Source organism: Martinezella multihospitum (assembly GCF_900094585.1).
Lineage (GTDB): Bacteria > Pseudomonadota > Alphaproteobacteria > Rhizobiales > Rhizobiaceae > Rhizobium > Rhizobium multihospitium.
In genome coordinates this window covers 56322-111900 of sequence record NZ_FMAG01000005.1, presented here as the reverse complement: position 1 = coordinate 111900, position 55579 = coordinate 56322, and the positions used below count along the sequence as shown (strand labels likewise).

The 55579-nt window shown below is 61.0% G+C and carries 59 protein-coding genes and 1 tRNA gene (2 of these 60 only partly in view); 29 read left to right on the top strand and 31 right to left on the bottom strand.

Features of this window, described 5'->3' with window-relative positions; genetic code table 11:
* Together GA0061103_RS21050 and GA0061103_RS21045 are read right to left on the bottom strand one after the other, a co-directional pair.
* On the bottom strand, positions 1-313 hold the 5' portion of the coding sequence (locus GA0061103_RS21050) for an A24 family peptidase (RefSeq protein ID WP_092714652.1). 218 nt of this gene lie to the left of the window's left edge; 313 of the gene's 531 nt are visible here — the first part of the coding sequence; its start codon is at positions 311-313; the stop codon falls past the left edge of the window.
* Between the two features lie 64 nt (positions 314-377).
* On the bottom strand, positions 378-575 hold the full coding sequence (locus tag GA0061103_RS21045) for a Flp family type IVb pilin (protein WP_092714650.1): 198 nt from the start codon (positions 573-575) through the stop codon (positions 378-380).
* Between the two features lie 403 nt (positions 576-978).
* Here GA0061103_RS21045 and GA0061103_RS21040 point away from each other — a divergent pair, with 403 nt between their 5' ends.
* The 7 genes from GA0061103_RS21040 (at position 979) to GA0061103_RS21010 (ending at position 6478) form a co-directional block, all read left to right on the top strand.
* On the top strand, positions 979-1407 hold the full coding sequence (locus GA0061103_RS21040) for a pilus assembly protein N-terminal domain-containing protein (RefSeq protein WP_092714648.1): 429 nt from the start codon (positions 979-981) through the stop codon (positions 1405-1407).
* Between the two features lie 154 nt (positions 1408-1561).
* Positions 1562-2170 carry a TadE/TadG family type IV pilus assembly protein gene (locus tag GA0061103_RS21035; RefSeq protein ID WP_092714646.1) on the top strand — a complete coding sequence of 203 codons (609 nt, stop codon included), beginning with the start codon at positions 1562-1564 and terminating at the stop codon, positions 2168-2170.
* An 8-nt stretch (positions 2171-2178) separates the two neighbouring features.
* Positions 2179-2757 (top strand): TadE/TadG family type IV pilus assembly protein, encoded by a 579-nt coding sequence (locus tag GA0061103_RS21030; RefSeq protein WP_092715159.1) that lies wholly within the window; start codon positions 2179-2181, stop codon positions 2755-2757.
* A 133-nt stretch (positions 2758-2890) separates the two neighbouring features.
* Complete coding sequence (locus tag GA0061103_RS21025; RefSeq protein ID WP_092714645.1) at positions 2891-4111, top strand: phosphopentomutase; 1221 nt, start codon at positions 2891-2893, stop codon at positions 4109-4111.
* A complete protein-coding gene (locus GA0061103_RS21020; protein WP_092714643.1) occupies positions 4108-5076 on the top strand; it encodes an adenosine deaminase in 969 nt (322 codons plus the stop codon). Before GA0061103_RS21025 ends, GA0061103_RS21020 begins: the two co-directional genes overlap by 4 nt.
* A 121-nt stretch (positions 5077-5197) precedes the next feature.
* Complete coding sequence (gene upp / locus GA0061103_RS21015; RefSeq protein ID WP_015338410.1) at positions 5198-5827, top strand: uracil phosphoribosyltransferase; 630 nt, start codon at positions 5198-5200, stop codon at positions 5825-5827.
* Positions 5828-5953: 126 nt separating this feature from the next.
* The gene (locus GA0061103_RS21010; protein WP_092714641.1) at positions 5954-6478 is read left to right on the top strand and encodes a TIGR02281 family clan AA aspartic protease; all 525 of its coding nucleotides are present in this window, start codon (positions 5954-5956) and stop codon (positions 6476-6478) included.
* A 54-nt stretch (positions 6479-6532) separates the two neighbouring features.
* On the opposite strand, the gene deoA is transcribed toward GA0061103_RS21010, so the two are convergent.
* From deoA to GA0061103_RS20965, 9 genes are all read right to left on the bottom strand, one after another.
* A complete protein-coding gene (gene deoA, locus GA0061103_RS21005; RefSeq protein ID WP_092714639.1) occupies positions 6533-7840 on the bottom strand; it encodes a thymidine phosphorylase in 1308 nt (435 codons plus the stop codon).
* Between the two features lie 3 nt (positions 7841-7843).
* Positions 7844-8617 carry a deoxyribose-phosphate aldolase gene (gene deoC, locus GA0061103_RS21000; RefSeq protein ID WP_092714637.1) on the bottom strand — a complete coding sequence of 258 codons (774 nt, stop codon included), beginning with the start codon at positions 8615-8617 and terminating at the stop codon, positions 7844-7846.
* A complete protein-coding gene (locus GA0061103_RS20995) occupies positions 8614-9420 on the bottom strand; it encodes a purine-nucleoside phosphorylase (RefSeq protein ID WP_092714635.1) in 807 nt (268 codons plus the stop codon). Before GA0061103_RS20995 ends, deoC begins: the two co-directional genes overlap by 4 nt.
* A complete protein-coding gene (locus GA0061103_RS20990) occupies positions 9417-9809 on the bottom strand; it encodes a cytidine deaminase (RefSeq protein ID WP_092714633.1) in 393 nt (130 codons plus the stop codon). Before GA0061103_RS20990 ends, GA0061103_RS20995 begins: the two co-directional genes overlap by 4 nt.
* A gap of 3 nt (positions 9810-9812) precedes the next feature.
* Positions 9813-10784, bottom strand: coding sequence for an ABC transporter permease (locus GA0061103_RS20985; RefSeq protein ID WP_092714631.1), 972 nt, complete (start codon positions 10782-10784; stop codon positions 9813-9815).
* A gap of 10 nt (positions 10785-10794) precedes the next feature.
* Positions 10795-11898, bottom strand: a complete 1104-nt coding sequence (locus GA0061103_RS20980) for an ABC transporter permease (RefSeq protein ID WP_092714629.1) — start codon at positions 11896-11898, stop codon at positions 10795-10797.
* A gap of 7 nt (positions 11899-11905) precedes the next feature.
* On the bottom strand, positions 11906-13417 hold the full coding sequence (locus tag GA0061103_RS20975) for an ABC transporter ATP-binding protein (protein WP_092714627.1): 1512 nt from the start codon (positions 13415-13417) through the stop codon (positions 11906-11908).
* 80 nt (positions 13418-13497) lie between these two features.
* Positions 13498-14493, bottom strand: coding sequence for a BMP family lipoprotein (locus GA0061103_RS20970; protein WP_092714625.1), 996 nt, complete (start codon positions 14491-14493; stop codon positions 13498-13500).
* Positions 14494-14863: 370 nt separating this feature from the next.
* Positions 14864-15181: a hypothetical protein gene (locus GA0061103_RS20965; protein ID WP_092714623.1), complete on the bottom strand. Its 318-nt coding sequence runs from the start codon at positions 15179-15181 to the stop codon at positions 14864-14866.
* Between the two features lie 233 nt (positions 15182-15414).
* Here GA0061103_RS20965 and GA0061103_RS20960 point away from each other — a divergent pair.
* Positions 15415-15504, top strand: a tRNA-Ser gene (locus GA0061103_RS20960).
* A gap of 26 nt (positions 15505-15530) precedes the next feature.
* Here the strand turns inward: GA0061103_RS20960 and GA0061103_RS20955 are convergent.
* The 3 genes from GA0061103_RS20955 to GA0061103_RS20945 are packed head-to-tail and all read right to left on the bottom strand — an operon-like array spanning position 15531 to position 18259.
* Positions 15531-16064, bottom strand: a complete 534-nt coding sequence (locus GA0061103_RS20955; protein ID WP_245304836.1) for a TetR/AcrR family transcriptional regulator — start codon at positions 16062-16064, stop codon at positions 15531-15533.
* Between the two features lie 41 nt (positions 16065-16105).
* Positions 16106-16642, bottom strand: coding sequence for a dihydrofolate reductase family protein (locus GA0061103_RS20950; RefSeq protein ID WP_092714619.1), 537 nt, complete (start codon positions 16640-16642; stop codon positions 16106-16108).
* Between the two features lie 30 nt (positions 16643-16672).
* Complete coding sequence (locus GA0061103_RS20945; protein WP_425349525.1) at positions 16673-18259, bottom strand: FAD-dependent monooxygenase; 1587 nt, start codon at positions 18257-18259, stop codon at positions 16673-16675.
* Positions 18260-18479: 220 nt separating this feature from the next.
* On the opposite strand from GA0061103_RS20945, the gene GA0061103_RS20940 reads away from it, so the two are divergent.
* A complete protein-coding gene (locus GA0061103_RS20940) occupies positions 18480-19106 on the top strand; it encodes a TetR/AcrR family transcriptional regulator (protein WP_092714615.1) in 627 nt (208 codons plus the stop codon).
* Positions 19107-19230: 124 nt separating this feature from the next.
* Here GA0061103_RS20940 and GA0061103_RS20935 read toward each other — a convergent pair whose 3' ends face one another.
* On the bottom strand, positions 19231-20127 hold the full coding sequence (locus GA0061103_RS20935; RefSeq protein ID WP_092714613.1) for an SDR family oxidoreductase: 897 nt from the start codon (positions 20125-20127) through the stop codon (positions 19231-19233).
* Positions 20128-20220: 93 nt separating this feature from the next.
* Between GA0061103_RS20935 and GA0061103_RS20930 the strand changes: the two genes are divergently transcribed.
* The 3 genes from GA0061103_RS20930 to GA0061103_RS20920 all read left to right on the top strand — a co-directional run bounded on the left by GA0061103_RS20930 (position 20221) and on the right by GA0061103_RS20920 (position 22925).
* Positions 20221-21105 (top strand): helix-turn-helix transcriptional regulator, encoded by an 885-nt coding sequence (locus GA0061103_RS20930; RefSeq protein ID WP_092714611.1) that lies wholly within the window; start codon positions 20221-20223, stop codon positions 21103-21105.
* On the top strand, positions 21105-21743 hold the full coding sequence (locus GA0061103_RS20925) for a class I SAM-dependent methyltransferase (RefSeq protein ID WP_092714609.1): 639 nt from the start codon (positions 21105-21107) through the stop codon (positions 21741-21743). The genes GA0061103_RS20930 and GA0061103_RS20925 overlap by 1 nt, the downstream gene beginning before the upstream one ends.
* A gap of 240 nt (positions 21744-21983) precedes the next feature.
* The gene (locus GA0061103_RS20920; protein ID WP_208603544.1) at positions 21984-22925 is read left to right on the top strand and encodes an SDR family oxidoreductase; all 942 of its coding nucleotides are present in this window, start codon (positions 21984-21986) and stop codon (positions 22923-22925) included.
* A 16-nt stretch (positions 22926-22941) separates the two neighbouring features.
* Here GA0061103_RS20920 and attM read toward each other — a convergent pair whose 3' ends face one another.
* Positions 22942-23733, bottom strand: a complete 792-nt coding sequence (gene attM, locus GA0061103_RS20915) for an AttM family quorum-quenching N-acyl homoserine lactonase (RefSeq protein WP_208603543.1) — start codon at positions 23731-23733, stop codon at positions 22942-22944.
* 110 nt (positions 23734-23843) lie between these two features.
* On the opposite strand from attM, the gene GA0061103_RS20910 reads away from it, so the two are divergent.
* Complete coding sequence (locus tag GA0061103_RS20910; protein WP_092714607.1) at positions 23844-24746, top strand: LysR family transcriptional regulator; 903 nt, start codon at positions 23844-23846, stop codon at positions 24744-24746.
* Positions 24747-24757: 11 nt separating this feature from the next.
* On the opposite strand, the gene GA0061103_RS20905 is transcribed toward GA0061103_RS20910, so the two are convergent.
* Entirely contained in the window at positions 24758-26068 is a 1311-nt protein-coding gene (locus GA0061103_RS20905; protein ID WP_092714605.1) for an MFS transporter, read from the bottom strand.
* A 108-nt stretch (positions 26069-26176) separates the two neighbouring features.
* Between GA0061103_RS20905 and GA0061103_RS20900 the strand changes: the two genes are divergently transcribed.
* Positions 26177-26629, top strand: coding sequence for a winged helix-turn-helix transcriptional regulator (locus GA0061103_RS20900; protein ID WP_092714603.1), 453 nt, complete (start codon positions 26177-26179; stop codon positions 26627-26629).
* Between the two features lie 27 nt (positions 26630-26656).
* Here GA0061103_RS20900 and GA0061103_RS20895 read toward each other — a convergent pair whose 3' ends face one another.
* The gene (locus tag GA0061103_RS20895) at positions 26657-27133 is read right to left on the bottom strand and encodes a MarR family winged helix-turn-helix transcriptional regulator (RefSeq protein ID WP_092714601.1); all 477 of its coding nucleotides are present in this window, start codon (positions 27131-27133) and stop codon (positions 26657-26659) included.
* Between the two features lie 97 nt (positions 27134-27230).
* Here GA0061103_RS20895 and GA0061103_RS20890 point away from each other — a divergent pair, with 97 nt between their 5' ends.
* Both GA0061103_RS20890 and GA0061103_RS20885 read left to right on the top strand, forming a co-directional pair.
* Complete coding sequence (locus GA0061103_RS20890; RefSeq protein WP_092714599.1) at positions 27231-27599, top strand: antibiotic biosynthesis monooxygenase family protein; 369 nt, start codon at positions 27231-27233, stop codon at positions 27597-27599.
* A 62-nt stretch (positions 27600-27661) separates the two neighbouring features.
* Positions 27662-28108, top strand: coding sequence for an anthrone oxygenase family protein (locus GA0061103_RS20885; RefSeq protein WP_092714597.1), 447 nt, complete (start codon positions 27662-27664; stop codon positions 28106-28108).
* A gap of 2 nt (positions 28109-28110) precedes the next feature.
* Here the strand turns inward: GA0061103_RS20885 and GA0061103_RS20880 are convergent, their stop codons facing one another.
* From GA0061103_RS20880 to GA0061103_RS20865, 4 genes are all read right to left on the bottom strand, one after another.
* Complete coding sequence (locus GA0061103_RS20880; RefSeq protein WP_092714595.1) at positions 28111-28992, bottom strand: NAD(P)/FAD-dependent oxidoreductase; 882 nt, start codon at positions 28990-28992, stop codon at positions 28111-28113.
* Positions 28989-29438 (bottom strand): RrF2 family transcriptional regulator, encoded by a 450-nt coding sequence (locus GA0061103_RS20875; protein ID WP_092714593.1) that lies wholly within the window; start codon positions 29436-29438, stop codon positions 28989-28991. The genes GA0061103_RS20880 and GA0061103_RS20875 overlap by 4 nt, the downstream gene beginning before the upstream one ends.
* Positions 29439-29507: 69 nt before the next feature.
* The gene (locus GA0061103_RS20870) at positions 29508-30092 is read right to left on the bottom strand and encodes an isochorismatase family protein (RefSeq protein WP_092714591.1); all 585 of its coding nucleotides are present in this window, start codon (positions 30090-30092) and stop codon (positions 29508-29510) included.
* A 79-nt stretch (positions 30093-30171) separates the two neighbouring features.
* Positions 30172-30921, bottom strand: coding sequence for a sulfite exporter TauE/SafE family protein (locus GA0061103_RS20865; RefSeq protein WP_092714589.1), 750 nt, complete (start codon positions 30919-30921; stop codon positions 30172-30174).
* A gap of 98 nt (positions 30922-31019) precedes the next feature.
* Between GA0061103_RS20865 and GA0061103_RS20860 the strand changes: the two genes are divergently transcribed.
* The 4 genes from GA0061103_RS20860 to GA0061103_RS20845 all read left to right on the top strand — a co-directional run bounded on the left by GA0061103_RS20860 (position 31020) and on the right by GA0061103_RS20845 (position 34774).
* Positions 31020-31901: a LysR family transcriptional regulator gene (locus GA0061103_RS20860; protein WP_092715154.1), complete on the top strand. Its 882-nt coding sequence runs from the start codon at positions 31020-31022 to the stop codon at positions 31899-31901.
* An 84-nt stretch (positions 31902-31985) separates the two neighbouring features.
* On the top strand, positions 31986-32792 hold the full coding sequence (locus tag GA0061103_RS20855; RefSeq protein WP_092714586.1) for an alpha/beta fold hydrolase: 807 nt from the start codon (positions 31986-31988) through the stop codon (positions 32790-32792).
* A gap of 135 nt (positions 32793-32927) precedes the next feature.
* A complete protein-coding gene (locus GA0061103_RS20850) occupies positions 32928-34049 on the top strand; it encodes an alkene reductase (RefSeq protein WP_092714584.1) in 1122 nt (373 codons plus the stop codon).
* Positions 34046-34774, top strand: coding sequence for an SDR family NAD(P)-dependent oxidoreductase (locus GA0061103_RS20845; protein ID WP_092714582.1), 729 nt, complete (start codon positions 34046-34048; stop codon positions 34772-34774). Before GA0061103_RS20850 ends, GA0061103_RS20845 begins: the two co-directional genes overlap by 4 nt.
* 38 nt (positions 34775-34812) lie before the next feature.
* On the opposite strand, the gene GA0061103_RS20840 is transcribed toward GA0061103_RS20845, so the two are convergent.
* Positions 34813-35100, bottom strand: a complete 288-nt coding sequence (locus GA0061103_RS20840; protein WP_092714580.1) for a hypothetical protein — start codon at positions 35098-35100, stop codon at positions 34813-34815.
* A gap of 153 nt (positions 35101-35253) precedes the next feature.
* Here GA0061103_RS20840 and GA0061103_RS20835 point away from each other — a divergent pair, with 153 nt between their 5' ends.
* Complete coding sequence (locus GA0061103_RS20835; protein ID WP_092714578.1) at positions 35254-36312, top strand: LacI family DNA-binding transcriptional regulator; 1059 nt, start codon at positions 35254-35256, stop codon at positions 36310-36312.
* A 108-nt stretch (positions 36313-36420) separates the two neighbouring features.
* Here GA0061103_RS20835 and GA0061103_RS20830 read toward each other — a convergent pair whose 3' ends face one another.
* Positions 36421-38607 (bottom strand): mechanosensitive ion channel family protein, encoded by a 2187-nt coding sequence (locus GA0061103_RS20830; RefSeq protein ID WP_092714576.1) that lies wholly within the window; start codon positions 38605-38607, stop codon positions 36421-36423.
* Between the two features lie 173 nt (positions 38608-38780).
* Between GA0061103_RS20830 and GA0061103_RS20825 the strand changes: the two genes are divergently transcribed.
* Positions 38781-39746 (top strand): DUF1444 domain-containing protein, encoded by a 966-nt coding sequence (locus GA0061103_RS20825; RefSeq protein WP_092715152.1) that lies wholly within the window; start codon positions 38781-38783, stop codon positions 39744-39746.
* A 53-nt stretch (positions 39747-39799) separates the two neighbouring features.
* Here the strand turns inward: GA0061103_RS20825 and pncB are convergent, their stop codons facing one another.
* The 7 genes from pncB to GA0061103_RS20790 form a co-directional block, all read right to left on the bottom strand.
* Entirely contained in the window at positions 39800-41104 is a 1305-nt protein-coding gene (gene pncB / locus GA0061103_RS20820; RefSeq protein WP_092714574.1) for a nicotinate phosphoribosyltransferase, read from the bottom strand.
* Between the two features lie 204 nt (positions 41105-41308).
* Positions 41309-42268 (bottom strand): 2-hydroxyacid dehydrogenase, encoded by a 960-nt coding sequence (locus tag GA0061103_RS20815; RefSeq protein ID WP_092714572.1) that lies wholly within the window; start codon positions 42266-42268, stop codon positions 41309-41311.
* An 11-nt stretch (positions 42269-42279) separates the two neighbouring features.
* On the bottom strand, positions 42280-43917 hold the full coding sequence (locus tag GA0061103_RS20810; RefSeq protein ID WP_092714570.1) for an ABC transporter ATP-binding protein: 1638 nt from the start codon (positions 43915-43917) through the stop codon (positions 42280-42282).
* A complete protein-coding gene (locus tag GA0061103_RS20805; RefSeq protein ID WP_092714568.1) occupies positions 43914-45068 on the bottom strand; it encodes an ABC transporter permease in 1155 nt (384 codons plus the stop codon). The genes GA0061103_RS20810 and GA0061103_RS20805 overlap by 4 nt, the downstream gene beginning before the upstream one ends.
* Positions 45068-46159 carry a microcin C ABC transporter permease YejB gene (locus GA0061103_RS20800; protein ID WP_092714566.1) on the bottom strand — a complete coding sequence of 364 codons (1092 nt, stop codon included), beginning with the start codon at positions 46157-46159 and terminating at the stop codon, positions 45068-45070. The genes GA0061103_RS20805 and GA0061103_RS20800 overlap by 1 nt, the downstream gene beginning before the upstream one ends.
* Before the next feature lie 170 nt (positions 46160-46329).
* Positions 46330-48168 (bottom strand): extracellular solute-binding protein, encoded by a 1839-nt coding sequence (locus tag GA0061103_RS20795; RefSeq protein ID WP_092714564.1) that lies wholly within the window; start codon positions 48166-48168, stop codon positions 46330-46332.
* A 108-nt stretch (positions 48169-48276) separates the two neighbouring features.
* Positions 48277-48897 carry a TetR/AcrR family transcriptional regulator gene (locus GA0061103_RS20790; RefSeq protein ID WP_092714562.1) on the bottom strand — a complete coding sequence of 207 codons (621 nt, stop codon included), beginning with the start codon at positions 48895-48897 and terminating at the stop codon, positions 48277-48279.
* Positions 48898-48949: 52 nt separating this feature from the next.
* Between GA0061103_RS20790 and GA0061103_RS20785 the strand changes: the two genes are divergently transcribed.
* From GA0061103_RS20785 to GA0061103_RS20755, 7 genes are all read left to right on the top strand, one after another.
* Positions 48950-49519, top strand: a complete 570-nt coding sequence (locus GA0061103_RS20785; protein WP_092714560.1) for a hydrolase — start codon at positions 48950-48952, stop codon at positions 49517-49519.
* 155 nt (positions 49520-49674) lie between these two features.
* On the top strand, positions 49675-50700 hold the full coding sequence (mepA, locus tag GA0061103_RS20780; RefSeq protein ID WP_092714559.1) for a penicillin-insensitive murein endopeptidase: 1026 nt from the start codon (positions 49675-49677) through the stop codon (positions 50698-50700).
* Between the two features lie 98 nt (positions 50701-50798).
* A complete protein-coding gene (locus GA0061103_RS20775) occupies positions 50799-51179 on the top strand; it encodes a methylglyoxal synthase (protein ID WP_092714557.1) in 381 nt (126 codons plus the stop codon).
* 34 nt (positions 51180-51213) lie between these two features.
* A complete protein-coding gene (locus GA0061103_RS20770) occupies positions 51214-52236 on the top strand; it encodes a glucokinase (RefSeq protein ID WP_092714555.1) in 1023 nt (340 codons plus the stop codon).
* A gap of 265 nt (positions 52237-52501) precedes the next feature.
* Complete coding sequence (locus GA0061103_RS20765; protein WP_425349530.1) at positions 52502-54241, top strand: ABC transporter ATP-binding protein; 1740 nt, start codon at positions 52502-52504, stop codon at positions 54239-54241.
* Positions 54242-54255: 14 nt separating this feature from the next.
* A complete protein-coding gene (gene dapB, locus GA0061103_RS20760) occupies positions 54256-55080 on the top strand; it encodes a 4-hydroxy-tetrahydrodipicolinate reductase (RefSeq protein WP_092714552.1) in 825 nt (274 codons plus the stop codon).
* Between the two features lie 25 nt (positions 55081-55105).
* On the top strand, positions 55106-55579 hold the 5' portion of the coding sequence (locus tag GA0061103_RS20755) for a 2,3-bisphosphoglycerate-dependent phosphoglycerate mutase (RefSeq protein WP_092714550.1). Its footprint extends 162 nt past the window's final position; 474 of the gene's 636 nt are visible here — the first part of the coding sequence; it begins with the start codon at positions 55106-55108; the stop codon falls past the right edge of the window.

Genomic DNA, 55579 nt, shown 5'->3' with positions numbered 1-55579 from the left:
CCATCAGGGACGAATCGAAGCCGAACCAAAGCGTGGCAGCGGCCAGAAGCTTTGCATCACCGCCACCCATGACGTTCAGCGCGAACAACGCAAAGCATGCGAGAAAGACAAGACCGGCACCGGCAAAATGCATGCCGATTTCCGCAAGCGACAACCCGAAGAGAGGCGCCAATATTAGGAATGAGATTGCGAGCGCGAGAGAAACACGATTTGGGATGGTCATGGTGAACAGATCCGAAATCGCGGCAATCGACATGCAGAGTGGAAATATAAGTAACGCTACATTTTCGATCACGACAGCATCCTTCCACATATAAGGGAAGCCGCTCGTTTTCTCGAGCGGCTTCCAAAAAGCACTGCGCCACTTAGACGAAGTATTACTGAGTTTTGCTGCCGATTCCGGAACCGGAAGTATTCATCTGCTTGGCAATGTTCGTAAAGGTCAGGCTCAGCGTGTTACCCAGGGTGGTTGCACCGGTGATGATGGCAACCGAGATCAGAGCAGCGATCAGACCGTATTCGATTGCGGTTGCGCCCGACTCATCCTTCAGGAAGCGCGAAAAAAGCTTGGACATGTGTTTGACTCCACTTTGTTGACAGCACGTCCGTCAACTGTTGCCGTTGATCGGATGAGTTGCACGGTAGCTTCCCGCCGTTTCCATCGCTTTAAAGAATTAGGTTAATGTGTTGTAAATAAAGAGGCGAAAATAGAATAGTTAACGTGACCTCTATGTTATTCCGTAGGCTTTTAAAGAAAATCTTTAGCCGAATAGAAATTATTAGATGTATGAATATTAGCGCGATATACGATTTGGCTCGAAACAATACATGCCCTGCGTAATCAAATGGCGATGAAGGCCTGTATGGGACATCTGCGCCATAATTGCATGACGGAAGACGCGCTTAATCGTTCATTCACCATTCTTTCTCATTCTATCCAGAAATTCTTTTCACTATCGCTTTCCAAGAGGCCAAGCCATGCCAATCGGCGGCAGAACAGCATTCCTTGCCGGCATTGTCGCCATGGCCGGCATGACGCCAGAGTTTTCACACGCTGCCGGAGAAAGCATGCTGCGCGTCTATATGGATCACGCGCGCGTGTTGAAGCTGGATCGCCCTGTCAGCAAGGTCATTGTCGGCAATTCGCAAGTTGCCGACGCGACGGTCGCCGATCCGAAAACCATCGTACTGACCGGCCGCAGCTTCGGCACGACAAACATCATCCTGCTCGATGCCGACGGCAATGCCATTGTGGACGAGCAGATCCTGGTGTCGATCGACGAAGGCAATACAGTCCGTGTGTTTCGCCAGACGGATCGCGCCGTGCTGTCGTGCACGCCCAATTGCGAACAGCATGCCCAGCAGAACAATACGACGACAACCCCAACGGCTGCTGCCGGGCAATAATAACATTCGATAACGCAAATATTCTAAAGTACATTCAAGGAATTAAGCAGCAAACGATAATCCCGGTTTCCTCTAAATATGAAGAGAGAAGAGAAACGGATTATCAAGAAAGCAATTCTAGTGTCGTCCGCGTGTAAATCGCCGCGGACTTCCCATGACGCCAGATAATACCCTTCACGCCAATACAGGCCGCGCACGTCGCCGTGTCCGAGGCAGCTTGCGTGAATTCGTGCGTTCTCGGGACGGGACAGCAGCGATCGAATTTGCGTTACTTGCGATCCCCTATTTTCTAATCGTCTTTGCGATCATCGAAACCTTCGTCGCCTTCACTGCGGAGCAGGTCGTTTCAAACGCGGTCGATACTCTGGCGCGCCAGATCCGAACCGGACAGATTACGGCAGCCAATACGACTTCGCAGCAATTCCGACAGGCATTCTGCAACGAGATTGCCGTGCTCATTACCTGCTCCTCCACCGAAGTACAGACGCCGGCGAACCTCTACCTCGATGTGGAGAGCTATTCGAGCTTCGCATCCATGCCGACAACGATCCCTCTCAACTCCTATTCCGATCTCAGCACCACCGGATTCACTTTTACCCCCGGCGGCGCCAAGTCGCTGAACATGGTGCGCGCCTATTATCGCTGGCAGATCATAACGGATCTGCTGCGCCCCTATCTTACCAATGTGCATCCAACCAACGGCTCGGCCTCAGTCTATCTCATCGTCGCAACCGCGGCCTTTCAGAACGAGAATTATCCGTGAACGGCCTCATGAGCATGACCGGGAAAAAGAGTGCGCCCTTTGGCATCCTGAAACGCTTCGCTCGTGACGAACGTGGCGTCGGCGCGATCGAATTCGCTATTCTTTTTCCCGTATTGCTGATGCTCTATCTCGGTGCCTTCGAGCTTACCGTCGGCCTCAATGCGTCGAAACGCGCCAGCCGCTCTGCCGGTTCGATCGCAGACATCGTCTCGCAGCAATCGACGGTCACCAAGTCCGTGCTTGCGGGCATGCCGTCCGTTGCCGGCGCGATCTTCGCGCCCTATAGCACGACCGGCCTGACGTTGAAGATCACCGGTATTGCGATCGACGCGACCGGCAAGGCGACCGTTGCCTGGTCCTGGGCACAGGACGGAACCAGGCCATATACACCAGGCTCCACGGTCACGGTGCCGGCCAACATGAATCAAGCAAGCACATTCCTCGTCCGTAGCGAGCTTGCCCTCCCCTATCAGCTCCTCACCTTCGGTGCCAATTTCCTGCCAAGCGGCACAAACCAGATCACCATCAGCCGGCAATATTACTACCGGCAGCGTGTCGGCACTTCGATCAGCTGCAGCGATTGCTGATAGCCCGACGGCTAAAACCGTGCCCGAAGTACCACTTCTAAACGGAAAATTGCCAAGCCGATGCCTCCGTTATATGGGTGACGTCCAATAACCCGGAAGACCTGCCGGGTGACGACTTTCTATCGGGTGATCTATGGCACGCGCCTTTCTCTTCGTTCTGGATTCTTTCGGTGTCGGCGGCGGCCCGGATGCGGCAAGCTATGGTGATGAGGGTGCCGATACGCTTGGCCATATCGCCGAGTTCTGCGCCGCTGGCGCTGCCGACCGCGAAGGCTTGCGCCAGGGTCCGCTGGCATTGCCGATCATGTCCGGCCTCGGTCTGCTGGAGATCGCAAAGGCGGCCACTGGCAATTATCCTGCCGGCATGCCTTTGCCGGAAAAGCTCTACGGCCTCTATGGATGCGCGAGCGAAACCTCCCGCGGCAAGGATACGCCATCGGGCCATTGGGAAATTGCCGGCACGCCCGTCATGTTCGACTGGGGTTACTTTCCGGCAGAAGGCGATGCCTTCCCGCCGGAGCTGGTAAAGGCCATCTGCGAAGCGGCCGATCTGCCAGGGATTCTCGGCAATTGCCATGCCTCCGGCACGGATATCATCGCCAAGCTTGGCGAAGAACACATCCGCAGCGGCAAGCCGATCTGCTACACCTCGTCCGATTCCGTCTTCCAGATCGCCGCACACGAACAGCATTTCGGCCTCGACCGGCTGATCGGCCTTTGCAAGATCGTGCGCACCTTGCTCGATCCCTACAATATCGGCCGCGTCATTGCCCGCCCCTTCATTGGCGAGACGGTGGCGACTTTCGAGCGAACCGGCAATCGCCGCGATTTCTCGGTGCTGCCGCCGGAACCGACGCTGCTCGACCGCCTGGTGAAAGCCGAGCGCACGGTGCATGCCGTCGGCAAGATCGGCGATATCTTTGCCCATCAGGGCATCTCCAGGGTCATCAAGGCCAATGGCAACATGGCGCTGATGGATGCGACACTGAAAGCCATGGACGAGGCTGAGGACGGCGATCTGGTCTTCACCAATTTCGTCGATTTCGACATGGTCTACGGTCATCGCCGCGACGTGCGGGGCTATGCCGCCGCGCTCGAAGCCTTCGATGCGCGCCTGCCTGAGGTGCACAAGAAGCTGAAGGCGGGTGATCTCGTCATTCTGACAGCCGATCACGGCTGCGACCCGACTTGGCGCGGCACGGATCACACGCGCGAGCGCGTGCCTGTCATGGCTTACGGACCGGGCATTCGCTCGCGCTCCATCGGCGTCCGCCAGACCTATGCCGATATCGGCGAGACGGTTGCCAGACATTTGGGAATTGCGGCCGGGCCGCACGGGAGGAGTTTCCTTTGACATCGCATCTAAAGAAAGTGGAGCTGCACTGCCATCTGGAAGGTGCCGCCCCGCCAGCTCTGACGCTGGCTCAGGCAGAGAAATACGGCGTCGATACCCGCGCCTTCCTCAAGGACGGCGTTTACCTCTGGGAGGATTTTGCCGAATTCCTGGTTTGCTACGATAAGGTTTCCGAGGTTTACCGCACTGAGGAAGACTATGCGCTGCTGACCGAAACCTATCTCGAAGAGCTTGCCGGCATCGGCACGATCTATAGCGAACTCATCGTCTCGCCCGACCATGGCGACCGCATCGGCCTCGGAGCCGACGCCTATATGGCAGGCGTTTCGGCCGGCATCCGCGCCGCCAAGGCAAAGACCGGCATCGAGGCGCGGCTGATCGTGACCGGCGAACGCCATTTCGGCCCGGACCGCGTGGTGAAGGCAGCGGAATATGCCGCCAAGAGCGACAATCCACTGATCACCGGTTTCAACATGGCCGGCGAAGAGCGCATGGGCCGCGTTGCCGATTATGCCCGCGCCTTCGATATCGCCCGCGAGGCCGGTCTCGGCATCACCATTCATGCGGGCGAGGTCTGCGGCGCATTCAGCGTCGCCGATGCTGTCGACCTGGTGCGCCCGGCTCGTATCGGCCATGGTGTGCGCGCCATCGAGGACATGGATCTCGTCAAGCGCCTTGCCGATCTCGGCACCGTGCTGGAAGTGTGCCCTGGCTCCAACGTCGCGCTCAAGGTCTTTCCGGATTTCCAGTCGCACCCGCTGCGCAAGCTGCGCGATGCCGGCGTGAAGGTCACGATCAGTTCCGATGACCCGCCGTTCTTCCACACCTCGCTGGAGCGCGAATACGAACTGGCCTCAACAGCCTTCGGTTTCAGCGACGACGAGATCAACGCTATGACCCGCACGGCGATCGAAGCGGCCTTCGTGGACGAGGCGACGCGGGCGGCATTGTTCGCGAAGCTCTAAAAGCGTGGTTTAGGCCGCAGATTGGGGATGAAATCTCGAAAAGCGGCCTATTTTCTTGCACCAAAGGCGTTTTCCGTGAAAGAACCATCTCATATCACGGAATTACTGGAAGGCTGAAACCATGGACGGCGTCACTGTCATCGATCACCCGCTTGTGCAGCACAAGCTCACAATCATGCGCAAGAAGGACACGTCGACGGGAAGCTTCCGCCGGCTGCTGCGCGAGATTTCGACGCTGCTCTGTTACGAAGTCACACGCGACCTCGAACTGACGATCGAGACCATCGAAACGCCGCTGCAGCCGATGGATGCGCCGATCCTCGAGGGCAAGAAGCTGGTCTTCGCCTCGATCCTGCGCGCTGGCAACGGCCTGCTCGAAGGCATGCTCGATCTCGTGCCCTCGGCCCGCGTCTCGCATATCGGCGTTTACCGCGATCACGAAACGCTGCAGCCGGTCGAATATTACTTCAAGGCGCCAGAGGATATTTCCGAACGCCTGATCATCGTCGTCGATCCGATGCTGGCAACCGGCAATTCCTCGATTGCCGCGATCGAGAAGCTGAAGGAGCGCGGCGCGCACAATATCCGCTTCCTCTGCCTGCTGGCGGCTCCGGAAGGCATCGCCAACTTCCGCAAGGCGCATCCGGACGTGCCGGTCTTCACCGCCGCCATTGACAGCCATCTGAACGAGAAGGGCTATATCGTGCCTGGCCTCGGCGATGCCGGCGACCGTATGTACGGCACCAAGTAAATCCGCTATTATACTTTTGACCGAGCCCGGCAATTACACAACTGCCGGGCTTTTTATTGATTGCATTAGCGGCATTTCAGCAAAGCTCATCTATAGATGGCATGGCCCGCAGGAGGGGCCTTGCCGATGCTCGTTCGCGTTCTTGTCTTTGCCGGTATCATTGCCGTTGCGGCGACCCAGGTGCCGATGCTCGTTGACAGTTTTGGCGAGCGCGCAGGAAAGCCAGTGCCGGTCGAAGCAGTTTCCCTTGCCCCACCGAAGACCGAGGCACCCGTTTCCTACGGCAGCGTTCAGCTACGCGCCAATGCGGGCGGCCACTATGAGGGTGATTTCACCATCAACGGCCGGTCCGTGCACGGCATGATCGACACGGGCGCGACCTATGTGGCGATGAACGAAAGCACCGCGCGCAGCCTTGGTTTCAGCGGCGTCGATCTCGACTATCGCTACACGGTCCAAACCGCGAATGGCGCTTCCAAAGTCGCCTACGTCAAACTCGACCGTCTGGAGATCGGTACGATCCGGGTTCGCGATGTCGACGCCGTGGTGGCAAAGGACAGCGCATTGAGTACGACGCTGATCGGCATGAGCTTTATGAAGAAGCTGAACTCCTACGGAGTGCAGAATGGCACCCTGCTCCTGAAGCAATAGAACGGACAGGACAGGTCACGAAGCCGCGGGACGACCCATACTGCTGCTTTCAGATCAAATCCTGCTGAGGATGACAGGCGAGAGCGCTGGCGCTGCAACCACGATGCGATAATTAGCCGACAAATCGGCCGTAGCCTTTTGTGCACTTGCCTCGTCCGCCGCGTGAACGGTGGCGATGCGATCACCTCTGCTGATCTTCGTGCCGAGCGGCAGGATATCCGTAAAGCCGACGCGATGGTCGATCCTGTCCTGCGGGCGGCGGCGGCCACCGCCGAGATCGATCACGCTCATGCCGATCCCTCGCGCATCGCAGGCGCCGAGCCAGCCATCGGCGGCCGCGAGAATCGGCTTCTGCACCGGCGCGCTTGCCAGATAGCGATCGGGATGTTCGAGCAGATCTGCTGGACCGCCGAGACCATGCACCATGCGACCGAAGATCTCTGCCGCCTTGCCGGACGCCAAAGCCTCGCGCGCCCTCCCCTCCGCCTCGGCAGCACCCGCAGCAATGCCGGCCTGAACCAGCATTTCAGATGCGAAGGCCAGCACGACCGTTTCAAGCCGCGTGCCTGCCTTGGCTCCTTTCAGGAAATCCAGACAATTGCGAAGCTCAACGACATTGCCCGCGGCATCGGCGAGCGGCTGGTTCATGTCGGTAATCAGGGCCGAAGTCTTAACCCCACCACCATTCGCCACCTCCACCAGCGAGCGCGCCAGCGTCTCCGCTTCCTCAAGCGAGGTCATGAAGGCACCGCTGCCGATCTTGACGTCGAGCACCAGCGTTTCTAGCCCGGCCGCCAACTTCTTCGAGAGGATGGACGCCGTAATCAGCGGCACGGAATCGACCGTCGAGGTGACGTCGCGCACTGCGTAGAGCTTGCCGTCGGCGGGCGCCAGCGCACCGGTCTGGCCGATGATGGCACAGCCGACCTCATCGACCACCTTGCGGAAACGGGCAGCATCCGGCGTGATTCCGTAACCGGGAATGGATTCGAGCTTGTCGAGCGTGCCGCCGGTGTGGCCGAGACCACGACCCGAAATCATCGGCACGGCGAGGCCGCAGGCAGCCGCGATAGGGGCGAGCATCAGCGAGACGTTGTCGCCGATGCCACCCGTCGAATGCTTGTCGGCAATTGGTCTGCCGATGCCATCCCAGGACAGGATATCGCCGGAGCGGGCCATGGCGAGCGTCAGAGCCACCGTCTCTTCCCGCGTCATCCCGCGAAACCAGACGGCCATGGCAAAGGCGCCGATCTGGCTTTCGGCCAGTTCGCCACGGCCCAATGCGTCGATAAACGCATCGATATCGGCGGACGAAAGGGTGGCGCCGTCGCGCTTCTGCCGGATAATCTCCTGCGGGATCATGGGTCAGTAGCCTGAAGAGGCCGTCTTGGACTCGCCGCCAGCCAGCACGTTCAGGATATCATCGAGCAGGCTCGATGCACCGAAGCGGAAAGTCGAAGGCATGGCCCAATCGGGCGCCATGATGGTCTCGGCGAGGCTGAGATACAGGGCCGCATCGGAAACGGAACCGATGCCGCCGGCAGGCTTGAAGCCGACCTTGCGACCGCTGGCGCGGATCGCCCGCAGCATGATATCAGCGGCTTCCAGCGTCGCGTTGACGGCGACCTTGCCGGTGGAGGTCTTGATGAAGTCCGAGCCGGCGTCGATCGCAAGTTCCGACGCGCGCCGGATCAGCGCGGTATCCTTGATCTCACCGGTTTCGAGGATGGTCTTCAGGAGGACCGGCCCCTTGCATTCGGCCCGCACAGCCGCGACCATGTCGGTGACGGCCTGCTCATTGCCGGCCAGAAAAGCGCGATAGGGAATGACCAGATCGATCTCGTCGGCGCCGTCGGCAATGGCTTCACGCGCCTCGGCGGCAACATCGGCTATTTCCATGTCGCCGCTCGGAAAATTCACCACGGTCGCGATCTTCACGGCATGATCGGCGCCGAGAATGCCGCGCGCCTGAGCGACGAAACGCGGCCAGATGCAGATTGCGGCCGTATTGCCATAGGGCGATTGCGCGCGAGCGCACAGCGCCTCGATCTGCGCCGGCGTGCAGTCGTCCTTCAAATTGGTCAGGTCGAGAAGGGAAAGCGCAACGGCTGCCGTTTCTCTCAGGGAATGGCCCGTCATTCTGGGTCTCCTTCGTCCGCGATCATTTCTTTCAGGATAGCGGCGAGGCGTGCGCCGCCGACCGGAGCCATGTCCTTCGTCTCGTCATGCGAGAGCTCGCCACCGGTCATGCCAGCACCATAGTTAGTGACGACGGAGGCAGCGGCAACCCTCAAACCGAAAAGACGCGCCAGAATGACTTCCGGCACCGTCGACATGCCGACGGCATCGGCGCCCAGAATGCGCGCCATGCGGATCTCTGCCGGTGTTTCGAAGCTCGGGCCGGAAAACCACATATAGACGCCGTGTGACAGCTTGATCTCGGCCTTTTCCGCCGCCTTGCGCATGCGCATGATCAGATCGATGTCATAGGCGCTCGTCATGCCGACGAAGCGCCTGTCGCTTTCCTCGCCGATCAGTGGGTTCATGCCGGAATAGTTGATGTGATCGGTGATCTGCATCACCGAGCCCGGCGGCATCTCCTCGCGCAGCGATCCGGCCGAGTTCGTCAGGATCAGCGTGTCGACGCCAAGCGCCTTCAGGGTTTCGATCGGCTCGCGCATGGCGTTGGCGTCGCCTTTTTCGTAATAATGCACGCGGCCGGAGAGCATGATGACAGGGACATCGCCGAGCTTGCCTGCGACCAGCGTGCCGGCATGGCCAGAGACGGCGCTGACCGGGAAACCGGGCAGATCGGCATAGGGAATGCGCAGGGCGTCTTTGACCTCATCCACGAGAGAGCCGAGGCCGGAGCCCAGAATGATACCGTAGCGCGGCTTCAGTTCGCCGAGCTTCTCCGTGAGGATATCGACGGCCGCGCTCATCCGAGCACCTCCGTTTCGAAGCTGAAGGGCAGCATCTCGTCCATGGTCATGGTCTTCTTCACGCCGGTTTCGTCGCAAAGATAGATGCGCGTTCCCTTGCTGGCAAATTCGGCGATCTTCTGCCGGCAGCCGCCGCAAGGCGGGCAGAGCGGCAGTTTCTCGGCGATGACAGCCATTTCGACGATCTTCTTGGCGCCAGCCATGATCATGTGGCTGATCGCCGTGGGCTCAGCGCACCAGCCCTGCGGGAAGGACAGGTTCTCAATATTGGCGCCGGTGTAGATCTTGCCGTCCTCGGCACGGATCGCCGCGCCGACCGGGAATTTCGAATAGGGAGCATGCGCGAAAGCCATCGCGCCGCGCGCGGCCTCGAACAGATCATGCGACATGGTTTAGCGCTCCTTGGTATAGGGCACGCCACCGGCCTTCGGGGGCTTGGCGACGCCGATAAAGCCTGCAAGCAGGATGCAGGTGAGGATATAGGGCAGCGCCTGGAAAATCTGTACCGGCACCTCGCCAATGCCCGGAACCGACTTGCCCTGCATGAAATTGGCAAAGGCATCGAGGAAGCCGAAGAGAAGACAGGTGAACATGACCGGCACCGGCTTCCACTTGGCGAAGATCAGTGCGGCGAGAGCGATATAACCCTTGCCCGCCGACATGTTGTTGATGAAGGCGGCCGACTGAGCAATGGCAAGATAGGTGCCCGAAAAGCCGCAGAGAATGCCGGCAACGATCAGCGAGCGATAGCGCAGCCATTCGACCGAGATGCCGGCGGTATCGACCGCGCCCGGATTTTCACCGACGGCGCGCAACCGCAGACCGAAGCGGGTGCGATAGAGAATCCACCAGGAAATCGGCACGGCGAGGAAGGCGAGATAGGTCAGGATATTGTTGCCGGAGATGACATTGGCGTAGAGCGGCCCGATGAACGGAACGTCGCGAATGGCATCGGCGCCCGGCAGAGTGATGCCGGAAAAGCGCGCGGTAGCAGGCAAAGTCGGCGTGCGGCCGCCCTGCCCGAACCAGGCCTGGCCGAGAACGATGGTCAAGCCGGCCATCAGGAAGTTGATCGCGACGCCCGAGACGATCTGGTTGCCGCGATTGGTGATCGATGCGAAACCGTGCAACAGGCCGACGACAACCGAGACAACGATACCAGCGCCGAGACCAGCCCAGGGCGAGCCGCTGATCGCGGCGACGCAGGCCGCGGCGAAGGCCGAAGCCAGCATCTTGCCTTCGAGACCGATATCAAAGATGCCGGCACGCTCGGAAAACAGGCCTGCCAGCGCGGTGAAGATCAACGGAATCGACAGACGGATGGTCGAGCCCAATATGCTGATGAGGAGATCATAATAATCCATCGTCCGATCCTCACGTCCTGGCGAATGTCTGGTAGATGCGCACGAGCGCAGGTCGGAACATATATTCGAGCGCACCGGCAAACAGGATGACAAGACCCTGGATCACCACGATCATGTCGCGCGTGATGTTCGGCATGTCGAAGGATAGCGCATCGCCGCCCTGATAGAGAATGCCGAAGAGGATCGCCGCCAGGATGATGCCCAGAGGATGATTGCGGCCCATCAGCGACACGGCGATGCCGACGAAGCCCGCACCAAGCACGAATTCCACCTGCAGGCGCGCGGAAGCGCCCATGACGGGGTTGAGCGCCATCATGCCGGCAAGACCGCCCGAAATCAGCATGGCGATAACGACCGTGCGGGCATAGGGAATGCCGGCATAGACCGCAGCGGTGGAGCTGAGGCCGAGCGTGCGCATCTCATAGCCGAGCTTGGTGCGCCAGACGAGCACCCAGACGAGGAAACACATGACGAGCGCGATCAGGAAGGACACATTGAGCGGAGCGGCACCGATGGTCGAGCCGAAAATGCCCATGAGCCAATCAAGCTTCGGCAACTGACCGCCCTCGAGGAAGGTACGGGTTTCAGGCGCCATCTTGCCGGGCACGATCAGCACATGCACCAGCAGGAAGTTCATCATCGCCGAGGCGATGAAGTTGAACATGATTGTGGTGATCACGACGTGGCTGCCGCGCTTGGCCTGAAGCCAGGCCGGGATAAGCGCCCAGAGCGCCCCGAAAATCGCCGCGCCGATGACCGCAAACGGCATCGTCACATACCAGGGCACGTAGCGGTCAAGCGTCAGCGCGACGAGGGCACAGCCGAGACCGCCGAGATAGGCCTGGCCTTCCGAGCCGATATTGAACAGACCGGCATGGATGGCGACAGCGACCGAAAGGCCGGTAAAGATGAAGCTCGTGGCATAATAGAGCGTGAAGCCGATGCCTTCGCCGCTGCCGAGAGCGCCCTGCAGCAGCAGGACGAGCGCATCGAGCGGGCTCTCGCCGATGAACCAGACGACGAGGCCGGAAATCAGGAAGGCAACAATCAGGTTGAGAAGGGGGATCAGGCCGTAGGTGATCCAATTGGGGAGCGGAACGGAAGCCGTGCTCATATACGCCTCACGCGGCAATGCCGGCCATCATCAGGCCGAGTGTTTGTTCACCGGCCTCAGCCGACTTTTCACCGACGATGTGGCCGGCGAACATGACGAGGATACGGTCCGAAAGCGCACGGATCTCATCCAGCTCCACCGAAACCAGCAGGATCGCCTTGCCGGCGTCGCGCATCTCGATGATGCGGCGATGGATGAATTCGATGGCGCCGATATCGACGCCGCGCGTCGGCTGGCCGATCAACAGAGCCTTCGGATCGCGCTCGATCTCGCGGGCGACGACGATCTTCTGCTGATTGCCGCCGGAGAAATTGGCTGTTTTCAGCCGCGCATTCGGCGGGCGGATATCGTATTTCTCGATCTTCTCGATCGCATCCTTGCGCATGGCATCGAGATCGAGCATGCCGCCGCGCCCGTATTTGCGGTCGCGGTGATAGCCGAGCATGGAATTCTCATATTCCTCGAACTTGAGGACGAGGCCCATGTGATGGCGATCTTCCGGAATATGGGCAAGGCCAAGGTCGCGAAGCGCGGCCGGATCGGCATTGCCGATCGGCTTGCCATGGAGCAGGATCTCGCCAGAGGCTGGCTTGCGGATACCGGCGATCGCCTCCAGCAGTTCCGACTGACCGTTGCCAGCGACGCCGGCAATACCGACGATCTCGCCGGCTCGGACATCGAAGGAGACATTGTCGACCATGGTGACACCACGGCCGTCCTTGACGGTGAGGTTGCGCACCGACAGCAGGACCTCGCCGGGATTGGGCGCCCCCTTTTCGACGCGCAGCAGCACGCGGCGGCCGACCATGAGCTCGGCCAATTCCTCGACGGTGGTTTCCGCCGTCTTGCGGGTGGCAACCATTTCGCCGCGGCGCATGACCGATACCGTATCGGTGATCGCCATGATCTCACGCAGCTTGTGGGTGATGAGGATGATCGTCTTACCCTGGTCGCGCAGGACGCGAAGGATACGGAAGAGATTGTCGGCTTCGGCAGGCGTCAGAACGCCGGTAGGTTCGTCGAGAATGAGGATCTCGGCGCCGCGATACATTGCCTTCAGGATCTCGACGCGCTGCTGTTGGCCGACGGGAAGCTCCTCGATCAACGCATCCGGATCGACTTCCAGGCCGTAATCCTTCTCGAGCCGGTTAAGCTCGGCGCGCGCGGCCGTGACGCCCTTGGCGAGGAGCGCGCCGCCTTCGGCGCCCAGCATCACATTTTCAAGGACGGTAAAATTATCGACCAGCATGAAATGCTGGTGCACCATGCCGATGCCGGCTGCGATCGCCGTCTGGCTGTCGCGGATGGCGATGGGATTGCCGTTAATGCGGATTTCGCCGCTATCGGCCTGATAGAAGCCGTAGATGATCGACATGAGGGTCGATTTCCCGGCACCGTTTTCGCCGATGATCCCGTGGATCGAGCCCTTGGCGACGGTCAGGTTGATATCTTTATTGGCGTGGACAGCACCGAACTTCTTGTCGATGCCCACGAGTTCGATGGCAAAGGTTTGGTTCACTATAGGGGCTCCAGAAACCGGTTTCCGGATAAGAAAAGGGCGTATGACGTTTTTAACTCGTCATACGCCCTTGTTTCATATCAGTTCTTCGGGCAGGCGTTGTCGGTCAGATAGTCGTGGACCTTGATGGTACCGGCGACGATATCGGTCCGCGCCTTGTCGACCGCAGTCTGCATTTCCGGAGTGACGAGCGGCTTGTTGTTGTCGTCCATGGCAACGGTGACGCCGTCTTCCTTCAGGCCCAGTTCCTGGGTGCCGGCCGTGAACTTGCCGTTCTTGGCATCGCTGAAGGCATTGTAGACTGCGAGGTCGACGCGCTTGACGACGGAGGTCAGAACTGAACCCGGATGCAGGTAGTTCTGGTTGCTATCAACGCCGATCGAGAGCTTCTTGTTGTCGGCCGCCGTCTGCAGCACGCCGAGGCCGGTGGCACCAGCAGCCGCGTACACAACGTCAGCGCCCTGGTCGATCTGGTTCTTGGTGAGCTCGCCGCCGCGAACCGGGTCGTTCCAGGCAGCACCCGTCGTGCCGGTCATGTTCTGGAAGACTTCGATCTTCGGATTGGTGGCGCGTGCGCCAAGCTCATAACCGCACTCAAACTTGCGGATCAGCGGAATGTCCATGCCGCCGACGAAGCCGACCTTGCCGGTCTTCGAAGCCATGGCGGCCATGACGCCAGCGAGATAGGAGCCTTCGTTTTCCTTGAACTTGACCGAGCGGACGTTCGGCAGATCGAGGCTGTCGTCGATCAGGACGAATTCGGTCTTCGGATATTCGGCAGCAACCTTCTGCAGCGCGGAGGTCCAGGCAAAGGAAACAGCGATAACCGGATTGAAGCCCTTGCTGGCGAAGTTGCGCAGCGCCTGTTCGCCCTGGGTGTCGCCCGTCGGCTCGAAGTCGCGGTAAGCGATGCCGGTTTCCTTCTTGAACTTCTCAGCGCCGTTATAGGCAGCTTCGTTGAAGGACTTGTCGAACTTGCCGCCGGTTCCGTAGACGATTGCCGGCTTGATATCGGCCGCAAGCGCCGTTGCCGACATGGCAGCCAAGGCGAAAAGGGTCAAAAGGGATTTTTTCATGTGGTGCAGCCCTATTGTTTCTATCTTGTTGGGTCCTCCCGCAAGCCCGTTGATCGGGCAAGTCTGCGGAACTGCCGGCCTCCCCCGAGGCCAAGCTGGCGCGCATCCTTGCATGGCTGCACGAAAAATTCACGAGAAATTTTTCAGTTGGTAAAGATTTGTGGGAATTGGTGAAAACCCATCCAAACGACCCGTTTTTTAAACAATTTCGGCTCGAAACTGCAATTTTATTGATCAGAACAGCTGCCGATCAGCTCTTCGCAATCGCCAGTTTTGCCGCTTGCCGCATTGCGATGGAGCTGCCGTCGATCCGCTCCGACGCCACTCAATTCCCTGAATGGCACAGGCCGGAAGACACGCGCCGAACCCCTCACGCGCTGAAGCGGCCGGCTGCAGGCTGGCGCTTGTAGGCGACCATCCACAGCAATAGGGAAATCACCAGGAAGACGGCGAAGGCAGGCTGAAACAGCAGCCATTGCATCGCCATGTCGTACAAGCGGGGATGGACGTAATAGGCGATCGCCGAGCGGAGGCCTGCGAGCGACGACGGGCTGACATCGTTCCACGCGTCCCCCATCGGTGTCATGACCACGGCGGAAGCCGCAACGGACTGAATGGAATCTATGGTGCCGGCGATGACCGCCACAACCAGCGCGACAAGGCTGGCAAAACGCAACAGGAAACGCATAAACCCCTCCGGATACTCATTACGCCCGGCTCTTTCGGGCCGATCGGTTTTACGCCGCCTCATCTATTTCATTAGATAAGTTGCGCGCGAAATAAGCGCAATGGGGAGGAGATGCAGAGTTTTGCGCCGACAAGTCAAAAATCTGTCAGATTCGGGTTGATTGCCAGGAATTCATCGGTATATATCGCGGCCGTTCCGACGATTTGCTTCCTGACCGGGTGCGAAACGCCAAAGGACAGGTGGCCGAGTGGTTTAAGGCGCACGCCTGGAACGCGTGTGTACGTGAAAGCGTACCGAGGGTTCGAATCCCTCCCTGTCCGCCATTTTCATCCACTCTCTCCTGATTGCATTACGCCTCTAGGCGATCCAACAGCTCAGAGATCGCGCGTTCATAGTTCGCCTGTTCCAGGTCCGCTGCTGTCGACCGCGAACCATCGCCCTTTCCGTCCATGGCGACGGCAAGGGCTGCACCATGGGTGTAGTCGACAAGAATATGCACCCACAGCAGCGCGCGCGACGGCGAAAGGCCAAGCTCCTTCAGCAGATCCGTCAGGCTGTCGGTGATCCGCCTTGCATGGCCAGGGAACATGGCTGGCCGGTTGAAGATGGCAAGGGTTAGCCCTGGATAGCGCACCACCTTTGCCCGATATGCCCCCAGCAAGCCCTCTATCTGAGATCGAGCCGTTCCTTCCGAAGGCGTGGCAACATCGGCATAGACGCTCTCTGCCATTGCCTTGATCAATCCGTCCCGATCCTGGAAATGATGATAGATCGTCATCGGGTTGACGTTCGCGCGCATCGCGACCGCGCGCATCGTCAGACTTTCGAAACCCTCGCCATCAAGGAGAGCCAGGGCCTCCGAAAGGATCCTTGCCGGTGACACGCTGTTCTCATCGGCGCGTGGCCTGCCTCGGCTTCGCTTGGTCATGGCGCAATTGTGTAGGTCGATTGCACCAACCCGGACGGAAACGGGCGGGTGCTCACATGCGTGAGATTGATGTCGCGCGAGACCGGGCCGAACAAGGGACGGCCGCTGCCGAGCAGTATCGGAACGCGCGTGATCACCATATCGCTGATCAAGCCTTCCCGAAGGAAGGATTGGATGACGCGCCCGCCATCGACATAAGTGCGACGGCAGCCTTCCGCCTCGAGCATGGCCATAGCCTGCGGCGGCGACTTCCGCGTGAAACGGACTTTGCCGGCCAACTCGGCCGGAACCGGCTGCTCCGCCAGGGTGCTCGAAAGAACGAGCACTGGGCGCGTATAGAACCACGGCTTCATGTCGCGGACCGTCTCGAAGGTGCCGCGGCCCATGATGATGGCGTCGATGTCCCTGATGAAATCATTGTAGCCATGGTCTTCGCCGGAAGCGTCATACTCGAGCAACCACTCGATGCCGCCGTCATCGCGAGCGATGAACCCATCCAAGCTGGCAGCAATAAAAACATGACCGGTGATCATCTCGCACCTCCATAATTATACGGTGTATAATTATGGATTGCTAATGCTGTCAAGGACGGCTGATGAAAGGGCTGGCTGAGAGCCGCCGATTCGTCCCGGTTCGCCGAACCATCGCGACGCGACTTCGGCGGCGGCTTCAAGATCCGGCTCTGCCTCGCCGACCCAGGCGACGAAACCGTCGGGCCGCAGGAGCAAGGCGCTCAGACCGAGACGATCCTTGGCGTCGCCGGCGACGTAGGTGAGCCTGTCACTCCAGCGGCTTGCGAGGGCTTCAAGCGATGCGCGGGCATCGAAATCCAGAAGCAGGCCCTTGCCCGTCCCGAGGAGATCGCCGAGCCTTGTTCCATCGGCCAGCTCGAAATCGGGAGCGCTGCGGCCCACGAGAGGATTGATGTCGCCAAGATCGTAACGGAGAGAGACGCCCCATACGCGCTCGGCGAAATAGGTGGCGCCATCGCGCGTGTCGATCAGATCGCGGATGATGGCTTCGAGCGCGCGCGAGCTCGGACTTGGCCGCATGAGCGCGACCTGCGCCCGCGACCAGTCAAGCACCTGCGCGCCGACCGGATGCCGTTCGCTGGAATAGGTGTCGAGCAGGCCATCCGGCGCATCTCCGCGGACGGTGGCGGCAAGCTTCCATCCGAGATTCATCGCGTCGCCCAGGCCAAGATTGAGGCCTTGGCCGCCCAAGGGGGAATGAATATGCGCAGCGTCGCCGGCCAGCAGAATGCGCCCTCTGCGATAGCTGGTCGCCTGGTAGGCACGGTCCGTCCATGTGGTGGCAAGCTTGAGCGTGGTCACGGTGACGTCGGTGCCGGAGATGCGGCGCAGCACCTCCTGCACATGCTCAAGCTTGATCGGCTGGGTCCGGTGGAAGGCACCGCCATCGAAATCGACCATCGAAATCGTCCCCGGCGGCGCATAGGTGTACATGCCCGTCGCGGTATAATGGCGGCCGGGACGAAGCTTCTCCGGGTCCGCCATCTCGATCTCGGCGGAATAGCCGGTGAACTCTGGATCGGTGCCGACGAACTCGAAACCGCCAGCCTTACGGACGGTGCTGCGGCCGCTGTCGCAGCCGACGAGCCAGCGGCCGCGAAAGGTCTCGCTGCCGGCTCGCACAGTGACGCCCTCGTCCGACTGATCGAATTCCTCGACGCTGCAGCCACGCCGGATATCAACCCCCATCGCCTCGGCGCGAGCGGCGAGCGCGGTTTCGAGACTCTCCATCTCGACCATCATGCTGGTGCCGGCCGGGCTTGGCAGGCGATAGGGCCACTTGGAGGCGTCGATATTATCGCAAAAGAACTGGATGCCGGCGAAATGCCCACCCGGGCGGCGAGACTGGTGCATCCAGTGCGCGGCAGACGGGGCGCTCTCGCCCGAGCCATCCTTCGCAGGCTTGGGCGCGGCAACATCGTCCAGCAGGCCGCGACGGTAGAAAGCTTCGCTGGTGGGAGCGGAAAGGCCGCGCATGCCGAAGGGAAGGCGCTTCAAGGGCGAACGCGGGTCTTCGGCCTGCTCCAGCACCAATACGGAGAGACCGGCGAGACGCAGCTCACAGGCGAGAAACAAGCCGACAGGTCCACCGCCGGCAATCAGGACATCATAAATCAAGACAGGACTCCTCAAGCGAGCGGCGCCACAAGGGCGCCAGACATTCTGGCTTCGATCACTCTCAGCCGGCGCGAGTCGTTGGAAAATGCCCACCCCTATTCGAGCAGGCGGCGGTCCGGCCACAGGAACAACCAGAAGGCCTGTGCCGATTTCACCGATTTCGTCATCGCGATACAATTTTTACACTCGGTATAAATTTACTTATGGTATAAATATTTCCATGTCAAACCGAATCAAACTCCGCGACCGCAAGAAGGAAATGACGCGTCAGGCGATCTCCGAGGTCGCAACGCGCCTGTTCGTCGAACACGGCTTCGACAAGGTGTCCGTCGCAGACATCGCCTATGAGGCCGATGTCGCCAGGAAGACGGTGTTCAACTACTTCCGCCGCAAGGAGGATCTGGTCTTCGATCGCGAGGATGAAGTGCGGGAACTGGTGCGCAAGGCGATTACCGACCGCGGCCGGGAGCCGCCAGTTCGTGCCTTCCAGGCGCTGATGCGCAGACTGGCGGAAACGCAGCACCCTCTTTTCAGGATCACGGAGCGGCCCATCGCGTTTTGGCGCATGGTGGCGGAAAGCCAGGCACTGACGGCGCATGCGTGCGGACTGCAGGTGACGCTTGCGAACGATCTCGCGGAAATGTTGTCCAGCGCCTTAGGCCGGCCATCATCCGATCCCGAGGCGCGGCTCGCCGGCACCATGCTGATGGCGACACTGGTCACCGCCTATGGCGAGGCGCTTCGCGCCTTTCGCGAAAACCGAAAGCCCGAGGCAGCGCTGTCGAGCATCATGGACCGAGGTTTTGCCGGTGTCGACGCGGCACTTGCCGGGACGCCGTATGCCTGACTCTGGAGCTTTCCGGATCGCAGCCTGACAAGACGAAAACCCGGCAGAAAGGTCGGCCGGGTTTTCAAACGCATTGTCAGTCAGACCATCGACCATCCACGGATCATGGCCGATGGCATCGGCATCACGCAGCGGAAACCTGCAGCTCTGCAAGATCCTGAAGCAGAGTCGGGCCGTTCGGCTCCCAGCCCAGCTTCTGTAGGGTCTTGGCGCTGGAGGCCGGCATGTCGTGGCCGGCGAACAAGGCGAGCCAGCCGAAATAATCCTGCGCTTCTTCCTTGGCGACGGATTTGACCGGCAGGTTCAGGCGCCGCCCGATCGTCTCGACGATATCGCGCATGGGCACGCCCTCCTCGGCGGCTGCATGATATTTGGCATTCGGCTCGGCGCGCTCGACGACCAAACGATAGAGACGGCCAACATCGGTAAAATGCGCCGCCGGCCAGCGACTGAGCCCGTCTTCGACATAGGCACAGACTCCCTTTTCCCGGAAGATCTGGATCAAGGGGGTAATAAGCCCTTGGCTGACCGGATCATGCACCTGCGGCAGACGCACGACCGAGACATTGACGCCGATTTCGCTGGCCAAAATCCCCGCCTCCTCGGTGGCGGCGCGCGGATGCCTGTCGGAGCGGACGATCGGATTGTCTTCCTTGGCTGGCTCGCCCGGCACGGTGTTGGCGATTGGCGTGCCTGAGGTGATGACCAGCGGCCGGGCCGAGCCGGCAAGCGCCGAGGCGAGCGTTGCGATGACCCGGCGGTCATCCTCGCAATTCTGGGCGAACCTCGAGAAGTCGTGATTAAAGGCAAGGTGGATGACGCCGTCGGATTGCGAGGCACCGCTTTTCAGGATTTCCGCATCCTCGATCGTGCCGTGAAGAACTTCGGCGCCGGCGGCGGCAAGCGCGACCGCCTTCTCCTTCGAGCGCGAAAGGCCGAGCACCTGATGGCCGGCTCCAATCAACTCTCTGACGACATGCGAGCCGATGTTTCCGGTCGCACCGGTAACGAATATACGCATATGCACTGTCTCCTTATTTCGTCGGAGACAAATCTGTGCCTATCGTTTATTCTGGTAAAGTAGTGACCTTATCATAGTAAAGACACTAACAGGATGACCGATCTCATCGAAACCGAAAACGTACTCGGGACCTATCTGAGGGACCGCCGCGCAAAACTCGACCCATCCGCCCTGGGATTTGCCGGCGAACGGCGGCGAACGCCCGGGCTTCGGCGCGAGGAAGTGGCGCAGCGCGCTAATATCAGCCCGACTTGGTACACATGGCTGGAACAGGGGCGCGGCGGTGCGCCGTCCGCCGACGTGCTCGACCGGATCGCCCGCGCGCTGATGCTGACGGAAGTGGAGCGCGAGCACCTGTTCCTGCTCGGCCTCGGTCGGCCGCCGGAAGCGCGTTACCGCAAGAATGATGGCGTTACGCCGCGGCTACAGCGCGTGCTCGATGCGCTGGAGCCGAGCCCCGCCCTTATCCGGACCGCCACCTGGGACGTCATCGCCTGGAACCGGGCAGCGCCCGTGATGCTGATCGACTACGGATCGCTGCCGCCGGAAGAACGCAACATTCTACGCTATATCTTTCTCGATCCGCGTGCGCGCGCCGTGCAATATGACTGGGAAAGCGTCGCCCGTTTCGCCCTGGGCGCATTCCGTGTCGATGCGGCACGCGCAGGCGCATCGAGTGAGATCGAGCCATTCGTGGCGGAACTTTGCCGCATCAGCCCGGAATTCAGGGCCATGTGGCGCGAAAACGACGTTCCCGGCACCCATACCGAAGCCGTCAAACATATCCGCCATCCCATCCTCGGCCCGCTGGCATTCGAGTATTCGGCCTTTTCAGTCGATGGCCGGACGGATCTCAGCATGATCGTCTACAATCCGGCAACGCCTGACGATGCCGAGCGGATCAGATCGCTGCTGCCGCCCAATCCACCGCATCACGTTGCTTCCGACAAGACGCCGATCGGGGGAAAGCGCCCTTAATGAGCATAGCCAGCGACACCCGTTTCTGGGACCGGGCCTCACGCAACTACGCCAAGGGTGCGATCGCGGATCAGGCAGGATACCAGCGCACGCTGAGCCGCACCCGCGCACTCTTGAATGCAAGCGACAGAGTGCTGGAACTAGGCTGCGGAACCGGAATGACGGCACTCCGGCTTGCCGAAGGAGTTCAGGATTATCTTGCGACAGATATTTCGGCGGAAATGATCGCAATCGCCAGAGAACGATACAGCGCCGAGCCGAGCCCGACCCTTGCCTTCCGGGTCGCGACTGCCGAAGCGATTGCGCCCGACCTTGCGCAGTTCAACGCCGTTCTCGGATTCAACTATCTGCATCTGGTCCGCGATCTCTCCGGCACACTTCATCACATCCACCGGCTGCTTGTTCCTGATGGCCTGTTCATCTCCAAGACCCCGTGTGTCGGCGAGATGAACCCGCTCGTTCGGCTAGCCCTGCTGCCGGCGATGCGTGCGATCGGCAAAGCTCCCTATGCAGGTGTCTTTCGGGTATCGGAGCTGGTCGAGCAAATATCCGCCGCGGGCTTCGACATCCTTGCCACCGAAAATCATGCAACCAAGGGCAACGATATCAGGCCCTATATCGTGGCACGCAAGAGGTGACGATGTCGGCATCCGGCAATCTTCCCATTGACGCCGGCCTCGAAGCCGACCTAAATTCCTTTCGTCGAAAATGGCTGGCTTGGTCTCGGTAGGCCCAGGCCCTTCTTCCTGAATGGAGAAGTTCTGTTTCGCGCTCGCGCGGATACCCCGACAGTCCCTGCGCCTTGCGCGCGTTTCGGGTCTGCGCGGTAGCCATTAGACGATGCTCCCTCGGCAGACCGCATTCGAAGGAGCCGTTCCATGTCAACTATCGATCAATCCCAACCCATTCTTGTCTATCTCGCTGCTGGCGTTCAAGGCAGCGCAGTCGTTCGCGCCGCGCTGCAGCGTGGCCTCAAGGTCAGGGCGCTTGTCCGGGACCGAAGACGTGCTTCGGCGCTCTCGGCCCTCGGCGTCGAACTTGCCGAGGGCGATCTCAGTGATCCCGCCTCGCTTCGCGCCGCCAGCACCGGCATCGCCCATGCCGTGCTGCAGATTCCGATCGGATCACAGGACGACATGCGTATCCAGGCCGACAATGCGGTATCGGCTTCGCTCGCCTGCGGCTTCAAATCCGTTGTCCTGAAGCTCGCGAGCGCCAGCCGCCCGGTACCTTGCGAGGAACCGAGCTTCGTCAGCAACGCCATGATCGAGGGCGTCGTCCGCGCATCAGGCCTGCCCTTTGCCATCGTCCGCCCCACCATGTATCTCGACAATCTGCTGAAGCCATCGGCGCGAATGGATATTGTCGAGCACGGAACTTTCGCGCCGCCGATTGCCGAAACCCAGCGCATCGCCTGGACCTCGGTCGATGATTGCGCCCGGGCGGTCGTTACGCTTTTGGAACGCGGCGCTACGTCCGGTGACTATCGCATCGCCGGGACGGAAAGCGTAACTGGTAACAAGCTTGTCACGCGCATCAGTGCGGGACTTGGTCGCCGAATTACCTACCGTCAGCAGCCACTCGATGAATTCGAACGCGATGTCGATGCGGCGATGGGGCCGGGAACCGGGCGTCGCGTCGCCTCGAAATTTCGCTTCTTTACAGCGCACCCCGAAGATGCGGATAGGATGCTGGCCGAACCCTTCAGGCCGCAAGTCGGCCTAGAGGATTTCCAGCCGACAGGCATCGAGGAATGGGTTCGCCAGCATCGGGCACAGTTCTTCCCCGCTGAACAAGCACCATCGGGTGAACTGGGCTGATCGGCGGGGTGCCGCTTCAATCGTAGTAGGCCGGGGCGTGCTTGAACCCCGGCCATGCCTCGGGATCATGCCCCGTGACCACCAAGGCATCGGTCCGTTCGGCGAGCGCGCGCAGCTTGCCGACCGAGCGCACCGTGTCGACGGCTGAGGTCATGAAGCCGGGGAGCGCCTTTTCGTTCCAGTGATCGAGCGTATAGGCGGCGTCGATGGCAAGCAGAATGGCGCCCGAATTCGGCAACTGCACGAGGAAGGATTGATGGCCGACGCTGTGGCCAGGGGTGAAGATCATCCGCAGAACGCCATCGCCGTAGAGATCGTAACCGTCCGTCGCATCGCCTTCCAGAAAACGCCATTTCAAGCCGGGGCGGTCGAAATCGCGGCGGACATAAGCGGCGGCGGCGAACCAGTCCGGCGCGAAGGCATAGGCATATTCGCGGCGCTGGACGATATGGGTTGCATTGGGGAAACGGCCGATGGCGCCGCTATGGTCGGAATGCAGATGGGAGAGCGCGACGAAGCGGATGTCTTCGGCGGATATGCCGAGCTTGGCCAGTTGCGCGACGCATCCCTGCTCCTCGGTCATCAGAGGCTGATAGCTGTCGACAACATCGCCCCAATAGCCGCGCGGATCGGCAAGCCCCTCCGCCGCCAGTCCGCCGTCGATGACGACATTACCCTTCGGATGCGTGAGCAGAAACCAAGGCACGGGTATCTCATAGTCAGCGCCATTTCCCTGGTTCATCCTGATGTCGTGGGCCTTGCAGCGCTGCGTGCCCGATTGAAACATGTAAAGCCTGATATCGCTCATAAGCCTGACCAGTGTTTTTTGATTGCGTGCCGTTTTCGGCGCTCATAAGCCCATCGGGTAGACGGCATGATCCGCTTTCATTTATCGGCTGAGCCGATATATTGCTCGCCATGGATCTGTTGGTGGCGATGCGTGTCTATGTCAGAGTGGTGGAAAGGGGCGGCATGTCGGCCGCTGCCCGCGATCTCGACATGGGCCAGCCCGCCGTCAGCGAGCGGATTGATCGGCTGGAGCAATATCTCGGCACGCGGCTATTGCTCAGAAACACCCGCAGGCTTTCCGTCACCGATGTCGGCGCCGCCTTTTATGAGCGCAGCAAGCAGGTGCTGGAAAATGCCGATGATGCGCTGACCGTCGTTACTGGCGATCAGTCGCTGCGCGGCACGCTCAGGATCGCGGCGCCTCATGGCGTGGGCGAGGTCATCCTGCCGCCGATCCTGCTTGAGATGCGCAAGCGTCATCCGCTGCTGAAGATCGAGCTGATCCTCAACGACAGGATCGTCGATCCCGTGACGGAAGGCGTCGACATCTCGCTGCGCCTCGGCGATCTCGGCGAGGGCAGCTTCATTGCCCGCAAGCTTGGCCATGTCCGCCGCGTGCTGGTGGCATCGCCTGCCTATCTTGATGAGCATGGGACGCCGACGACACCCGACGAGCTTGCCGACCACCCTTTCCTGCGGGTCTCCGGGCTCTTCAACAACGGTCGGATTCCCTTGATCGACCCGAACGGACAGGCCGAACTCGCCGCCGCCGACATCGCCTTGAGCATCAGCCATTGGCGGCCGCTGCACCGCCTGCTGCTCGATGGCGCCGGCATCGGCGTCCTGCAGGAGCCGGTCTGCGCCGAGGATCTCGCCAATGGCAGGCTGATCCGCCTGCTGCCGGGATTTATCGTGCCGGGCTTCGATCTGCATGCACTCTATCCGGCAATAAGGCCGCTTCCGCCGCGGATTCGGGCTGTTCTCTCCCTGCTGGAAGAGCAGTTGCCGACGATTCTGCCCAAGCAAGCCTGAGCGCTGGAAAGCTAGCCGTCGCTTCGGTCGACGCTCTGGGTCGCCACTTTTGGCGTTGCCCGCAAGGTCAGTGCCCAGAAAAGCAACGTTGCGAGGCTTATCGCCGCGCCGGCGAGGCAGACGCCCGGCCAGCCGGCATGAGCATAGATGATCGTCGACGTCGATGATCCAACGGCGCTGCCAATGGAGTAGAAGACCATATAGGCGGCGGTCAGCCTGCTTTGCGCATCGGGCCTGACGCGGTAGATCATGCCCTGATTGGTGACATGCACCGCCTGCAGGCCGAAATCGATGACGAGCACGCCGAGAATGAGCCAGAGGATCGAGCGGTCCAGCATCGAGATCGGCAGCCAGGCAAGGAGCATCAGCGCGAGCGCGATACCTGTGGTGCGCTGGCCGTGGCCGCGATCGGCCCAGCGCCCTGCCCTCACCGCACCGAGTGCGCCCGCCGCGCCGGCAAGGCCGAACAGGCCGACTTCGGTGTGGGACAGGGAATAGGGTGGCGCCGTCAGCGGCAGGACCAAGGGCGCCAGCAAGGTGGTGATATTGGCGAAGATCAGCATGGCGATCACGGCGCGGATGCGCAGGACCGGTTCTTCGATCAACAGGGTGCCAAGCGAGCGGATGAGGCCGAAATAAGAAAGCCCGCCCTTCGGCTTTTCCTGTCTCGGCAATGCTCGCCAAAGCAGCAGCGCGATCACCAGCGTCAGCACGGCGGAGACGATATAGACGGTCCGCCAGCCGGAAAGATCAGTCAGAGTCCCTGCGACGCTGCGCGCCAAAAGGATGCCGAGGACGATGCCGCTCGTGACCATGCCGACGATATGGCCGCGCTCGGAAGGATGCGCGAGGCTCGCCGCATAGGCGACCAGCGCCTGTGTCACCACGGCCAGAAAGCCAACCGCCGCCATGGAGGCAAGCAGCATGGCGGCACTGGAAGAGAAGGCAACACTGACGAGAGCGGCCACGCTTAGCAGCGATTGCACGATGATGAGCTTGCGCCGGTCGACGAGATCGCCGAGCGGCACCAGCAGGATGAGGCCGAGCCCGTAGCCAAGCTGCGTTGCACCGACAATGAGGCCGGCAACCGTACGTGACAGTCTGAGATCATCGGCCATGACGTCCAGGAGCGGATGCGCGAAATAGGCATTGGCGACAGCGAGACCGCTCGCGACAGCAAAGAGGAAAATCGTGGCGCGTGTCAGCAGCGAATTGGCCTCTCCGGAGTATTCGGCGCTCTTAAACAAACCCTCTGGCGAGGAATGAGGACGCGGAATGCCCTTCGCGCTGCCGGTCGGCGGCGCGTCCTGATCAATCGTCATTGCAAAACTCCGATTCTTCGGTTTAATAATGAAACCAACGATCGGGTAACATTATTGGTTTAATTATGCAACCATTTGTGCAGACAACGGACCGGAAAGGCTGAGCGCATGGTCGCGCGGAAAAGCCTGAAGGGTGATTATTGCCCGAGCGCGCGTTCGCTCGATGTGATCGGCGACTGGTGGTCGCTGCTGATCGTGCGCGATGCCTTCGACGGGCTGACCCGCTTCGGCGAGTTTCAAAAGAGCCTGGGGATCGCCAAGAACATTCTCACCGATCGCCTGCGCACGCTTGTCGCCAGCGGCATCCTGGAGCTTGTTCCAGCAAGCGAAGGCGGCGCGCGCATGGAATATCGGCTGACGGCGATGGGAAAGGATCTCTTCCCGGTGATGGTGGCACTGCGCCAGTTCGGCGAGCGCCATCTTTTCGCGCCGGCCGAGGAACATTCGCTGCTGGTGGATCGGGCGACGGGACAGCCGGTGCAGCTTGAAATCCGGGCGCAGGACGGCAGGGCGATCGGCCCGGACGAAGCGCTCATCGTGAAGGTGCCGGAGGAAAAATAGGCAAAGAGCGAGAACTGCGTGAAGCGGTCAGTCCTGCTCTTCAACGTCGCCGCTTCTTTCCAGCTTGCTGCGCAGAGCCAGCATAACCTCCCGCATCGTTTCGATATCCTCGATCCGAAGCCCTTCTGCCAATTCGTTGACCCATGGCGCCTGCAGCCGCATGGCGGCATCGAAGGTTTGCCTCCCCTTATCCGTCAGCACGACCAGCTGCGCCCGCCGATGATGGGGATTGGTCTCGAAGCTAACGAGGCCTTCTTTTTCCAGATCGTTGACGATGCGCTGGATGTTCTGGCGGTTGGCGCCCATGTCGCGTGCTAGCCACGCAACGGGCTGCGGCCTGTCAGCTGCGATGATGGCACCCAGAATTTGCCAACGCGCACTCGTCAGACCAAGGGGAGCCACCAACCTGTCACCGGATGCGAGCACCCGGCCATGCAGTTTGAACAGCTCGAGAATCAGGCCGGTCAAAGCGCTGCCGGCAGATGTTTGCTTCGCGTCACTCATTTGTCACCATATAATTAAATTGACATTATGATGTCAATTTACTAGATACACATAACACCGCATTGACATCATATAACCATATTGAACGGAGTGCGCCATGTCCCATATGCGCCCAATGGACCCAAGCTTCCCGATAGAGCAGCAGATCGGCGTCGATGCCGCTCCTGTCGTTCTCGTGAATATCTTCACCCTCGACAAGGCGGACGAGGAAGTCTTTCTCGATGCATGGCGCGACGATGCCGCGTTCATGAAACAGCAGCCGGGTTTTATCTCGACCCAGCTTCACAGGGCGATCGGTGAAAGCCCGACCTATCTCAACTATGCCGTATGGGAGACGATGACGGATTTCCGCGCTGCGTTTACGCATCCGGAATTCAGGGCAAAGATCTCACACTATCCGTCCTCGGCCATTGCTTCCCCGCACCTGTTCCAGAAGGTCGCGGTCCCCGGCATCTGCGTGGCATGAACGCGCATCGGCAAAATCCCGGATCATTGGATCGAATTCAAAGCAAAGCAGGAAGAATTCCGATGCGGCTCCTCTTCAACATTCTCGCCATCTCGGGTTCGGCGATGTTCGCCGGCGTCATGCTGACGATTGCGGTGACTCTCGGCGGATATTGGAAAAGCCTTCCGCCGTCCGATTTCCTCGACTGGTTCAGCCAAAATGGCGAGTTCATCATGCGCACGATTCCCCTTGTCGTCGCGCCGACGCTCATTGGTCTCGCCGGCTCGCTGTGGCTCGGCTGGAGCGAGAGCGGGGCAAGAGCATTATGGATTGGAGCGATGGTGTGCATCGCGACCGTTCTCATTCTCACGGCCGCCTGGTTTCTGCCTACCAACGCGCAATTTGCGGCAAAGCTGGTTCCTCTGGATGAGGTACCCACCAGGCTCGACAGGTGGCTGATGATCCACAATGTGCGGATCGCCCTTGCCACGATCGCCTCGGTGCTCGGCATCGTCGCCATCAGCCGGTAGTGTCAAAACACCAGCGAGCGGTGCAGTTGCGCGCCGGCCCAGGCGCCATCTCCCACGGCGAGCGACACCGAATGCGGGATACGCGCGGCGTCGCCGCAGGCGAAAGCGCCCGGCACCGTGGTTTCCTTCATGGCATCGGTCTGGATCTGGGTGCCGAAGGGCGTTTCCTCGAGCACGCAGCCGAGCCGCTCCACAATCGGGCTCGAGGGCGACACGCGCGTCGCGGTGAAGAGGCCGGCAAGCGGCAGCAGGCGCCCATCGGCAAGCCGCACATCCGCCTTTCCTTCCAGCCTTGTGACGGGTGGCTCCTCGATCGTCACGCCGCGTGCGGCGAGATCGGCACGCTGCGTCTCATCCGGGATGAAGCTGCCGTTGAGGAACAGCGTCACCGCGCCCCATTCCGGCAGCAGCTGCGCCTGATGCATCGACATCGGACCTGTGGCGATGCAGCCGATGCGGCCCTGATCGAGCTCATAGCCATGGCAATAAGGGCAATGGAAGATGCTTTTGCCCCAACGCTCGCCAAGACCCTCGATCTCGGGCAAAGCGTCGGAAACGCCGGTCGCGAAGAGAAGGCGCCGGCCGTCATGGCGCGCGCCGTCAGCGGTGGTGACGACAAAGGCATCCTTCTCGCCCTCGGCCTCTTCGGCCGTGCCCTCGATCCAGGTCAGCGTCGGATAGGCGAAAAGCTGCTCGCGCGCCTTGCGAGCGATTTCGCCAGGGTTGACGCCATCCTGGCCGAGAAAACCATGAGATTCCTCGGCGAAGCGATTGCGGCGCTTGTCCGCATCGATGACCAGCACCTTGCGGCGGGCACGGAGAAGCTGGAGAGCGGCCGCCATGCCGGCGTAGCTGCCCCCGATGACGATGACGTCATGGGTCATAAAAGGGTCCTTTCTGTGCGCCACTGCGCATGACGCCGGGCAAATTCAGCGGCGAGATCGGCAAGCGTGACGTTTTCGAAGCGCCGGAGCAGCAAGGCTTCCGCTTCGGCAAAGGCATCATCGAGCACGGAATTGACCGATTGCTCGACCAGGCATTCCGGCGTCTCGTTGCGATTGCCGATGGCGAAGACGGCGGGCTCGCCGAGTGCCTCATGCAATTGACGCAACGTCACGGCCTTGAGATCGGCCGCAATCGTCCAGCCGCCGGTGTGCCCCTTGGCGGAATGGACGATGCCCACCTCGCGCAACAGGCCCATGGTGCGGCGCACGACGACCGGATTGGTGTGCATGCATTGCGCCAGAGTTTCGGAGGTCAGCGGCCCATCCTGCTCAGCCATATGGAGCAAGGCATGGAGGACGGAGGAAAGTCGGCTATCGCGCTTCATGTAACTTCAATTATTACGAATCAACGCGAGATTCAAGGGCGCCCTGCTCTGATGAGGCGAGGGTTGCGACTAAGCTCGCTCTTTGAAACGAACCTCGCGTGCCGAAGCGCAGATGCGCACCTCATCGCCCAGCGACCATTCGGCTGCCCGTGAGGCCAAAGCCGCAGGCACGCCCTGCGAGCCAGGCCCGGCCGGAACATCATAGGTGGCGTGCGCATCATGAGGCAGCAGCACGCCATAGCCGCGCTCAAGCGCCGCCCGCGCCGCCGCGGCAACGCACATCTCCGAAAGGACGCCGCAGATCACCAGATTCTTCGCGCCGAAGGCGGTCAGAATGGCGTCGAGATCGGTGCCGTCAAAGCCATCATCCTCCGTTTTCCTGATGACCATTTCGCCGGATAGGGGTGGGAAATGGAGTTTCCATCCGGCCTGAAGCGGCTCGTCCAGCGCACCCGTCGGACCATCGTTCTGCAGGAAAATCACCGGCGTCCATGCCGAACGCGCCTTGTCTAACAGGACTTCCACCATTGCTCTCAAGGTGGCATGGCCGGGAACCGCGCTCGGCCCCTCCACGAAAGCATTCTGCACATCGACGACCAGGAGGGCATCGGCAGGCAGATGGTGATCGGAAATCTCTTGCTGCTCTCTTTCCATCGATCGGTCAGGCCCCACTTTGAAACAAACTCGGAAGCATATGGGTACCCACGGGGCAACCCAGCAATATGAGACCGCCTCAAAAAGCGGCTTTGACAATCATCTCGGCGCCAAGCACCAGAAGACAGATCAGAAACCATCGGCGGAAAGTGCCCGGGCTGACGCGATTGCGGATGATCTGGCCGGCCCACATGCCGGCGAGCGCGGGTACGATTGCGAGGGCAGAGAGCGCGAGATTGTCGATGCGGAAAGCGCCGTGCCAGGCGAGTGCTCCGGCCAGCGCCACGGTGGAGACGGTGAAGGAAAGGCCGAGTGCCTGGACCAGATCCTCCTTCTCCAGCCCAAGCGCCTGCAGATAGGGCACAGCCGGCACGACGAAGACGCCGGTCGCGCCGGTCAAGAGGCCTGTGACCAGGCCGATGATCGGCGAGAGCAACGGTTCCAGCCTTGAGGGCACGCGCAGCTGACGGGCGAGCAAAGCATGGCCGGCATAGACGATAAGCGCCGCACCCAGCGCAGCGGTCGTCAGACGCGTATCCCCGTCAGCGAGAAGATATGAGCCGGCGAAGGTTCCGACGGTCACGGCAAGAACCAGGAGGAGGAAACGACGAGCAAGCGCGCCAAAACTCGGACCTGCGAGCAGCTGCCAGACATTGGTGACGAAGGAGGGAACGATCAGCAGGCTCGCCGCCGAGAGCGGCGAGATCAGCGCGCCCAAAACTCCCATTGCCACCGTCGGCAGCCCCATGCCGGTGACACCCTTGACCATGCCGGCCACGAAGAAGGTCGCGAAGATTGCGGCGAGAAGCCATGTCGAATGATCCATCATGCCCTTTCACTAGCAGATGCGAGGATGGCCACAATGTGGATGATACGAAGCCAGCCTTCGGCTATTCCGAAGGCTGGATATGCGGTAGTCTGCGCTCCATGCGCTTCGACCTAACCGACCTTCGCCTGTTCCTCGCCGTCGTCGATGCCGGCAGCATCACCCATGGGGCTGCCGATGTCGGGCTTTCGCTGCCGGCCGCCAGCGAGCGGCTGCGTGACATGGAGACAAATGGCGGCTTCAAGCTGCTGGAGCGCGGGCGGCGCGGTGTCAGCCCAACGCCTGCCGGTGAAGCGCTGGCCCATCATGCCCGGCTGATACAGCGGCAGCTCACGCAGATGCGCGGCGAGCTTGGAGAACATGCAAGCGGCCTGCGTGCGACCATCCGGCTTGCCGCCAATACCGCCGCGATCGCCGAGTACCTGCCGCCGCGCCTTGCCGAGTGGATGGCAAAACACCCACGAACCGATATCGACCTCAAGGAGCGCCAGAGCATCGAAATCGCCCGAGCCGTTTCGGCCGGGCTGGCCGAGATCGGCATCCTGTCGGACGCGGTCGATACCTCCGGCCTGATATTGCGGCCCTTCGCGATCGATCGTCTGGTGGTGGTGATGCCTCGCGATCATGCGCTTGCCGAAGCAAAGCAGATCGCCTTTGCGGAAATTCTGCATGAGCATTTCATCGGACTAGCCGGCGGCGCCTTGCAGGATCACATCGACGCGCAGGCCGCCCGGCTCGGCACCCGGCTGAAGATGCGGGTGCGGATGCGGACATTCGAAAGCATCTGCGAGATGGCAGGCCGGGGCATCGGCCTTGGCATCGTGCCGGAAACGGTGGCACGCCGCTGCGGCCGATCCGCGAAGATTGCGACCCTCCGCCTCACCGACCGGTGGGCGACGCGCCGGCTTTCGATCTGCGCACGCTCCCTCGAAGAGCTGCCGTCGCCGGCCCGCGATCTTTTCGAACACCTAGCGACGATATGACCGCAGCCTGTTGAAAAGACGCGCTGAGATCGACTAGTCTCGCCATATGGCTGTCGGGAGGAGACGGCGCAATGGGAGGTGGGTATGGAATTTCACGACGATGAGCTTCATCGCTTCGAAGCCGAAGGGGCCGCACCCTTGCCGCATACAGAGGTGGAAGGCCATGTCGATCATGATGGCGCGCGCATCTGGTATGCCTCCTATGGCAGCGGCGCCCCGGTGATCCTCCTGCATGGCGGGCTCGGAAACAGCGGCAACTGGGGCTACCAAGTGCCCGCACTCATCGACGCAGGCCATCGGGTTATCGTCATCGACAGCCGCGGCCATGGCCGCAGCATGCGGGACGAGCGGCCTTACACATACGAGCTGATGGCATCAGACGTTCTCGCCGTCATGGACAGGCTGAAGATCGAAAAGGCCGCGATCGCCGGGTGGAGCGACGGCGCCTGCATCGGCATGGTACTTGGAAAAAGCCATCCGGATCGCGTTTCCGGTGTCTTCTTCTTTGCCTGCAACATGGACCCGAGCGGCACCAAGGAATTCGTGGCGACGCCGATCATCGAGCGCTGCTTCTCCCGCCACACGAAGGATTACGCAGCCCTTTCCGCCACGCCGGACAAGTTCGACACCTTCGTCGAGGCTGTCGGCCTGATGCAGCGGACGGAGCCGAACTACACGGTCAAAGATCTCGCCGAGATCGATGTGCCCGTCGCCATCGTGCAGAGCGAGCATGACGAATTCATCAAGCAGGAGCACGCCCATTATCTCGTGCAGCACATTCCAGGCGCGAAGCTGATTCTTCTGCCTGGCGTCAGCCATTTCGCGCCGCTGCAACGGCCGGCGCAGTTCAACGCCGCCTTGCTCGGCTTTCTCGCAACGATCCCGGCCTGATACGAGATTCAGTTGCGCACGTCCGATTGTTGGAATAAATGATGACCATCATCTTATTCCAACTCCCGAGACCGAATCGCCGCTGACAGGCCCTTCCGCCCCGGGGAGCATTTTGGCTCCAGGCAGGAGAATTTTATGACAGCCACTTTGTTTTCGCCTCTTTCCATCGGCCCCTATGAGCTTGCGCATCGCATCGTCATGGCGCCTCTCACCCGCATGCGGGCGAGCCAGCCCGGCAATGTGCCCTCTGCACTGAATGCCGAATATTATGCCCAGCGCGCCAGCGAGGGCGGCCTGATCATTTCCGAAGGTTCTCAGATTTCCCGTGCCGGACAGGGCATGCCGGCAACGCCGGGCATCCACACGGGCGAACAGATCGCCGGCTGGAAGGCGGTGACGGACGCTGTTCATTGCAAGGGTGGCAAGATCTTCCTGCAGCTCTGGCATGTCGGCCGCATTTCCCATTCTTCACATCAGCCGGGAGGTGCTCCGCCGATCGCCCCTTCCGCCATTGCCGCCAAGGGTGATACCTTTACCGCCTCCTTCGAACGCGTTCCCTTCGAGACGCCGCAGGCGATCGATATCGATCTGATGCCGCTTTTGATCGACGTCTATGCCCAGGCGGCCGCCAATGCCAAGCAGGCCGGTTTCGACGGCGTCGAGATTCATGGCGCCAATGGCTATCTGATCGAACAATTCCTGCAGGCCCGCACGAACCAGCGCACCGATCAATATGGCGGCTCGATCGAGAACCGCACGCGGCTGCTCTTGGAAGTGGTCGAGGCGGTTTCCGAAGTCTGGGGTTCGGATCGCGTCGGCGTGCGCCTTTCGCCCTTTGGCATTGCCAATGACAGCGGCGAGGAGGATCCCTTGCGTCTCTACGGGCATGTCATTCGCGAGCTGGACAGGCTCAATCTCGCCTATCTGCATCTGATCGAGCCGCGCGCCAGCGGTGCGGGCCAAGCCGAGGTCGATCACAAGAACGTGCCGTCGGCCGCGGAACTGTTCCGGCCCGCCTGGTCCGGCACGCTGATTGCTGCTGGCAATTTTCGACCGGATACGGCCGAAGCCACGCTCGCCGCCGGCCATGCCGATGCCATCGCCTTCGGTCGTCTGTTCATCGCCAATCCCGATCTGCCGGAGCGTATTCGTCGCGGTGCGCCTCTCAACGCCTATCATCGCCCCACCTTTTACGGCGGCGGCGCGGAAGGCTATACCGATTATCCCACGCTCGATGCCAGGGAGGCCGCCGAATGAGCACGCCGAGCGCTATCATCGTCGGAGTGGGAGCCGAACAGGGGCTGGGTGCTGCGCTCTGCCGGCTTCTCGCTGACAAGGGCTATCATGTCGTCATTGCCGGCCGGACGGCAGCGAAGATCGATCAGGTGGCCGCTGTCATCCAGGCAGCCGGCGGCAGCGCCGAGGCGATCGAGACGGATGCGACGGACGAAGCTGCCGTCGTCCGGCTGTTCGAACATGCCTTTACCGCGCGAGACGATATTGCCGCGCCGGATTTCGTCGTCTTCAACGCCGGCATCAATCGCCAGATTGCGTTTCGTGCCGTCACCGCCGCGCAATTCGAGGAATTCTGGCGCGTCTGCTGCTTCGGCGGATTCCTGGTTGGGCGCGAGGCGGCGCGCCATCTGGCGCCGCTCGGCCGTGGCACCGTGATCTTCACCGGTGCCTCCGCCAGCCTGCGCGGCAAGGCGGGCTTTGCGCAATTCGCCGCCGCCAAGGCGGGCCTTCGAATGATCAGCCAGAGCATGGCGCGTGAATTCGGGCCTCTCGGCCTGCACGTCGCCCACACCATCATCGATGGCGGCATTGACGGGGAACGGCTGCGTTCGCGCCGGCCGGATGTGGATACCGATGGGTTGCTGAATATCGACGCCATTGCCGAGAGCTATTGGCACATTCATCGCCAACATCCGTCGGCCTGGACGCAGGAGCTCGATCTCAGGCCCTACAAGGAAAACTTCTGAAGCTGTCATAGAGTATCTGAGCGCGATGTGGCCTTGCTCTAACAATTCCGCGACAGGGCCTTGGCGATCACGAGGAATTTCGTGTCCTCGAAGCTGGTGCGATGCCGGATCTCGGCTTCACCCTCCGCGTCCGATGTCTCGCTCGGTATCGTGAAGGACCATGCCGAAGGCCGCTTCTGGCGGCGGAAAAGCTGCGCCAGCCGATCCAGCACGCTCTGTTTGTCAGCCCCGCCCCTATGTTCTGAAGGCGGATCGACGGCATTCGGATTGCAGGGATCACCCCATCGATCATCATAGAGATCCTTGAAGAGATAATTGGTCAGCATGGGTTCGTCCTTCAATTTTGAATCGATTCAATATCAACTCGCATCACCGTCTTGAATCGGTTCAATCGTACGCCTCGAAAATCCGCTGTCAAGCAGAATTGAACCGATACAACTTCATTGCTAGTATCCGCCGGAACCATATGGAGGATTTCATTGGCCAAGGGCACCATCAGGCTCGCGGACGTCGCCAAGGCGGCGGGCGTATCACAGGGGACCGCCTCCAATGTTTTCAGCCGGCCCGAAGTGGTGCGTGAAGAGGTGCGCGAGCACGTGCTCGAGACGGCCAAGCGGCTTGGCTATGCCGGGCCTAGCCTGACGGGCCGGCTGCTGCGAGCCGGAAAGGTCAATGCCATCGGCGTCGCCGTCGTCGAGCCGCTTGCCTATTTCTTCAACGACCCCTGGGCCAGGGCGCTCCTGGCCGCTGTGTCCCAGGTCTGCGATGCCAGCGGCACGGGTCTCGCTCTGGTCTCGGCCAAGGATCGGCACAAGCTCGACTGGAACATCAAGAGCGCGTTGGTCGACGGCTTCATTCTGCTCTGCGTGGAAGGCGGCGAAAAGCTGGTTCAGTTGACGCGCGAGCGGCAATTGCCCTTCATCGCTCTCGCCTTGAACGACGAGGATGCGTCGATCCCCTCGATCAGCGTCGACAATCTGGGTGGTGCGGCCGTTGCGGCCCGACATCTGGCGGAACTTGGCCACAGGCGTTTCGGCGTGCTTGCGACCGAGCTTTCGGACGACCATGTCGGGCCGGTCAGCGTCGCCGGGATCGGGCGCGCGATGTATTCCACCTCGCGCGATCGAGCGCTCGGCTATTGGCAGGCGCTCGAAGCGTTCGGAATTGGGCGCGAAGACGTGCCGATCTTTGAGACGCTCAACGACAAGCCAAGCGTCGAAGCCGGGCTCGACTACCTGTTTTCCGCGCCCGAACCGCCGACGGCGATCCTCGCCATGTCCGACAACATCGCGCTTCTGGCGATCAACTGGCTGCGCGCACGGGGCCTTTCAGTGCCGCAGGACGTCTCCGTCATCGGCTTCGATGGCGTGCCGGAAGGCGGCATGGTGGAGCCCGGCCTGACGACGATGGCCCAGCCCTTTGCCGAGATCGCGCAACGGGCAGTGCAGGCCGTTCTTCACGATGCCGTACCGGCCGAGCGTGAGATGATCGACGTCACGCTGATCGTACGTGGCAGTACGGCGGCTCCGAAACCATGACCAGAGCTAGAGCGGTTCAGTTTTTCACGGAATCCCTGAACCGCTCTATCTCTCCGTTTTCACGCAATTCCGGACGGAAAACCGCTGCGCACTTTTCCCGGAAGTGCTCTAGCTCGCCTGCTGCGCGCCATCCACGTTCGCCGCCCGCATCTCGATAAGCTGCCGGGCAGCAGCGGCAGCGGCTTCCTTGTCGCTTGCCACCTGTACGGTCGGGAAGGCGAACTGGATGCCGTTCTCGTCGAAGGACTGCTTGATCAAGGCCAGCGCGCTGCGGCGAATGACCGAGAGCTCGTTGGGCTTGGCGGTGATCGCCAGTCTGATCTCGATTGCAAAATCGCCGAACTGCTCGACGCCCTTCATCTTCAGCGTCTGAATGATGCTCGGCTTCAGATCCTCGTCTTCAAGCAGGCGCTGGCCGATATCCTTGACGATGCGCTTCAGCTTCACGAGATCGGTATCGTAGGTGACCTTGACGATGATCTTGTCGATCGCCCAGTCGCGGTTCATGTTGTTGACCGCGCCGAGCGAGCCGAAGGGGATCGTCGCCAGCGGGCCGCGCTGGTGACGCAGCTTGACCGAGCGCAGGCTGAAGGATTCCACCACGCCCTTGTAGTGGCCGCTTTCGATATATTCGCCGATGCGGAAGGCATCGTCCCAGAGGTAGAAGATGCCGCTGATGACATCCTTGACGATGGTCTGCGCCCCGAAACCGACGGCAACACCGACGACGCCGGCGCCGGCGATCAGCGGCCCGATCTGAACGCCGAGGCCCGACAGCACCATCATGGCTGCGATGATGCCGATGACGACGGCAAGAATGTTGCGGAAGATCGGCAGCAGCGTCTGCAGCCGGGCGCGGCTCGCTCTCATCTCATCCGATTCGCCGACGGCCGGCAGGGATTGCATGACTTTGCCGTCGATATAGGTTTTCGCCAGCTGCCAGACGAGATCGGCAATCAGGAGGATGATGATGCCGCCGAGTATGCCGCGAGCGATGCGGCCGACATTCGATTCGCTGCCGCTCATCATCGCATGCGCCTCGACGCCCAGCATGTGACCGAGCCACAAAGCCGCAAAGGTAATGATCAGCGCCCGCAAGCCGCGGTCGAGCAATACGGCCGCGATCTTGCCGGTGCCGAAAATGCCGTCGGCCGCATCATGCAGAGCCTCGATCGCCTGCGTGGATACCGAGAGGATGCGTGGCAGCAATATCGCATAGATGCCGATCCACAAAAGGCCGTCGAAGCCGGCCACCCAGAGACACCAGAGGGCCACGAAGAAAATCGTCAACAGCCAGGAGACCGTCTTCGCCCCGCGCTTTTCCGGCGCGAGCGGCCTGGACCACACGGCCGCCGTGGCAATCAGAAACAGACCGATGCCGAGCGTATAGCCGATGAGGTCCCGCGCGCCTGCGGAAAAATCCAGCGACGTGACGGCCTGGATGATCGCCCAGCCGCAGGCAAAATAAATGGCAAACAGCGTGCATCGCCGATACCAGTAATAGGCCACGCGCCGCCGTTCGGCGATGCGGGCGACACCGCCGTCCTCGTCCAGAACATCACCGGCGCGACGCATCGCGATCAATTCCATGACAAGCTTGCCGATGGAGATCGCCAGCCTGATCGATACCATCGCAATGACGCAAGCGATGGCGAAATTTTCAATGGCAGGCGGCCAATCGAAGGCAAGAAGCGGAACGAGCGTCACCAGGCCATGGATAATGGCGGGCACGACGCCGCCCAGAAACTGGAAGCGCGCTGCCTGCAGTTCCGTCTCGGTACCGGCAGCCTTCTCGGTGCGCTGCATATGCTTGGTGTTGATGAAGCGCGCAACGGCGAGTTCGGCCACCAACCCGAGGAAGAACAGAAGGACAATCTGAACGATGATGCGCACGAGGCCGACCGACTTGCCCTCGCCTTCCAGCTTTTCCGATGCGGTCATGACCTCGTAGGGCAGCGTCATCGCAGCGCCGGAGACCAGCTCAAGGTGATGCCGCGTATGGCCGAGCATGCCCGACAGAACCGACATCTGATTGCCGTCGGCCGGAGCCGGATCGCTGGCGGGCGCGGGTTTATCGCTAGCGGGGGCAGGCTGACTGTTGAGCTGCGTGGTCAGCCATTGCCTGACATCAGGCTCGTTCATCAGTTGAATCAGCTCGCGAACCTTATCGGGCGGCGGGGCGACCGGCTGTGACGCGGCCACATTCTGAGCGGACACCGCCGCAGGTGCAGCCAATGCAAAAAGACAAAAAAGCAGGCCTCCGATTGTCCACCTGCCGCCCCCGACATTCCACATCTGCGCTGCCTTTCCCGCAATCGGACCATCCGGCCCGCTCCTGCAGACTATACGCGTTTTTTATACGGGCAAGCAGGCACTTACGGCACCCGATCCCCATCATGCCGCCATTGCCCCGCAACGGCAGCCGCGCTAGGTTCTGCAGCAATACCGTTCAGTACTCGGGGATGCGCGTGTTCAATTTCCTGAAAAGGCTCTTCGGCAGAGGCAAGCGCGCGGAGGTGCGCCCCGGCCAAACCTTCCCGATGCAGGAGCCCGAGAGCGCGGCCGCTGCCAAAACCCTCGATCTCAACATTCCCGACGAAGCCTTGCAGGATGAAGCAGCCTTTGCCGCCTATCTGCAGGAACGCCTGCCGTTCTTCGGCGATCTGATCCGCGTCGATTACGATGCTGCCGCCGGCAGCCTGACGCTGCACAGCCGCAACGGCGATACGATGACGAAATTCCTGAGCAATGCACTGCTAGCGCTGCGCGAAAAGCGCGGGCCGGCGCGTGCGCAGGCGCTCCTCAACTATCTCACTATGACGGAAGCCATGGTTGACAGCGGCGAGCTCGCCAAGGTCCTGCCGGTCCTGAAAGCACGCGATTTCGTCGAGGTTGCGCGGCAACAGATGATGCAGGCTGTCAAGGACGAGCCCAATCCGCCGCAATTCGTCTACCTCGACGAGGCCGAAAACCTGATCAAGCTCTTCGTCGTCAACGGCGAAACGACGGTCAACTACGTCATGGCCGAAGCGCTCGACGACTGGGGCATCGATGTCCGGGAACTCGCCGAAATGGCACAAGCCAACCTGCAGAAGTTTCTCACGAAGACCGGCGTGCAGATCGCCAAACGCAGCCGATTCCAATATGTCGAGGTGGACGGCCAGTTCGAATCCAGCATCGCCTTCCTGCCGAATTTCTGGGCGCAGGTGCAGGAGCAATCCGGCGGTGCCGCGCCGATCGCCGCGTTCCTGTCGCGTGACAAGGTGTTTTTCACGCATGAGAATGACGTTGAAGGCCTGCAGCTTCTGGAGCTGATCAGCGCCGATCTCAGCGACGTGCCCTACGTTATTTCGCCGGATCAATATCGCTGGGAAAATGGCCGCTGGACGCTCTTCCGGCGCGTCGCGCGGATGGAAGCAGCCATCCGCCACTAGAACTTTTACGCATTCCGGACGGAAAGCCGTTATGCGCTTTTCCTGGAAATGCTCTAAACCAGCACTTCCTGATCGACGCGATCTTCAGCGCCGAAGAACTTCAGATAGCGCTCGACTTCCGCAGGCTCGCCGGTCGCCTTCTGTGGATTGTCCGAGAGCTTCACGGCCGGACGGCCGTTGGCCTCGATGACCTTGCAGACGATCGAAATGGGGTTGAGGCCCTTGAGTTCGGTCGGGGCGCAGCCCGCGAAATCGTTGGTGAGGTTGGTGCCCCAGCCGAAGCTCATGCGCACGCGGCCGTCGAAATGCCTGTAGGTGTCGATGATCGCATCGACATCCAGACCATCGGAGAAGATCAGCAACTTCTGGCGGGGGTCGCGGCCCATCTTTTTCCACCAGTCGATGATCTTTTCGCCGCCTTCGATGGGCGGGGCGCTGTCGGGGCGGAAGCCGGTCCAGTCGGCCACCCATTCCGGCGCGTTGCGCAGGAAGGAAGCTGTGCCGAAGGCATCGGGCAGCACGACGAGCAGGTTTCCGCCATAGAGGCGGTTCCAGTCGCGCAGCACCTTGTAGGGCGCCTTGCCGAGTTCTTCATCGTTCCGGGCAAGAGCGGCTGCGACCATCGGCAGCTCATGCGCGTTGGTGCCGACGGCCTCGAGATCGGAGTCCATGGCGAGCAGGACATTGCTTGTACCCGTGAAGGCATGGGGCACGCCTTCCTTCAGCGCCTCCACGCACCAGCGCTGCCAGAGGAAGCTATGGCGGCGGCGGGTGCCGAAGTCGGAGATGCGCAGGCCCGGCAACTCCCGCAGCCGCTCGACCTTTTCCCACATCTTGGCCTTGGCGCGGGCATAGAGCACATCGAGCGTGAAGGGGCCGAGCGCCTTCAGCGCCGTGCGCGAGCGCAACTCGTTGATGATGGCGAGCGCGGGGATTTCCCACATCGTCGTTTCCTTCCACGAGCCGTGGAAGTCGAGAATATACTGGCCGTCGCGCTTCGAGAGCTCGTATTCCGGCAGCTGGAAATTCGACAGCCAAGAGAGGAATTCCGGCTCGAAGATCTGGGCGCGGCCATAAAAGCTGTTACCGGCCAGCCAGATCATCTCCTTCTTGGAGAGGCGGAGCGTGCGGGCGTGATCGAGCTGCTCGCGCAATTCCTTCTCGTCGATCACTTCGGCAAGACGGACGCTCTTGGTGCGGTTGATGAGCGAGAAGGTCGCGTCGACATCCGGATAGAGCTTCCAGATCATCTGCAGCATGAGCAGCTTATAGAAATCCGTATCGATCAGACTGCGGACGATCGGATCGAGCTTCCAGGTATGGTTATAGACGCGGGTGGCGATATCCGTCTTGGTCATGTCGTTCCTGCCCCGTCTCCTGCCCTGCGGACGTCATGCTTTTCGCCGGCGGCGTGCCGGCATGCGAATGTAGCGCCCTGTTATCAAAAAATGTTGAGCGAAAGTCCAGTCGCTGAAAGAAAATTGATACCAGGGCAAATGAGTCGCATTTTGCCGGCAACAGCCGAGGCATAAGGCCCCGACCATCGCCATCCGAAGATAGACTTAGTAACCCCGGCCGCGATCTACCAGATGCTGCAGCGGTTCGCCGCGTTCGAAGCGGGTGATCTGCTCTTCGACGTGGCGCATCAACGCCCTTTCCTCCGACACGGCGGAATCATGCGGCGTGATGATGACATTTTCCAGGCTCCAGAGCGGATCGTCCGCTGCCAACGGCTCGACGGTGAAGACATCGAGCGAGGCGCCGCCGAGGATGCCGGTACGAATAGCCGAAGCGATATCGGCCTCAACCTGGCTCTTGCCGCGGCCGGCATTGATGAAGACCGGCTTGCCGAGCGGACCGTTGCGATGCAGCTGGGAAAAGAGCGAGGTATTGTAGATCCCGGTCGTCTCTGCCGTCAGCGGCAGCAGGCCGACGAGAATGTCGGTACGCGCCAGAAACGCATCGAGCCCGCCAGCATCGAAGGTTTCCATGCCATCGATCCCTTTCCTGCTGCGGGACCAGCCGATGACGTTGAAACCCATGACTTTCAATTTCGCGGCGGCATCGCAGCCGAGAACGCCGAGGCCCATGATACCGACGGTAACGTCGGCCGCTTCCGGACCATGCTGCGGCACCCATAGATGCTGGCGCTGATTGCGCATATGCCCCTGCACATCGCGCAGATGCATCAGGCATTGCATGACGACCCATTCGCTCATGCGCGTCGTCAGGCTGCGATCGACGAAGCGGACCATCGGGATGTCAGGCAGGCCGGCAATGGACAGCATCGAATCGACGCCGGCGCCGCCCGAAAAGACCACCTTGAGATTGGGCGCCCGTTCGAAAAGATCGGCATCCGGCTTCCACAAAAGCGCGTAGTCGATATGGGAGAGATCCGCACCTTTGTTGGCAGGATCGGCGAGATTGATGCTGCCGCGATCGGCAAAGGCCGTCTCAAGCGCCTTGGCAACGGTTGCAGGGTCGAATTTGAGATCGATGAGAACGGGGCTTTTGGCCGGCATGATGGTGGTCTCTATTGCTGGATGGCGGCGGTCGGCACCGCCTCGATATTGAATGCGGCGGCAAGCAGCGCCTTGGTGTAGTCTTCTTTCGGCGCCCGGAAAATATCGGCGGATGCGCCCTGCTCGACGACCTTGCCGAAGCGCATGACGATCAGCTCATTGGCGAGCGCCTTCACCACTTTCAGATCGTGGCTGATGAAGAGATAGGCGAGGTCATGCTTCTTCTGGAGATCGCGCAGCAGGTCGACCACCTGCGCCTGCACGCTCATATCGAGCGCCGAGGTCGGCTCGTCCAGCATGACGAAACGGGGCTTCAGCACCATGGCGCGGGCAATGGCGATGCGCTGGCGCTGGCCGCCGGAAAACTCATGCGGGAAGCGCCAGCGGGTGGACGGATCGAGGCCCACTTCCTCCAGTGCCCAGCAGACGCGCTGGTCGCGCTCGTCGGCAGACAGCGAGCGCTCATGCACCTTGAGCCCTTCGGCGATGATCTCACCCACCGACATGCGTGGGCTGAGCGATCCATAAGGGTCCTGGAAGACCACCTGCAGCTGGTTGCGCAGCGGCCGCATCTCGCGGAACGAATAGCCGGCTATATCCTTGCCGACGAAGGCGATGCGCCCTCTCGAGGAAATCAACCGCGCAAGTGCCAGACCAAGCGTGGTTTTGCCCGAACCGGATTCGCCGACGACGCCGAGCGTCTGGCCGGCTCTCAGTTTCAGATCGATGCCGTCGACGGCCTTCACATGATCGACGACCTTGCGCATGAAGCCGGCCTTGATCGGGAACCAGACGCGGATATCGCTGCCTTCCATGACGACGGGCTTGTTGGCATCGCTCGCCGGCGGCTCGCCGCGTGGCTCGGCAGCCAGCAGATGGCGGGTATAGTCATGCTGCGGCCGGGTGAAGACATCTTCCACCGCGCCGGTCTCGACGATCTTGCCCTTGGTCATCACACAGACGCGGTCGGCGAACTTGCGGACGATGCCGAGATCGTGGGTGATGAACAGCATCGACATGCCGTGCGCGCCCTTGAGCTCGCGCAGCAGTTCCAGGATCTGCGCCTGCACCGTCACGTCGAGCGCTGTCGTCGGCTCGTCGGCAATCAGGAGTTCGGGGCGGTTGGCAAGCGCCATGGCGATCATCACGCGCTGGCGCTGGCCGCCGGACAGTTCATGCGGATAGGCCTTGAGGCGCTTTTCCGGTTCGCGGATACCGACCTGGTTCAGCAGTTCCAGCGTGCGACTGCGGGCTGCATGGCCGGTCATGCCCTGATGCAGCGCCAGGATCTCGCTGATCTGCCGCTCGATCGAGTGGAGCGGATTGAGCGAAGTCATCGGCTCCTGAAAGATCATGGTGATGTCGTTGCCGCGCACGGCGCGCAGCTCGTTATCCGACGCCTTCAGCAGGTCCTTGCCCTTGAACAGGATCTCGCCGGAGGGGTGGCTCGCCGACGGATAAGGCAAAAGCTTCAAGATCGAATTGGCCGAGACCGACTTGCCCGAACCGGATTCACCGACCAGCGCCACGACCTCGCCGCGATGGATGTCGAAGGAAACGCCATCGACAGCAATCGAGGTCTGCCCGCCCTGGTGAAAGGCGACGGACAGATTGCGGACAGACAGCAGTGGAGTGGAGTTTTCGCTCATCGGAACGTCTTCCTCGGATCGAAGGCGTCGCGCACGGCCTCACCGATGAAAATCAGCAGCGACAGCATGATCGACATAGTGAAGAAGGCCGAAAGCCCGAGCCAGGGAGCCTGCAGATTGGATTTGCCCTGGGCAATCATTTCCCCCAGCGACGGCGAGCCGGGCGGCATGCCGAACCCCAGGAAATCCAGCGAGGTCAGCGTGGAGATCGAGCCCGACAGGATGAAGGGGACGAAGGTCAGGGTCGCGACCATCGCATTCGGCAAGAGGTGGCGATACATGATGGTGCGGTTGTTGACGCCGAGCGCGCGGGCGGCGCGCACATATTCGAAATTGCGCGCCCTGAGGAATTCGGCGCGCACGACGCCGACGAGGCCCACCCAGGAAAACAACAGCAGGATGCCGAGCAGGATGAAGAAGCCGGGCGGCAGCACCGAGGCGATGATCAGCAGGATATAGAGCACCGGCATGGACGACCAGATTTCGATGAAGCGCTGCATTAGAAGATCGGTCCAGCCGCCGAAATAGCCCTGTATCGCGCCGGCGCAGACGCCGACGACGGCCGAGCATATGGTGAGCGCCAGGCCGAACAGCACCGAGATGCGGAAGCCGTAGATCAGGCGGGCGAGCACGTCGCGCGCCTGATCATCGGTGCCGAGCCAGTTGAAATTGCTCCAGTTGCAGTTTGGATCGGCAACGCCCTGCGCATAGCCCGAGCAGCGTGTTTCCTTGCTCATCGCCCAGAATGGCGGGGTCGGCGCCGACATCCCCGTAGGAAGGTTGGAATTGGCGGTCTGATAGGAATAATGGATCGGCGGCCAGATCATCCAGCCATTGGCGTTGATCTCATCCTGGATATCCTGGGCGCGATAATCCGTCTGCGCCAGGAAGCCACCGAATTTCTCCTCGGGGTAATCGACGAAGACCGGCGTCAGGATCTCACCCTTGTAGGAGACGAGGATCGGCCGGTCGTTGACGATGAATTCGGCACCCAGGCTGAGCACGAACAGCACCAGAAAGATCCAGAGCGACCAGTAGCCGCGGCGGTTTGCCTTGAAATTCTCCCAGCGGCGCACATTGGTCGGCGAGAACAGGCCCTTGCGCGGCGGCTTCACCGTCGTCGGGAGTACCTGCTGATTGGCTGCGTCCATCACACGTCCCTCCGCTCGAAGTCGATGCGCGGATCGATCCAAGTGTAGATCAGGTCGGAGACGAGGCTGACGACGAGGCCGAGCAGCGAGAAGATGAAGAGCGTCGCGAATACCACCGGATAGTCGCGCTGGACGACGGAGAGATAGCTCAAGCGTCCCAGGCCATCGAGCGAGAAGATATTCTCGATCAGCAGCGAGCCGGTGAAGAAGGCGGAGATGAAGGCGCCGGGAAAGCCGGCGATGACGATGAGCATGGCGTTGCGGAAGACATGGCCATAGAGCACGCGCCGTTCGGAAAGGCCCTTGGCGCGGGCGGTAATGACATATTGCTTCTTGATCTCTTCGATGAAGGAATTCTTGGTGAGCAGCGTCGTCGTGGCAAAGGCTGCGAGCGATAGCGAAATCAGCGGCAGCACCAGGTGCCAGAGATAATCGAGGATCTTCTGCCACCAGTTGAGATCGGCAAAATTATCCGAGACGAGGCCGCGCAGCGGGAACCAGTCGAAGAAGGAGCCGCCGGCAAACAGCACGATCAGCATGATGCCGAACAGGAAGCTCGGGACGGCATAGCCGATGATGATGATGCCCGACGTCCAGACATCGAAGGTCGATCCGTCCTGTACCGCCTTGCGGATGCCGAGCGGGATGGAAATGGCATAGGAGAAGATCAGGATCCAGATGCCGAGCGAGATCGACACCGGCAGCTTCTGGGCGATGAGGTCGATGACCGTCGTGTTGCGGAAGAAGCTCTCGCCGAAATCGAAGCGGATATAGTTCCACATCATCTGGCCGAAACGCTCGAGCGGCGGCTTGTCAAAGCCGAACTGCTTGTCGAGCTTGGCGATCAGTTCGGGATCGAGCCCCTGCGCGCCGCGATATTTCGAGCTGCTGTCATCGAAGGATTGCTGGGCCAGCATGTCGGTGCCGCCGGACAGGCGGCCGTTGGCATTGTCGCCCTGCCCGGTCAGCTGCGCGATAACCTGCTCGACCGGGCCACCTGGCGCGAACTGCACGATGGTGAAGGAAATGGCCATGATGCCGACAATGGTCGGGATCATCAGCAGGAGGCGTCGCAGAATATAGGCGCCCATCAGTCCGCCACTCCCTCAAAGAGGGGTATGTTCCACCTCGCCTCAATCCGTCCGTCGATCAAATCATAGTCCCTTCCGCCGGATCGCGACCGGCGCAGTCATTTCGGCTTGAAACTATCCGAATCAGCCTTGAGCATTTGGAGCCAGCCAGGCCCTCATTGCAAGAGAGCTCACTTTGCGGCGTTTTTCGACCACCAGACATCGGGGAAGCCGATCGAATAATAGGGCAATTCAGGCAGATGCTCGAATTTATCCCAGTAGGCTATTCTGTTCGTCGTTCCGTAGAACAGTGGGACAACATAGTGATGGGCGAGCAACACGCGGTCGAGCGCCTTGGCGGCAGCGGTCTTTTCTTCGAGGGTCGCAGCGGAAACCAGCTTGGCGATCAACGCATCGACACCTGGATCGGATATGCCGGCATAGTTGCGAGAGCCTTGGCGGTTTGCCGAAGCCGAGCCCCAGTAATCGATTTGTTCGCTGCCGGGCGGCAAAGCCGTGCCCCAGACGTTCCAGGTCGCATCATAGTCGAAGCTGCGAATGCGGTTGATGTATTGCGATGAATCAACTGTCCTGAGGGTCGCATCGATGCCGATGCGGCGCAGGTTCTGTACGTAGGGCAGGTTGGATCTTTCCAGCGAAGGGCTTCCGAGCAGGATTTCCATCTTGAAGGGCTGGCCGGTCTTTTCGTTGACCATGCGATTGCCCTTCAACACATAACCCGCCTCTTTGAAAAGCTCGATCGCCTTGCGCAGATTGTCCCGAGCCTTTTGTGGGTCGCCACCGACCGGATTGGTATAGGGCGTGGTGAAAACCTCAGGCGGCACCTTGTCCTTGATGCTGTTCAAAATATTCAATTCTTCGCCCGTGGGCAGCCCCGAAGAGGCAAGCTCGGTGCCGAAAAAGAAGCTGTTGACACGGGTCAGCTGGCCGAAGGCAAGTGCCCGGTTCGTCTCCTCGAAATCATAGGCGTAGTTCAGCGCCTCTCGCACACGTTGATCCTTGAACTGATCACGCCGGAGATTGAGCACCATCGCCTGCATGATGCCGACCGAGCGCAACGAGTTGGGCAGTTCGTCACGCTTGATACGGCCATCCTTGGCGGCGGGAAAGTCATATGCAGTCACCCAATGGCTTGCCGACTGGTCCTGCCAAAAATCCGTGTTCCCACCGCGAAAGGCTTCGAATTCCACATCCTTGTCGGCGTAGTAGGTGTAGGAAATCACCCCGAAATTGTTCTCGCCGACATTAACCGGCAGGTTCTTGCCCCAATAGTCATCGCGCAGTTCGTATCGGATCGACGAGCCCGGTTGCACGGCGGCGATCTTGTATGGCCCGGACCCCATGACCGGCTCGAGCGTCGTGCGGGTAATATCGCGTTGCTTGCCGTCCGGGCCGACATTCTCCCACCATTTTTTCGGCACGATCTGAAGCTGGCCGGCGATAAAGGGGAGCTCGCGATTGTTCTTTTCGTCGAAATAGAAGGTGACATCCCTTTCGCCGGTCTTTTCCGCCCGCGTCACGTGGGAATAGATACCCGTCGCCAAGGGATTGAGCTCTTTGGTGCGATCGAAGCTGAAAACGACGTCGTCGGGGGTAACGGGTGTACCATCAGCCCATTTGGCCTCGGCACGCAAGCGGAACGTCGCGCTCGATATATCGTCGGGATAGCTTACGCCCTCGGCGAGCAAGCCGTAGGAGGCCGCGATCTCGTCTCTGGACGATTGCATCAGCGTGTCGAAAACCATCGACAATCCACTGGCGGGGTTTCCTTTGAACAATACCGGATTGAGCGTGTCGAACGTGCCTTCACTCGACAGCTTCACCTCGCCACCCTTCGGCGCATCCGGATTGACGTAATCGAAATGCTTGAAACCGGGCTGGTATTTGAGGTCGCCGAGAATGGCCGTGCCGATGCGGAATTGCGGCTCTTCGGCTTTCGAGGATAGAGGCATTGCCAGCAGGCAAAAAAGAGAAACGACCAAGCCTGCTTTCAACCGCGACAATGCCATCCATGATCTCCTGTGATTTTTCGAGAATCAGCATAAGGCAAATGAGGGCAAAAAACAGGACGCAATAACTCACCTCTTCGTAAAGAGGCCGAAGACGGTCTCCGGGATTCAACCCTTTGCCGCAGCTTCTTCAAGACGTTTACGCAACATCAGCCGCAATTCGCCGGCGACGCGGCGGTCCTCGGCAGCATCAGGTTCGGCGGCGACGGCGACGACGATGCGCAGCAGTTCGAGCACGATGCCCGACATCAGCGCGATATCGTCGGATATCGGCGGTTGCGCCTGCCTGAGGACGCCAGCGATCAGCTCCTTCAGCTCTGCCCGTGAGCGCGCCTTGCGCTCCTTGGGAATATCGCGGCGCCCCGCCAGCACCGAAAATTCCGGATATTCCTCCATGAAGGTACCGAGCGCATGGAAGATCGCCTCGCCGCTATCGGCTGCCGAAAAGCCGGTGCTCCGTTCCGCCATGTCCCGAAGCCCGGCCTTCAATCGCTCCAGCCGTTCGATATGCAGCGCTTCGGCAAGCAGGGGCTTGGTCGGGAAGAACTGATAGAGCGAGCCGATGGAGGAATTTGCCTCGGCCGCAATCTCCGTCATCGTTGCCGCATCATAGCCCTTGCGCGCGAAAACCTTTGCGGCCGCCTCCAGCAGTATGACGACGCGATCATGACCGCGCTGCCGCTTCGGCGTGCGCGTCTTCAATTCTTCACTTGATTCTTGTGAGGCCATCCTCATATTTCCATTGTGAGGATACCCTCATGTTTTATGGAGCTACCGCGCGATGTCACTTTACGACCCCAAAACCACCGCTCTCGTTTCCATCGACCTGCAAGGCCTCGTCCTAAGCCGGCCGCTCGCACCCTACTCCGCCCAGCAGATCGTCACCAATACGGTCGCCATCGCAAACAAATTGAAAGCCGATGGCGGAACGACCGTTTTCGTGACGGTCGGATTTTCCGCAGACTATGCCGATGCTGTCAATCAGCCGACAGACGAAAGCTTTGCGCTTCCCCCAGGAGGTTTGCCGCCGGCCGCGCTCGAAGCTCCGGCCGAGATGGCAGCGCTGACACCCGATGTCGCCATCGTCAAGCGCCAGTGGAGCGCCTTTTACGGCACGGAACTGGATCTGCAGCTTCGCCGCCGCGGCATCAGGACGCTGATCCTAACCGGTGTCGCCACCAATTTCGGTGTCGAAGCGACGGTGCGCGATGCCTTTGCGGCAAATTATGCCGTCATCGTCGCCGAAGATGCCGTGACGACCTTCTCGCAGGACATGCAGGATTTCGCCTGCACGAAGGTCTTGCCGCGGCTGTCGCGCATCCGCAAGACTGAGGAAATTCTGGCGAACTGATCCGTCCGATGTGATGGTCCATGCAAGCAAGGGCGGCCGCCAATCGACCATCCGTGATTGCCTCCGTGATTGCCGCGGATTCACTTCCATCCTTTTTCAGGATAGTCTCGCCGCAAATCACTTCGGCTAATGCCGACCGCCTTTCAAGGATATGTATGGCTTCACTTCTGGCTCACGCCTTTCGAACGATCGGCAAACTTTCCCTCGCCACCTCGATCGGGATGGGCCTTATCGCCAGCGATGCGCTGGCACAGCAGGCTACCCCTTCGCCCGGCAGCGCCAAGGCTGTTTTCGGAGCCGTAACGCTGCCGACGCAGGGACCGCCGCAATCGATCGGCTTCTATGCCAAGGGTTGCCTTGGCGGCGCAGTCGCGCTGCCAACCGATGGGCCAACATGGCAGGCCATGCGCCTGTCGCGCAATCGCCGCTGGGGCCGGCCGGAAACGATCGGTCTGCTCGAACGCCTCTCGCGCGATGCGGCCAAGAATGACGGCTGGCCGGGCCTGCTCGTCGGCGATATCTCGCAGCCGCGCGGCGGCCCGATGTTCAACGGCCATGCCTCGCATCAGATCGGCCTCGACGCCGACGTCTGGCTGACGCCGATGCCCCGGCGCAAGATGACGGCGGACGAGCGCGAAGCTTTGCCGTTCACCACCATGCTCGCCAAGGACAAGTTCCTGACCATCAACGACAAAGTCTGGACGCCGGCGCATGCCCGCCTTTTGATGCGCGCGGCGAGCTATCCGGAGGTCGAGCGCATCTTCGTCAACCCGGCGATCAAGAAGAAGATGTGCGAGACATGGACGGGCGACCGCAGCAATCTCGGCAAGCTTCGGCCGGAATATGGGCACGACTCGCATTTCCATATCCGCCTCCGCTGCCCCGCCGGCTCGGTCGGCTGCACGGGGCAGGCGCCGGTCGCCGCAGGCGATGGCTGCGACAAGACACTTGCCTGGTGGTTCGGGCCGGAGCCCTGGGCCAAGCCGAAGCCCAGCGACAAGCCGCCACAAAAGCCGCGCGAGGTCATGGTTGCGGATCTGCCCAAGGCCTGCCAGGCCGTGTTGGCGGCACCCACTGTGGCTTCCGCGCGTCCTGCCGCCAAGGGTGCGGCCGCTTCGGCCGATACGAACGCAATGCCGGCCTCAGGCGATACGCCACCCGGCCAAATTCCGCAGCAGTGAGCCCCGAACAGTCCTTGCCGAGGCAGTCTTTCAAAACGCGCGCCCTTAGTATAGAAGGCGAATAAATCGATTGAAAACATCGGGCGGAGCAAGATTTCATGGCCGGCAGCAAATGCATCGCATTGATCGCGCACGATCAGAAAAAGGATGCGATGGCGGAGTTCGCACGGCGCAACCAGGCAGCCCTTGCCGGTTGGACTATCGTTGCGACCGGCACGACGGGCGGCCGCGTGCTTGATGCCTGCCCCGACCTCAAGGTCACTCGTCTGAAAAGCGGCCCGCTCGGTGGCGACCAGCAGATCGGCGCTCTCATCGCCACCGGCGAGATCGACATGCTCGTCTTCTTCATCGATCCCCTCACGCCCATGCCGCACGATGTCGACGTGAAGGCATTGACGCGGCTTGCCGTTCTCTACGACATTCCGATGGCGCTCAACGAATCCACTGCCGAGCGGCTGATCAAAACACTGAACCATTAATCCGCCTTGCCGGCGGCAGACCACGGACCTGGCCATGCCCGAGCTCAATCACAGCGATGCCCCCCTGCCTTTCCCAATCCTGATCGGCGATATCGGCGGCACCAATGCGCGCTTTTCCATCCTCGTCGATGCGGACTCCGAACAGGAGCATTTTCCGGTCGTGCAAACGGCGAATTTCGCGACGATCGACGATGCGATCAAACTCGCCCTTGAAAACAGCAAGGTCCGACCCCGCTCGGCAATTCTCGCCATGGCAGGTCCCGTGCAGGGTGACGAGATTCCGTTGACGAATTGCGATTGGGTGATCCGTCCGAAGACGATGATCGCCAATCTCGGCATCGAGGACGTGCTCGTCATCAACGATTTCGAGGCGCAGGCGCTCGCGATCGCCGAGATTTCCGACGAGCATCGCCAAACCATCGGCAAAGCATCCGGGAACATGATTGCATCGCGCGCCGTGCTCGGGCCGGGCACCGGTCTTGGCGTCGGCGGTCTGGTTCATACCCAGCATCAATGGGTGCCGGTGCCGGGCGAAGGCGGCCATATCGATCTCGGGCCGCGCACGGAACGCGACCTGCAGATCTGGCCGCATCTGGAACCCATCGAAGGCCGCATCTCTGCTGAACAGGTGATCTGCGGCCGCGGCCTCCAGAATATTTATCATGCCATCTGCGCAGCCGACAGCATCGAGCCGAGCCTGAAGGAGCCGGCCGACATCACCAACCATGCGCTTGCCGGCACCAACAAGCAGGCCGAGGAGACGCTGACGCTGTTCGTCACCTATCTCGGCCGCGTCGCCGGCGATATCGCCATGATCTTCATGGCGCGCGGCGGCGTCTTTCTTTCCGGCGGCATCCCGCAGAAGATCCTGCCGGCGCTGCAGAAGCCGGAATTCCGCGCCGCCTTCGAGGACAAGGCACCACACACGGAATTGATGAAGACGATCCCCACGCACGTGGTCGTCAATCCGCTTGCCGCGCTTTCCGGTCTTGCGACCTATGCCCGCAAGCCGACAAACTTCGGCCTTGCGACAGAAGGCCGTCGCTGGCGGCGTTAACCGCTTGCCAAACAGCTCATGGCGCGCCGAAACATCCGATGCGCCATGCCTTTTTGCCGGAGCCGCCTTCCTCTATAATGGGCTCGGCTCCGTGATCGGCCTTAACCAGCGCGGCAAGGCATGTCTAGCCAAAGCCGTGCTAACTCTTTAATAGAGCCGCGGAAGCACGTGCCAGATGCGGCTCGCTTGGTTCAAGACAGGAAGCCGATTATTGAAATTGCCTGATCCGAAAAGCAAAAACGTCGACAGCGAAGCCATCACCGGCATGCTGAAGCGCATTATCGCCGAGAACGGCCGCGATCACATTCGCGGCTACGCCATCGCGATTACCTGCCTGATCCTCGTTGCGCTTTCGACTGCTTACATCGGCTATATCGTCAAATCGGTCATCGACAGCGCCTTCATCGCCCGCGATATCGTCGATGCCTGGAAGATCTGTTTCAGCATCTTCCTCGTTTTCGTGGTGCGCGGCTTTGCCGGATATTTTCAGTCGGTCATCCTGTCGAAAATCGGCAACAACATCATTGCCCGCTATCAGCGCCGCCTTTATTCGCATCTGATGACGCTGTCGGTCGGCTTCTTCAGCGAAGCCCGCTCCGCCCAGCTCGCCGCCCGCATCAGCCAGAACGTCTCGGGCATTCGCGACGTCATGAACCTGACGATCACGTCGACGGCGCGCGACCTTCTGACCTTCGTGTCGCTGCTCGGCGTCATGATCTTCCAGGATCCGGTGCTCAGCATCGCCTTCGTCGTCATTGCGCCGCCGCTCTTCTTCGCGCTGCGCTACATTTCCAAGCGCCTGCGCGCTGCGACGCGCGATGCGATCGTGTTGAACAGCCATGTGCTCGGCGCGATGCAGGAAACCATTCAAGGCGTTTCCATCGTCAAGGCCTTCACGATGGAAGAGGAGCTCGAGCGCAAGATCAACAAGCTGATCACCGCCGCCGAGCACCGGCAGAACCGCATCGCCCGGCTTTCGGAGCGCAACGGACCACTGATCGAAACCGTCGCCGGCTTTGCGATCGCCAGCCTCTTCGCCTATGCGGCCTACCGGTCGATCTACGACAATGTCTCGCCAGGCGTGTTCTTCTCCTTCGCCACTTCGCTGCTGCTCGCCTATGATCCCGCCCGTCGCCTCGCCAAGCTGCAGGTGCAGCTGGAGCGCGCCGTCGTCAATGCGCGGATGATCTACGAGCTGCTCGACATGGAGCCGCGCCAGCGCGACCTTCCGGATGCCAAGCCGCTGAACGTGACCGATGCCCGCATCGAGTTCCGCGACGTGCATTTCGCCTATGGTGACGAAGCCGTCCTCTCCGGCGTCAATTTCTCTGCCGAGGGCGGACAGACGACTGCACTCGTCGGCCCCTCCGGCGCCGGCAAGTCTACCGTCATCAATCTCATTCCGCGCTTCTACGATCCGAAGGCAGGCAGCATCTTTATCGACGGGCAGGATATCGCGCATGTGACGAAACAGTCGCTGCGGGAGCAGCTCGCCTATGTTTCGCAGCAACCCTATCTCTTCGAAGGCACGATCCGCGACAATATCCGCTACGGCCGTCCGAACGCGACCGATGCAGAGATCGAGCAAGCAGCGCGCCTTGCCTATGCCCATGATTTCATCGAGGCGCAGCCGATGGGCTACGATACGCCGGTCGGCGAAAACGGTGTGACGCTTTCCGGCGGCCAGCGCCAGCGGCTGTCGATCGCCCGTGCGCTGGTGCGCAACGCGCCGATCCTGCTTTTGGACGAGGCGACCTCGGCGCTCGACACGGAATCCGAAGCCGCCGTGCAGAAGGCGCTGGAAGAGGCGATGAGCGGCCGCACAGTCGTCGTCATCGCGCATCGCCTGTCGACGGTTGTCCGCGCCGAAAAGATCGTCGTCATGCAGAACGGCCGGGTTGTCGAAGAGGGCAACCATGAGACGCTTGCGACGGCCGACAATGGCCTCTACGCTCGGCTCAACAACCTGCAGCTACCAGCGATATCAAGCAATTCCCGTAAATAGACGATAGAGACGACATGAGCGACGATGCGATGAAGCTGGTGGTGGTTGGCGCGGCGGGCCGCATGGGACAGGCTCTCATCCGCATCATCCATGCGACCGACGGCGTGACCCTGCATGCCGCCGTCGCGCGTCCCGGTTCCGCCTTCATCGGCAAGGATGCCGGCGAGATTGCTGGACTGGGGCCGATCGGCGTTCCCGTTACCGACGATCCGCTTGCAGCGTTCCTTCATGCCGAAGGTGTCATCGATTTCACCACGCCTGCAACCAGCGTCACCTTTGCCGACTTGGCCGCACAAGCGCGCATCGTCCACATCATCGGCACGACCGGCTGCTCGGACGAGGATGAAGCCAAGTTCAAGGCCGCCGCGCGCCATGCCCGCATCGTCAAATCGGGCAATATGGGCCTCGGCATCAACCTCCTGAGCGTGCTCGTCGAACAGGCAGCGCGCGCACTCCCTTCGAACGACTGGGACATCGAAGTGCTGGAGATGCATCATCGCCATAAGGTCGATGCGCCCTCGGGCACGGCGCTGCTGCTCGGCCAGGCGGCGGCGAAGGGCCGCGGCGTCGATCTCAATGACAGTTCCGTGCGCGTGCGCGACGGCCATACCGGCCCGCGCCCGGCCGGCACGATCGGCTTTGCCACCCTGCGCGGCGGCGGCGTGGTCGGCGATCACTCGGTGATCTTCGCCAGCGAAAGCGAGCGGGTGACGCTGTCGCACAATGCCGGCGACCGCTCGCTGTTTGCGCGCGGCGCGCTGCAGGCGGCGCTCTGGGCGCGCGACAAGAAACCCGGCTTTTATTCCATGCTCGATGTTCTCGGGCTCTCCACGCGTTGATCCGATCCTATCAAGGAGAAATTTTATGAGCGGTACTCTCGTCCTCGTTCGTCATGGCCAGAGCGACTGGAATTTGAAGAATCTTTTTACCGGCTGGAAGGACCCCGATCTGACCGCGCTTGGCGTCGAAGAAGCCAAGACCGGCGGCAAGGCGCTGGCCGACTACGGCATCAAGTACGACGTCGCCTTCACCTCGGATCTCACCCGTGCCCAGCACACGCTCAAGATCATTCTCGATGAAATCGGCCAGGCCGGTCTTGAAACGATCAAGGATCAGGCACTGAACGAGCGCGACTACGGCGATCTCTCCGGTCTCAACAAAGATGATGCCCGCGCCAAGTGGGGCGAGGAGCAGGTTCACATCTGGCGCCGCTCCTACGACGTTCCGCCGCCCGGCGGCGAGAGCCTGCGCGACACCGGCGCCCGCGTCTGGCCCTATTACCTGACGGAAATCCTGCCGCGCGTGCTTGCCGGCCAGAACGTGCTCGTCGCCGCCCAC

Coding starts and splice junctions, on each gene's coding strand:
- GA0061103_RS21010 (WP_092714641.1), top strand. CDS start 5,954: ATGCTCGTTCGCGTTCTTGTCTTTGCCGGTATCATTGCCGTTGCGGCG.
- GA0061103_RS20765 (WP_425349530.1), top strand. CDS start 52,502: ATGCTGAAGCGCATTATCGCCGAGAACGGCCGCGATCACATTCGCGGC.
- GA0061103_RS20930 (WP_092714611.1), top strand. CDS start 20,221: ATGACCGATCTCATCGAAACCGAAAACGTACTCGGGACCTATCTGAGG.
- GA0061103_RS21035 (WP_092714646.1), top strand. CDS start 1,562: ATGACGCCAGATAATACCCTTCACGCCAATACAGGCCGCGCACGTCGC.
- GA0061103_RS20880 (WP_092714595.1), bottom strand. CDS start 28,992: ATGACCCATGACGTCATCGTCATCGGGGGCAGCTACGCCGGCATGGCG.
- GA0061103_RS20895 (WP_092714601.1), bottom strand. CDS start 27,133: ATGAGTGACGCGAAGCAAACATCTGCCGGCAGCGCTTTGACCGGCCTG.
- GA0061103_RS21045 (WP_092714650.1), bottom strand. CDS start 575: ATGTCCAAGCTTTTTTCGCGCTTCCTGAAGGATGAGTCGGGCGCAACC.
- mepA (WP_092714559.1), top strand. CDS start 49,675: ATGGCTTCACTTCTGGCTCACGCCTTTCGAACGATCGGCAAACTTTCC.
- GA0061103_RS20905 (WP_092714605.1), bottom strand. CDS start 26,068: ATGACGATTGATCAGGACGCGCCGCCGACCGGCAGCGCGAAGGGCATT.
- GA0061103_RS20980 (WP_092714629.1), bottom strand. CDS start 11,898: ATGAGCACGGCTTCCGTTCCGCTCCCCAATTGGATCACCTACGGCCTG.
- GA0061103_RS20995 (WP_092714635.1), bottom strand. CDS start 9,420: ATGAGCGCGGCCGTCGATATCCTCACGGAGAAGCTCGGCGAACTGAAG.
- GA0061103_RS20815 (WP_092714572.1), bottom strand. CDS start 42,268: ATGCCGGCCAAAAGCCCCGTTCTCATCGATCTCAAATTCGACCCTGCA.
- GA0061103_RS20885 (WP_092714597.1), top strand. CDS start 27,662: ATGCGGCTCCTCTTCAACATTCTCGCCATCTCGGGTTCGGCGATGTTC.
- GA0061103_RS20855 (WP_092714586.1), top strand. CDS start 31,986: ATGGAATTTCACGACGATGAGCTTCATCGCTTCGAAGCCGAAGGGGCC.
- GA0061103_RS20810 (WP_092714570.1), bottom strand. CDS start 43,917: ATGAGCGAAAACTCCACTCCACTGCTGTCTGTCCGCAATCTGTCCGTC.
- GA0061103_RS21030 (WP_092715159.1), top strand. CDS start 2,179: ATGAGCATGACCGGGAAAAAGAGTGCGCCCTTTGGCATCCTGAAACGC.
- GA0061103_RS20870 (WP_092714591.1), bottom strand. CDS start 30,092: ATGGAAAGAGAGCAGCAAGAGATTTCCGATCACCATCTGCCTGCCGAT.
- GA0061103_RS20860 (WP_092715154.1), top strand. CDS start 31,020: ATGCGCTTCGACCTAACCGACCTTCGCCTGTTCCTCGCCGTCGTCGAT.
- GA0061103_RS20970 (WP_092714625.1), bottom strand. CDS start 14,493: ATGAAAAAATCCCTTTTGACCCTTTTCGCCTTGGCTGCCATGTCGGCA.
- GA0061103_RS20805 (WP_092714568.1), bottom strand. CDS start 45,068: ATGGACGCAGCCAATCAGCAGGTACTCCCGACGACGGTGAAGCCGCCG.
- GA0061103_RS20920 (WP_208603544.1), top strand. CDS start 21,984: ATGTCAACTATCGATCAATCCCAACCCATTCTTGTCTATCTCGCTGCT.
- GA0061103_RS20875 (WP_092714593.1), bottom strand. CDS start 29,438: ATGAAGCGCGATAGCCGACTTTCCTCCGTCCTCCATGCCTTGCTCCAT.
- GA0061103_RS20910 (WP_092714607.1), top strand. CDS start 23,844: ATGGATCTGTTGGTGGCGATGCGTGTCTATGTCAGAGTGGTGGAAAGG.
- GA0061103_RS20840 (WP_092714580.1), bottom strand. CDS start 35,100: ATGCTGACCAATTATCTCTTCAAGGATCTCTATGATGATCGATGGGGT.
- GA0061103_RS21025 (WP_092714645.1), top strand. CDS start 2,891: ATGGCACGCGCCTTTCTCTTCGTTCTGGATTCTTTCGGTGTCGGCGGC.
- GA0061103_RS20965 (WP_092714623.1), bottom strand. CDS start 15,181: ATGCGTTTCCTGTTGCGTTTTGCCAGCCTTGTCGCGCTGGTTGTGGCG.
- attM (WP_208603543.1), bottom strand. CDS start 23,733: ATGAGCGATATCAGGCTTTACATGTTTCAATCGGGCACGCAGCGCTGC.
- GA0061103_RS20785 (WP_092714560.1), top strand. CDS start 48,950: ATGTCACTTTACGACCCCAAAACCACCGCTCTCGTTTCCATCGACCTG.
- GA0061103_RS21040 (WP_092714648.1), top strand. CDS start 979: ATGCCAATCGGCGGCAGAACAGCATTCCTTGCCGGCATTGTCGCCATG.
- upp (WP_015338410.1), top strand. CDS start 5,198: ATGGACGGCGTCACTGTCATCGATCACCCGCTTGTGCAGCACAAGCTC.
- GA0061103_RS20845 (WP_092714582.1), top strand. CDS start 34,046: ATGAGCACGCCGAGCGCTATCATCGTCGGAGTGGGAGCCGAACAGGGG.
- GA0061103_RS20925 (WP_092714609.1), top strand. CDS start 21,105: ATGAGCATAGCCAGCGACACCCGTTTCTGGGACCGGGCCTCACGCAAC.
- GA0061103_RS20795 (WP_092714564.1), bottom strand. CDS start 48,168: ATGGCATTGTCGCGGTTGAAAGCAGGCTTGGTCGTTTCTCTTTTTTGC.
- GA0061103_RS20790 (WP_092714562.1), bottom strand. CDS start 48,897: ATGGCCTCACAAGAATCAAGTGAAGAATTGAAGACGCGCACGCCGAAG.
- GA0061103_RS20865 (WP_092714589.1), bottom strand. CDS start 30,921: ATGATGGATCATTCGACATGGCTTCTCGCCGCAATCTTCGCGACCTTC.
- GA0061103_RS20950 (WP_092714619.1), bottom strand. CDS start 16,642: ATGATCACCGGTCATGTTTTTATTGCTGCCAGCTTGGATGGGTTCATC.
- GA0061103_RS20940 (WP_092714615.1), top strand. CDS start 18,480: ATGTCAAACCGAATCAAACTCCGCGACCGCAAGAAGGAAATGACGCGT.
- deoA (WP_092714639.1), bottom strand. CDS start 7,840: ATGATCCCGCAGGAGATTATCCGGCAGAAGCGCGACGGCGCCACCCTT.
- dapB (WP_092714552.1), top strand. CDS start 54,256: ATGAGCGACGATGCGATGAAGCTGGTGGTGGTTGGCGCGGCGGGCCGC.
- GA0061103_RS20935 (WP_092714613.1), bottom strand. CDS start 20,127: ATGCGTATATTCGTTACCGGTGCGACCGGAAACATCGGCTCGCATGTC.
- GA0061103_RS20985 (WP_092714631.1), bottom strand. CDS start 10,784: ATGGATTATTATGATCTCCTCATCAGCATATTGGGCTCGACCATCCGT.
- GA0061103_RS20770 (WP_092714555.1), top strand. CDS start 51,214: ATGCCCGAGCTCAATCACAGCGATGCCCCCCTGCCTTTCCCAATCCTG.
- GA0061103_RS20850 (WP_092714584.1), top strand. CDS start 32,928: ATGACAGCCACTTTGTTTTCGCCTCTTTCCATCGGCCCCTATGAGCTT.
- GA0061103_RS20900 (WP_092714603.1), top strand. CDS start 26,177: ATGGTCGCGCGGAAAAGCCTGAAGGGTGATTATTGCCCGAGCGCGCGT.
- GA0061103_RS20990 (WP_092714633.1), bottom strand. CDS start 9,809: ATGTCGCATGATCTGTTCGAGGCCGCGCGCGGCGCGATGGCTTTCGCG.
- deoC (WP_092714637.1), bottom strand. CDS start 8,617: ATGACGGGCCATTCCCTGAGAGAAACGGCAGCCGTTGCGCTTTCCCTT.
- pncB (WP_092714574.1), bottom strand. CDS start 41,104: ATGACCAAGACGGATATCGCCACCCGCGTCTATAACCATACCTGGAAG.
- GA0061103_RS20800 (WP_092714566.1), bottom strand. CDS start 46,159: ATGGGCGCCTATATTCTGCGACGCCTCCTGCTGATGATCCCGACCATT.
- GA0061103_RS20775 (WP_092714557.1), top strand. CDS start 50,799: ATGGCCGGCAGCAAATGCATCGCATTGATCGCGCACGATCAGAAAAAG.
- GA0061103_RS20830 (WP_092714576.1), bottom strand. CDS start 38,607: ATGTGGAATGTCGGGGGCGGCAGGTGGACAATCGGAGGCCTGCTTTTT.
- GA0061103_RS20890 (WP_092714599.1), top strand. CDS start 27,231: ATGTCCCATATGCGCCCAATGGACCCAAGCTTCCCGATAGAGCAGCAG.